Genomic DNA, 57671 nt, shown 5'->3' with positions numbered 1-57671 from the left:
CTGGTGGCGGAACTGGCGGAGCCGATGGCGGTCGATGCGGCGGGGCTGCGCGTGGATTCGGTGACTGGCAAGGCGACCCTGCGGGTGGACTTGCAAGCCACGTCGCCGGAGGCCTTCGCGGCGGCTGCGGGCCTGCCGAGCGAGCGCGGCTGGGACCTGCCCGCACCGACAGCGGTACGCGCGGTCTTGCCTGCACCTGGTGCGCCGCTCGTGGTCGTGCTGGACCCGGGTCATGGCGGCATCGACCCCGGCGCCCAGCGGGACGGGGTGAACGAGGCGGACCTGATGCTGGCCTTCGCGCGGGAACTGTCGGACGTGCTGCTGCGCACCGGGCGCTACGAGGTCTACCTCACCCGCAACGACGATGTCTTCGTGTCGCTCGAGGCCCGGGTGGCGATGGCGCATGACGTGCAGGCGGATATTTTCGTGTCCCTGCATGCGGATGCGATCCAGGAAGGGGTGGCGCATGGCTCCAGCGTCTACACGCTGGCGGAGGATGCGTCCGATGCCGCGTCCGAGGCCCTGGCAGAGCGCCATGACCGGGACGATCTGCTGGCGGGTCTCGACCTGTCGGGTTCGGATGACCGGGTGGCGCAGGTGCTCTTGCAGATCGCCCGGCTCGACAACACGCCGCGCAGCCGGGCGCTGGCGCAGCATCTGGTGGATGGCATCCGCAATGCCGTGGGGCATGTGCACAAGCGCCCCTTGCGGCAGGCCGGGTTCTCGGTGCTGAAGGCGGCGGACGTGCCTTCGGTGCTGATCGAGGTCGGGTTCCTGTCCACCGAAAAGGACCTCGAGAACCTGCAGGACCCGATCTGGCGGGCGGGCATGGCCGCGGGCGTCCGGGATGGCATCGAAGCCTGGGCGATCGAGGACGAAGCGCTGGCACGACTGCGCCGCCAGTGACGCGCGGCAGCGGTTTTTCCCCGGCGGAAACCCGCGCGGATGTGTTTTGACCCATCTGCGCTTTAAGTATAGTGAACCGGCAGGTTAAAGAGGGCTTCCCGCGCGTGACTCGCTTCATCTTCTCGTTCTTCGGCGCCATCTTCAGCGTGATCACCATGGGTCTCATGATGGTCGCACTGACCATTGGCGCGGTGTTCTGGATGTACGGGCGCGATCTGCCGAGCCACGAAAGCCTGGCGCAATACACGCCGCCGACGATCTCCCGCATCTACTCGCAGGAGGGGCAGGTGATCGACGAATTCGCGCAGGAGCGGCGTCTGTACACCCCGGCGAACGAGATCCCGGACCTGGTGAAGAACGCGTTCATCAGCGCGGAGGACAAGAATTTCTATACCCACCAAGGGTATGATGTGCGCGGCATCGTCGCGGCGGCGGTGCAGGCGGTGCAGTCGCGCGGGCGCGACGTGCGCGGGGCGTCGACGATCACCCAGCAGGTGATGAAGAACTTCCTGCTGTCGGGCGACCGCAAGGCCGAGCGCAAGATCAAGGAAATCATCCTCGCCTCCCGCGTCGAGGGCGCGTTGAGCAAGGACAAGATCCTCGAATTGTACCTCAACGAGATTTTCCTCGGACAGAACGCCTATGGCGTGGCGGCGGCGGCGCAGGTCTATTTCAACAAATCCCTGTCGGAACTGGCCCCGCATGAGGCGGCTTTCCTCGCCTCGCTGCCCAAGGCGCCCTCGGACTACCACCCGGTGCGGCGCAAGGAGCGGCTGCAACAGCGCCGTGATTACGTGCTGCGCGAGATGTTCGAGAACGGCTATATCGACCAGGCGACCTACGAACATGAGGTCGCGCTGCCGCTGAAGTCGGTCCAGAACGGCGATTACGAAGCCTACGCACAGGCGCTGCCGCCGCGCGATTACTTCACCGACGAGATCCGCCGCCAGCTGAGCAAGGATTTCGGCGAGGACCAGTTCTTCTCCGGCGGTTATTCCGTGCGGGCGACGCTCGATCCGGAGATGCAGGTGGAGGCGGCGAAGTCGCTGCGCATCGCGCTGGAGCAGTACGACCGCGGCCTCGGCAAGTGGAACGGAACCGGGAAGACAATCCCGGTAGAGGCGCTCGGCAGCGAGGACAGCTGGCGTGCGGCGCTGGCCGATGTGCGGGTTTCGCGCGATGTCGATCTCGTCCGGCCCTGGCATCCGGCAGTGGTGCTGGAGGTGCGCGACCAGGAACTCGTGCTCGGCATCGAGGGCGTGGCGATGGACGATCCGCGCGGGCATGTGGTGCCGCGTTCGGATACCTCGTGGTTCTCCGGCAACCTCTTCGACAACTTCGAGAAGGGCGACGTGATCCACGTTCGCGAGATGGTCGAGGACGGCTCGGGCAATTTCATCCGCTGGACGCTGCGGCAGGTGCCGAAGGTGCAGGGCGGGTTCATGGCGATGGACGTCAATACCGGCCGCGTGATCGCCATGCAGGGTGGATTCTCCTACCAGTATTCGGTGTTCAACCGGGCTACGCAGGCGATGCGCCAGCCGGGGTCGAGTTTCAAGCCCTTCGTCTATGCCTCGGCGCTGGACAGCGGCTATACCCCCGCGACCATCGTGGTTGACGCGCCGATCGAGATCGACACGCCGCAGGGCATCTGGCGGCCGAAGAATGCGTCGAACCAGTACTACGGCCCGACGCCCCTCCGCACCGGGATCGAGCGCTCGCGGAACCTGATGACCATTCGCCTCGCCCAGGAGGTCGGCATGGACACGGTGGCGCGCTATGCCGAGAAATTCGGGGTCTACGACAACATGGGCCGGGTGCTGGCCAACGCGCTCGGCTCGGACGAGACGACACTGTTCAAGATGGTCGCGGCCTATGCCATGTTCGCCAACGGTGGCGAGCGGGTCGAGCCGACGCTGGTGGACCGGGTTCAGGACCGTTACGGCAACACGATCTACAGCCACGACGCGGCGGAAGGCAACAAGCGGGTTTGCGTCGACTGCGACGATCCGTCGATCCCCGCCAACCGCAGCCCCCGCATCGTCAACGACCGCGAGCGGGTGATGGACCCGGTAACGGCCTACCAGCTGACCTCGATGATGCGGGGCGTGGTGGAGCGCGGCACGGCGGCGGGGTCGGTGAACCTGCCGGTGCCGACCGCGGGCAAGACCGGTACCACCAACGACGCGAAGGACGTGTGGTTCGTCGGCTTTACCTCCAACATCGTGGCGGGCTGCTATATCGGCTACGACACGCCGCGCCCGATGGGCCGGGGCGCCTCGGGCGGCGGCATGTGCGGACCGGTCTTCGACCGCTTCATGCGCAAGGCGGTGGCGAAATACGGCGGCGGCGAGTTTGCCGTGCCGCCGGGGTGCCAGTTCATCAACATCGACCGCTTTACCGGCGCGCGGCTGAGCGACAGCGCCTCCGGAGCGAACGTCGTGGCGGAATGCTTCCGGGAGGGCGAGGAGCCGATCTTCGGCATCCAGTTCGACGGCGGTTTCGCGGTCTCCGGCAGCTTCGACCTGATCCGCCCCGACGAAAGCGGCACCGCGCGGGAGGTGACGACCTCGACTGGCCGCAAGGCGGTTGTGGGGCCGAAGGCGGGCTTCGGCACGCTGTCCTCGGGCGGTCTTTACTGAGCTTGAGGTGCGGGGCGGGGCAAAGCCCCGCCCTACGGTCTGTCTGCGCCCTGTGTCGGGGTGCCGTGTCGCCTTGAGCCCGGGATGCCTCCGGCGGGAGTATTGTCGAAGAGAAGAAACGGGGGACCGGTGGTCCCGGGGCCGGGCTATTCGGTGAAATCCGCCGTCTGAGCGCCGGTCAGTGCGGGCAGGCTGCGGGGATCGAGCGGGAAGACGTGCCGGGGCGTGCCCGCGGCAGCCCAGACTTCGGCGAAGTCGAGGAGGCGCGGATCGAGCCAGGCGCGGATCGGGTTCAGGTGGCCAAGCGGAGAGACGCCGCCGATGGCAAAGCCGGTCTGCGCCCGGATCAGTGTCGCGTCCGCCTTGCCGAGCGGCTCGCCGGCCAGCGCCGTGGCTTTCTCCGCGCAGACCTTGTTGCCGCCGGCAGTCAGGAAGAGCACGGCGTCGCCGGTGCGTTCGGCGCGGAAGATGATCGACTTGGCGATCTGGTCCACCGTGCAGCCGACGCTGTCCGCGGCCTCCTGCGCGGTGCGGGCCTGTCCGACGTCGACGATGCCGTCGGGAAGGCCGGCATCCAGGAGGGCGCGGCGGACGCGGGCGAGGCTCTTGCTCATGGGGTCTGTTCCTTGGTCTGATCGCGCGCACCCTGCCGGTGTGCTTTGGCCGGTGCAAGGGGTGTTGCCCTTTTCCTCGGGCCGTGTCCATCTGCGCACATGACACTGGACCTGAGAATGACCCGCCTGCCACGCCCTTACGAACCCGACCGGGGGGCGGAGGCGTCAGCCGCCTGTGGCTGGGCGAGCGGCACCGTGGCGGATCTGATCGCCGGCGCGGGTGGTTCGTCGCCCTATCTCTACGGGCTGATCGAGCGGGAGGCCGACTGGCTCGAAGCTGCGCTCGACGGGCCGGAGGCGGCCTTGCGCGATCTTCTGGCCGCGATGGACGGGCTGCCTGAAGGGGAGGTCGGTTCGGGGCTGCGCCAGGCGAAGCGGCGGGTGGCCTTGCTGAGCGGGCTCTGTGACCTGGCCGGGGTCTGGACGCTGGAGACGGTGACCGGAGCGCTGACGGAGTTTGCCGACATGGCGGTTCGGGTCGCTCTGCGTGCCGCCATTGCGCAGGAGGTCCGGCGCGGCAAGTTGCCTGGCGGCGACGAGACGCGCCTCGACGAGGCGGGCGGCCTGGTGGCGCTGGCCATGGGTAAGATGGGGGCGGGAGAGCTGAACTACAGCTCGGACATCGACCTGATCTGCCTCTTCGACGAGACGCGCTACGATCCCGGCGACTATCACGAGGCGCGCGCGAGTCTGGTGCGGGCCACCCGCAGGATGGCGCAGACGCTGAACGAGCCGACGGGGGAAGGGTACGTCCTCAGGACCGACCTGCGGCTGCGGCCCGATCCGGCGGTGACGCCGGTCTGCATGGCGATGGAGGCGGCGGAGCGCTATTACGAAAGCCTCGGGCGGACCTGGGAGCGGGCGGCCTACATCAAGGCGCGGCCCGCGGCGGGGGACATCGCGGCAGGGGAGCGTTTCCTCGACACGCTCAAGCCCTTCGTCTGGCGCAAGCATCTCGATTTCGCGGCCATCCAAGACGCCCACGACATGCGCCTGCGCTACCGTGAGCACAAGGGCGTCGGCGGGGCGATCACCCTGCCGGGACACAACATGAAGCTCGGGCGCGGGGGAATCCGCGAGATCGAGTTCTTCACCCAGACACGGCAGTTGATCGCGGGGGGCCGCGATTCCGACCTGCGCCAGAGGGCGACGGTGCCGGGCCTGATGGCGCTGGCGTCGAAAGGCTGGATTCCGCAAGACGTTGCGGACGAACTGGCTGGGCATTACCGCTTCCACCGCGAGGTGGAGCACCGGGTGCAGATGGTGCGCGATGCGCAGACCCACGACCTGCCGCAGTCGCCGGAGGGTTTCGCACGGCTGGCCTGCCTCATGGGGCGGGACCTTGCCGATCTGGAACGCGAACTGAAGGACCGGCTGACGGCCGTGCACGCGCTGACGGAGGATTTCTTCGCGCCGGATACGGCCTGCGCGTCCGACGACACCGGGCTTGCCAAGAGCGAGATCGTCGAGCGCTGGGTGACCTACCCGGCGCTGCGTTCGGAGCGGGCGGTGACGATCTTCAAGCGGCTGCGCCCCGAAATCCTGCGCCGCCTGTCGCAGACCGCGAAACCGGACGAGGCGCTGGTGGCCTTCGACGGTTTCCTGTCGGGACTGCCCGCGGGGGTGCAGCTGTTCTCGCTGTTCGAGGCCAATCCGCAGCTTCTGGACCTGCTGACCGACATCGTCGGCACCTCGCCGGACCTCGCCCGGCACCTGGCCCGCAATTCGAGCGTGTTCGATGCCGTCATAGGCGGCGGGTTCTTCGCCCCCTGGCCGGGGGTTCAGGCGCTGCGCGAGGATCTTGCGGGGCAGCTGGAGGCCGAGCCGGATTACGAGCGGCAGCTTGACCTTACCCGGCGCTGGGGCAAGGAGGGGCATTTCCGGATCGGTGTGCATCTGCTGCGGGGCCTGATGGAGCCGGAGGAGGCGGGCCAGGCCTATGCGCACCTCGCCGAAGCCACGCTCGGGGCGCTCTTTCCGGTGGTGCAGCGCGAGTTCGCACGCAAGCACGGAGACGCGCCGGGGCGCGGAGCGGTGGTGCTCGGCATGGGCAGCCTTGGCTCGGCGCGGCAGCATGCACGCTCCGATCTCGACGTGATCGTGATCTATGATCCGGACGGGGTGGAGGCTTCGGAAGGGCGGCGGCCCCTGCCGTCGCGCACCTATTACGCCCGCCTGACGCAGGCTCTGATCACCGCGATGACCGCACCGATGGCGGAGGGCAAGCTCTACGAAGTCGACATGCGGCTGCGGCCGTCGGGCAACCAGGGGCCGGTGGCGACGTCCTTCGCGGCGTTCCAGGACTATCAGAAAACGCAGGCCTGGACCTGGGAGCATCTGGCCCTGACCCGCGCACGTGTGGTCGCGGGCGATGCCGGGCTGGCGGCGGACGTGGAGGCGTTCCGGCTGGAGCTTCTGAGCACGCCGCGCGAGGCCGGGCCGGTCCTGACGGAGGTGGCAAGGATGCGCCAGCGCATTGCCTCCGCCAAGGGCGCGGGCGGGCCGTGGGAGCCGAAACTCGGGCCGGGCAAGATGCAGGAGATCGAGCTGATCGCGCAGGCGGCCTCGCTGATCGCGGGCAAGCCGGTGCGGCAGGTGCCCCGGGCGCTGCTTGCGGCGGACTGGCTCGGCAAGGACGGCCGGCAAGCGCTGCGCGAGGCCTATGCGCTGGCCTGGGCGATCCAGATCGGGGCGCGGCTGGTCAGTGACAAGGCACTCGATCCGGAGACCCTCGGGGCGGGAGGCTGTGCCTTCCTGACCCGATTGACGGGGTTCGACGACATGGAGACCCTGGGGGCGGCATTCAACCGGACCGCCGAGGCGGCGGCAGGGTACATTGATGCGGCGCTGCCGCAGGTGGAGGACGAGGCATGAAAGGTGACGCAACGGACCCGAAGGGGCTGATCCGGGAGGCCTACCGGATCGAGGGGATCACGGCGCCGGAATGCCGGTCGATCTTTCTCGACTGGGCGCTGTCGGCGCCGTCGGACGTGGAGACAGACACGTTGATCGCGACCCTTCTGGCGCAATACGGAGCGGACGCGCCGGATCATCCGATGACGCAGGTGCTGCGCGAGGGGCTGGCCGGCATGAAGACGCCGAGGCGGCGCGGTGGGTATCGCTCGCGCGAGCGCTGAAGCGTTTCTGGTTAGACTTGAGGCACGCATACCCTGCCATACTTTGTATTCCCGGGACATGCGTGCCTCCCGATGTTTCAGGTTGAACCAGAAACGCTGTAGAGGCGGGGTCACCCTCCCCGCCGGGGAGGGCCGGGGTGGGGGTGGGATGTTCCCGGGGCGTCCCTTCGATTTGACCGGAAATCCGGACTTGGTGCCGGGCCTCTCCTTGCGCTACCCTGCCTCCATTCGATCCGCGTCATTACCGGGACACTGACCATGCGCCGCGCCTTTCTTGCCCTGCCTCTCCTGCTCCTGACCGCTGCCGCCCACGCCCAGGCCCCGGCGCAATTCGATCCCGACGATTTCGGCAACATCGTCATCCAGCCGCGCCAGTCAGCAGGCTCGCCCGGTGGCTTCGTGCTCGAACAGGCGTTCGGCGATTACCAGAACGAGCCGATCATCGAGTATGGCGAGAATTCCCCGGCGGTCCGGCTCGGGCGGCCGATCGGGCGGCTCGATACGCTCTATGCCAACGGTCAGACCGGCTTCTGCACGGCGTTCATCGTCGATGACAAGCACATCGTCACCAATCACCACTGCATCCCCGGCATGGACGGCGATCCCACCGGCGCGGACAGCAACATCCAGGCGGCCCAGTTCGTGGCCGGGTACATCCAGCCGGGCCGCAGCGAGGGGGCGACGCGCTACACCGTCTCGCCGCAGATCGTGGAGACGAACCGCTCGCTCGATTACACGGTGCTGCGGGTGTTCGGGAACCCCTCGGCCAAGTTTGGCATCATGGAACTGGCGGCGGAGGACCCGGAGGATGGCGAGTTCCTCTGGATCATCGGCCACCCGCAGGGCCAGTCGCAGCACATCTCCCGCGAGGGCTGCGCCGCCGCCACGCCGGCGATCTCGCAGGAGGGCAAGCTGGTCCACACCTGCGACACGCTTGGTGGCAACTCCGGCTCGCCGGTCATCCGCATCACCGACAAGCGGGTGATCGGTCTGCACCACGCCGGCGATAACCGCACCGGTTTCAACATGGCGATCCCGATGCGCCGCATCCTCGCGCAGTCGACGGTGCTGAAAGCCGCCGCCGGGACGACACCGGTGGTTGTGGCCGCCGCGCCCGTGCCTGCACCCCTGCCGAAGCCCGAGCCGCCGATGGCCGAGACGCCGCGTCTGGCGGCGAAGCCCGAGACGGACTCCTGCGATGCGCTCTGGGGCGAGGCCAAGCAGCTGGGCTGCGGTGGCTACGAGGCCTACCTTGCGCAATGCGAGCGCCACACTTTCGCGATCATGGCCCGGGCGATGGTCAAGCGGCAGTGTTCCGACACGGCCGCCGCCCCTGCCGCGCCCGCCGCCCCGGCGGCCAAGCCGACCCTGACCGCCGCCGCGCCACGCGAGACGGGCGCGATCCGCGTCTCCGCCACCGGCAGCGGCGATTACCGCAGCATCGCGCAGGCGGTCTCGGCCGCGAAGGACGGCGCGACGATCGAGATCCTGCCGGGGACCTATACCGAGGGGCTGGACATCACCAAACCGGTGAATCTCGTCGGCGTTGGCAACCGCGCCGACATCGTGCTGGAGGTGGCGGAGGACAACGTCATTGCCTGGGAAGCGGACACCGGCGCGATCCGCAACCTGACCATCCGCCAGGCGGGCGGGCGGTACTTCGGCATCGACGTCAAGGCCGGGTCGGTGACCATCGAGGACAACGACATCACGTCCAAAGGCCTCTCCGCCGTGGTGCTGCGCACCAACGTGGACGGCATGGTCCGCCGCAACGAAATCCACGACAGCGCCGAGGGCGGTGTCTTCATCTTCGAAGACGGCAAGGCCACGGTCGAAGACAATGTCCTCTACGGCAACACCTACGCCGCGGTGGAAATCCGCGACCGGGGCGAGGCCATCGTGACGGGCAACACCATCCGCGACGGGCAAGGGCAGGGCGTCTTCGTCAATACGGCGGGCCGGGGCGAGATCCGGGACAATACGATCCACGGCAACCGCCTTGTCGGCATCTCGCTGAGCGGCTCCGACAATCCGGTTATCAAGGGCAACGTGATCCGCGATGGCGGCGAAGGCGGAATCCTGGCCTCCGACAACGCCCTGGCGCGGATCGAGGGCAATGCCATCTACGGCAACGCCTTTGCGGGCATCGAGGTGCGCACCGGCGCGGACCCCTGGATCAAGGGCAACACCATCCGCGACGGCAAACAGGGCGGGCTGTTCCTGCTCGACAATGCCCGGGGGGTGATCGAGAACAACGACATCTTCCGCAACGCCTACTCCGGCGTGGTGGTGCAGGCGGGCGCGAGCCCGATGTTCCGCGGCAACCGCATCAGCCGCAGCGGCTACTACGCCATCGAGGTGCTGGAAGGTGGCGCGGGGACCTATGAGAACAACGACCTGACCGGCAACCCGAGCGGCGCGTTCTTCATCCACGCGAAGGCGGGGAACCTGAGCCGACGAGGGAACAAGGAATAGGGTCGGGGACGGACGGATTCTCTCCGGCCCTGCACATCCCCACGCTGTCCTTTCCCCACCCTGACCCTCCCCAGGGGGGAGGGAACCCCATCCGGAACCTCAGGCAAACCATCCCGGCAAGTCCGCACGTGACGACAACCGAACCTGGTTGTTCCGCGAACAAGGGCAGGTGCGGCGCCGTTGCGCCGGTCGGGGACAGAGTGCAATGGCGTCAATCAGTCGCTGGGCCTGTGCTGCCTGTCATCAGCACGGGCCGGGCGGGTTTCGCCGCCCCCTCCATCGCGATGCGGGCCTGTCCCAACCTCGGGTGCAGGGTGCGCGCAAGACCCCAGGTGGCCAGCAACCCGAGGCCACCCGCCGCAAAGACGCCGGACACGGGCGCGGCGAGCAGGACCACCCAGGCGACGCCTGGCGTCAGGATGCCCGAGACGTCGCGGAAGCTGGAATAGATCGCCGACATCTCGGTGCGTTCGGAGGGTTTCACCGCCAGCAGGAACGGCAGCCCGGCGGAGACGTCCAGCAGGATCAGGAAGACCGATCCGGCCATCAGGAGCGCGACGGTCAGCGCCGGAGGGCTGCCCGGCGTGCCGGCCAGCAGGAACAGCGCTCCCGCCATCAGGAAGCCCGTGGTCACGGCGGTGCGGACCGAGCGGCGCATCATGAAGCGCAGCATCAGCGGTGTCAGAAACAGCGTGGCATTGGTGATCGAGAGCGCAATGCCGCCGAGCTGGCTGCCGAGACCGTTCTGCACGGCGTAGATCGGCAGGTAGACCATGTAGACCCACCAGCCACAGGAGCGCACCACGGCGAAGATCCACCCCGTGACGAGGCGTGGCTGCGCCAGAAAACGGCCGAAATAGGCGAAGGGATTGGCCGGAGGATTGCGGCGGCGGGCAATCAGGCGGCCGTTGCCGAGACGCATGACGAGGAAGATCGTCAGCATCACGAGCGCGGCGCAGGCCGCGATCAGGAACGGCGCGGGCCGCCACCAGCCGTGCAGAACCGTGCCGAGCCATGGCCCGGCAGTCCAGCCAAGTGCGCTGGAGAACAGCCGCGAGGTCTCGAACCGGCCGAGGTCGATCCGCGCGACATGATCGAGCACGTAGGCGTTGAAGCAGACGAAGGTGATCACCACCGCAAAGGTCGTGAGGGCGAGGCCGAGGACCGGCGCGCCCGGCTCCGGCAGGGTGGCGAGGGTGCTGCCCGTGGCGAAGGTCAGCGCCCCGGTGACGTAGACCCACCAGCGCGGAACGAAGCGGATCAGGTACGGGACGAGCAGCCCGATCAGGAGCGAGAGCGTGCCGATGAGGAAATAGACTTCGGACACCGCGCGCGCGTCGCCGAGGGCTTCGTACATGGCGACGGGAAAAACCGAGATGAGTATGCCGCGGGCAATGGCTTCCATCGCCGCAAGACCGGCAAAACCGCGCACGCTCGGCGCGGGGGCGTGGCGCAGCCACTCGGGAATACGGCGGTCATGCATGGCGTCTGCTCAAACAGTGTGCAGCCAATGACTGCGGATCGCGGGCGGCGTCTGCCCGACTTGCGACCTTGTGTCGTTTTTGGACGGTGGCCCGGCGCGTGGCTCTTGGTCTTTGCTGACGGCTGGCCGCGTCGCGCTACCGCCCGGACGGCAGGCCTCCGGCTCGCCGAGGGCGATGCAGGGCCAGCGCTTCGCTGCGCCGCTCTGCCATTGGATGCAATGCACCAACGCGTGCAGCAGGATCTCGCGATAGAGCGGGTTATCGCGGGGGGAGTCGGAGTCCCGCACACCCCGACCATTGCCGGATCAAGGATGCACGTCGTGCCGCTCTGCCCGTCGTCCTTGGCAAACAGCGAGTCGATGCGTTTTGTTCACCCCATCGACGGGCAAGATATGAGCGGCGCCGGTGCAAAAGTCCCGCGGGGCTTCGATGCCGTGAAACCCGGCGTTTGGCGAAGTCAGTCGACGCGCCAATGCAGCGGCATCATCGGATCGAAGACGGTCACGGAGCCCGCGCCGGTTTCGATCTTCGCCGGGTAGGAGACCGGCTCGCCTTTGGTCAGGGTGACAGTGGCCGCGTTCGGAGCGAGGCCGTAGAACGCCGGGCCGTTGAGGGAGGCAAAGGCTTCCAGTCGGTCCAGCGCCCCGTCCTGTTCGAAGACCTCCGCGAGGATCGACAGTGTGTTCGTCGCGGTGAAGCAGCCGGCGCAGCCGCAGGCGTTTTCCTTCAGCGGATCGATGTGTGGGGCCGAGTCCGTGCCGAGGAAGAAGGTCGCGTCGCCGGAGGTGGCTGCCTCGCGCAGGGCAAGACGGTGCTCCTCGCGCTTGGCCACGGGCAGGCAATAGTAATGCGGCTTGATCCCGCCAACGAGGATGGCGTTGCGGTTGATCACCAGATGATGTGTGGTGATCGTCGCGCCGAGCGTCTCGCCTCCGGAACGGGCGTAGTCGACACCCTGCTTCGTGGTGATGTGCTCCATGACGACGCGCAGGCCCGGCGTCGCGCGGCGGATCGGATCGAGCACGCGGTCGATGAAAACGGCCTCACGGTCGAAGATGTCCACGTCGCTGTCCACCACCTCGCCATGCACGCAGAGCGGCACGCCGTTCTCGGCCATGGCCTCGAGCGTCGGGCGGACCTTGTCGAAATCCTTTACGCCGGAGGCGGAGTTGGTGGTGGCGCCTGCGGGGTAGAGTTTGACGGCGGTGATGATGCCGTCCCCGTGCGCCTGCACGAGGTCCTGTGCGTCGGTCTCTTCCGTCAGGTAGAGCGTCATCAGCGGCTGGAAGTCCGCGCCTTCGGGAAGCACCGCAAGGATGCGCTCGCGGTAGGCGCTGGCCTGCGCCGCGGTCACCACCGGCGGCACAAGGTTCGGCATGATGATGGCACGGCCGAAATGGCGGGCGCTTTCGGGGGCAATACCGGCCAGCATCGCGCCATCGCGCAGGTGCAGGTGCCAGTCGTCGGGGCGGCGGATCGTGAGCGTTTTCATGCCAGCGGCGTTAGCATGGCGGCGCATGTCGCGCCAGAGGGTTTGGGTGGATGGCCGGGACGGGATACGCACCGACCCGTGCCACGCCGAAACCAGGGCGCCGCTGTGTTGAGAGCAGATCGGCCCGGAGTCCTGTCAGGCGGCCGGTTCCGGCACCTGCTTCGGGCAAGACTTGATCTTATCCGGCCTCTTCCTCGCCGTCGATCTGCGCCAGCCGTCGTTTGAACCGGGGCGCATGCATGCGGCCGACCACGTTGGCGCAGAGCATACGGGACAGCGCGAGGCGTTCGTCGGCATCGGTCCTGGCAAGCAGCTTGCGCAGGTACGGCGGATAGTCGCGACGGGCGCGCATCAGGGCGGCAAAGCTGGCGGTGTCGAGCTGGTCTTCGGCGACTGCCTCCAGCAGCTTCGGCAGCAGGTCCAGCGCCATCAGGTCGCTTTGCAGAGCGTCTCCCCAGAACGGCATGCGGAACCGCGTGACGTTCTTGCGCTCGAACAGGGCCGAATGCATGGCGTCAAGCCGTTCGCGCGGGTCGTAGAGCACATAGGCCCGGGCGGCGGCGTCCACCATGTCCGGCGCATAGCCATAGCGCGCGGTGAAATTCAGCCGGCGCAACTCGGTGAAGCGATCGTCCCATTCGGTCACGCGCGGATCGAGCGTCGCCTGCGGTTGCAGCATCAGCACCCGCGCACCGGGATGCGCCACCGAATAGGCCGCAGCCGCGTAGCCGCAGGGCCCCGCGCCGTAGAAGATCACCGTCTCGAAATCGTCGAAGAAGCCATCGTCGGTGAGATTGTCGAAGAATTCGAAGACCTTGGGGTCGCGGAACCAAGTGTCGCGATGCGCCAGCATGGACAGGGAGGACCAGCCCAGTGCGCCGGTCATTTCGAAACCGAAGGGGGTGCGCGTCTGCGACAGCGCCTCGATGCCCGGGACGGTCTCGAAAGTGATGAGCAGGGTGTCGCCGTCCTCGACGAAGATGCCCGCGTGCATCCGGCCCAGCGGTTCGGCAAAGCCGGTGTCCTTGCCGATGCGACGCAGCGCGGCGAACCAGTCGCCCCGGGACAGGCCGGACAGGTCCGGCGGGAATTTACTCTGGGCTTCAGCCATGGGTCTGCACGGTCCTCTGCTTCGCACCTGTACCAGCACGTTTACCGGAAACAATGTCCGCGGTTTCGGGCCAAATTGTGCAAAATGCGAGAAAAATTGCGGGCTATTGGGTTAAGGGCAGGTTAACGCCGGATCAGCCGGACAGGTCGCGCAGCGCGTATTCCGTCAGCATCCGCGCCTGTTCGCGCGGTATGGGCCGCGCCGGGGGGGCCATCAGCAACCGGGCGTAAAGCGCCCGGTTGGACTCCTGCGTCATCAGCGCGTCGAACCGGGTCTTGCGCCACCGGACAGCGGCATCGTGCAACGCTTCGACGTCGGGCAGGGCGGCGAGTGTGGCGCGGCGCGCGCTGCTGATCTCCGACAGCGCGAGGATGCTGCGGTCCTCCGCGTCACCCCAGTTGCGCTCCACCCAGTAGTCCATGCCGAGCCGGTCGCCCTCGTGCACCGCGCGGCCCCGGTCGGCCTTCAGCACGTAGCTCTCCATCGCGCCAAGCGGATAGTGGTTGAGTTGGGCGAGGTCATAAAGCGGCCTGCCGTAGTGGGAGAAGATGCGCTCGGTCCGGTAGACCTGCGGCAGCGCCTTGCCATTGCCATCAACCCAATGTGCCCCGTCCAGGCGGGCCTTGTCCGGGCTGCGCGGGCGGTGCACGCCGAGTTTGCGGTAGGTGCCATCGTTGCGGTACAGCGTCTTGAACATCGCCGCCCGCCAGGGCCAGTACAGGATCTCCGGCGCGGCGCGGGTGAAGACCTGCGGCACGGGCTTGTCCTCGTATCGCTCCACCCCCGCGTTGCCGAACAGCCGCCATGTCAGGGTGAACGCCGTGGCCTCCGGGACCGCGGCGATCAGGTCGGGCAGGGTGCGTGCGCCCACGTGGACGTTGACGAATTCGTCGATATCGAGGGCGAGGAGCCAGTCGGCCCGGCGCACCGCCTCGGCCTTGTCCGCCAGTTTCAGCCCGGTGAACTGGATGCCGCCCTTGTCGTAGGGGCCGTCGTTGCGGATATGCGTCAGCGGGATGTGCCTGGCCAGAGTATCGAGCAGCCTGTCCGTGCCATCCTGGCAGTTGTTCGACAGCACGACGAAATCCGTCACCTCGCAGGCGAGATGATGGGCGAGCCAGTCCAGCAGGAAGGCCCCCTCGTTGCGCACACACAGGACGGCGGTGATCCGCATCGGCTCACCAGTCGCGGCGGAAGCAGACCACCTTGCCTTCGGAGGCCTTGGCGAAATAGGTCAGCCCGCCCCGGTGCATGGCGTCGAAAACCGCCCGGACCCCCTCGGGGCCGATCCATTGCGGGTGCAACTCGATGATGGCGAGACGCAGGTTCGACCAATCCCCGGCGGGCAGCAGCGTCGCCTCCGCCCCTTCGATGTCGCAGACAAGGACACTGGGTTGCTCCGCCGCCAGAACCTCCGCAATGCCATGCTGCTCGATCATTGCGGTGTCGACGATGTCCTCGGCATCCACGCTGTTATGCATGGAGGAGGCCAGGAAATTGCTGCGGATGTAAAACGGGATCTGCGGGCCGGCCTGCGGCATCAGCAGTGCATTGCGCAGGTCCACGTTGGTCACATCGTTGGCCGCATGCACGGAGCGGATGTAGGGGATCAGCGCCGGGTTGGCCTCGTAGCTGACCACGCGCTGCACCTTCTTCACTGCCGAGAGCAGGGTGGACATGTAGCCGATGCCGCCGCCGAGTTCGAGCACCGTGTCGGTGGGGCGCACCACGCGCATCACCGCCTCGCATTCCTTCTTCTCGTATTCATCCGCCTTCAGCGCCCCGCGCACCCGGCCACGAGTCAATTGCGGGTCCTTGGGGATCTTCATCCCGCGTGAGATCAGGAAGGGGTCCTTCGGGCTGTCCTGTGCTCCGTCCATTTCAACTCTCCATGTCGAGGGACAGCGCATAGGCCACCCGTTCGGTCTCATTGAGGCGCAACGCGAGGGCCTGCGCGTAAAGCTCTGCGAATTCTGGATTTTTCCGCAGTTCACTCGCCTTCGCCTTGTGCCAGGAAAAACCCTCCCGGTGCAGCCGGGCGATCTCCGGATCGGCCATGAGCCGGGCGATTTCGGCGCGGACCCGGGGAATGTTTCTCTTGATCGTCACATCCCGCGCCCCGGACCAGTCCATGCGAATCCAGTAATTCAGCCCGATGGAGCGGTCGACGTGCAAGGCTCGGCCGCGTTGCCGCTTGATCAGGAAACTCTCGGCGCTGCGCAGTGCGTAGTGGTTGAGTTGCAAAAGGTCATAGCCGATGGAGCGCTTCGACGAGCGCCAGCCGTTGCGGATCGCTTCGAGCGTCATGTCCTGTCCTGAGCCGTTCACCCATTTGACCTGCGCCTCCATGCCCCGGGCGAGTTTGTTCGGACGGTGGCAGGATAGCTTCTCGTAAGCGCCGATGTTGCGGAACATCGTCTTGAACCCCCAGACCGTGTGCGGTTTGGGGCAATAGGCGGGGGCGCAGGTGTCGAACTGGTCGATCACCAGATCGTCGCGCAGTTCCGTCACGCCGCCATGGCCGAACAGCCGCCAGGTCATGGCGACATTGGTGGCATCCGGAACGCGGGCGAGGAAGGCATCGAGGGTGCCGTCGCCGCAGCGCACGTTGATGAACTCGTCCACGTCGATATGGATCAGCCAGTCGGCCTTTTGCACCAGCGGTTCGGACTGCGCGGCATCAAGCGCGAATTGCTGGGGGGATTTTCCGGTCCAATGGGCGTTGTCGCGGTGTTCGAGGATGCCGAGGGTCTGAAGACGGCTGAGCAGCGCCTCCGTACCGTCGTCGCAATCATTGGTGTAGATCAGGAAGCTGTCGATGCCGATGGCGCGGTGATAGGCGATCCATTCGAGGATATAGGGCGCCTCGTTCTTCATGCAGCCGATGATGACACGGCCGGTGGAGCCTTGTGGCTTGTCGCGGGGCACCTCGGGATAGGCGGCGGCAAGCTGTTCCTCGTCCACCGCGCCGAGGCGGTTGTGCGGCGCAAAGACGGATGTGGCGATATGGGCGAAGGTCTGTTTTGCCCGGGGCGGCAGGAGGATTCGGGCGGCGGGACTCAGAGCCGCGTCGATCATGTCGAGCGTTGCCGGGTCCGGCGACGCCTCGGCCCGCGCCTCCCGGTCGCCCTGCATGATCCGCCAGTCCCATGCGGCGAGGTATTGCGTGGCGCGGAAGCCGAACTGCGGGTCGGCTTCGGCGTAGGCACTCGTTTCGGTGTCAGGGACGAGGTGCGAGGGGGTCAGGCCGGGGTGCTTCCGGCACAGGTCGGCGAGGTCGTTCCGGAACCGCCGGGAAACGGCGTGCAGGGCGCCCGGGTCCATCGCGGGTCCGTGCATCTTCAGTTCGGTCAGGAACTTGCGCCAGAGCGGGCGGGGCACGATCAGGTTCCGCGCCGCGATCAGCCGCAAGAGCGCCTCGTTGAACAGGCGGCAGCGGGTGAGCCAGGTCGCTGACGGAAGTGTCGGCGGTGTCTCCGGGTCGCATTTGCCGATGCGGGGGGCGATGGCGAAGGTTTCGCGGACCTCCTCGGTGCCGCGCTCGGAATAGAGCTGGGGAAGATCGAAGCTGCGGAAATGGACCGTGCCGGCGCCGAAAACCGCCGTCCACGCGGATTGAAGGCCTTTGACGTCGAGCCAGAAGGCGGGGCCTTGAACCTCGGGAAAGACGCTGGTGTCCGGGTCCGGGTCGGGCAATGCGGCGCGGGCGGCGGCGCCGAAATCCGGGGCGTCAAGAAGCCCGAGTTCCAGCGAAAGATCGCTGCCGCGTCCGTCGAAGACCTGCCCGGCGTAGCGCCGCAGGAGCATGCGGGCGGGATCGTCCAGATGGGCGATCACCCTGATATCGTTGGAGAACACCGACAGCAGGTCGTGCAGGCGCGTCAGTTCCGAAGGCGTGACCAACCCGGTGCCAAGCTGGTGGCAGGAGAGGATCATCACCTCCGCTCCGCTGCCTTCCACCTCCCGCCGCAGCCCGGCAATCACGTCTTCACGCAGGGCCGCCTGTTTGTCCGCATCGGCAAACCCGCGCCCGGCGCGGAGCACGTCCACGCGGTCCGGGTCCGTCACCGCCATGAACAGCCGCGTGTGGTTGCGCCCGCCGGGGGAGCGCGGGAAGAGTACACCCTTGCGGCCCAGCTGCGCCCGCTTGGCCTCCAGGATGCGCTGGAGGCGGTCGGTCAGCACTGCATCGGGGCCGATATGCAGGTCAATCCGCATCGGCACGCTCGGCGGGGTTTTCGAGGTTGACGTTGGCGCGGCCCCACCATGGCAGGTCGAGCCCGGTATGGGCGGCGAGCCTTTCGCGGGCGTCCTCCGCGCCGACAGGCAGTTCAAGAAATCGCGGATCGTCGCCGAAGATGTCGCGCAGCATGGCGTAATGCCCCTCGATCCAGCGGATGCGCTCCGCGTCGCTCTCGCCGTAGCCGCGTGGCAGGCCGGGCAGGGTGCCGGAGGGCAGGCGGTCCTTCCCGAGGTTGTTCCAGCGCCGCATGCTGTCCGAAAGCTCCGCCGCGGGCCGCCAGGTGGCGACAAAGAGCATGTCTGGCCGGGCGAGACGCATCGCCTTGATCAGCGGATAATCGCATTGCGGCCAGAGCGAGGTGTCGGCCTTGAGCACGCTGATTTCGGTCAGCGCATCGTAAAGATCGAGGAATTCGAAGGGGTTGCCGGAGTTGAAATAGCCATTGTAGAGCTGCCGCGCGATGAAGGTGCCGCCAAGGCCCTGTTTGCGCGAATGGATGCGCCGGACCTTGTGATCGGCAGCCCGCCATCCGCCCCTGGTCAGGGCTTCGGCGAGCGTCGTGGTGCCGCTCTTGGGCAAGCCAAGATTGACCAGCTTGACCCGCCTCATGCGCCCATCTCCAACTCGTCGATCAGCGCCTGTTCCGACGGGGGGATCGTGGGCAGGGACTTGAGGTGGTCGTACATCGCGGCGTAGTCGGGTTGTGCCATCAGCGCATCGCGCCTGGCGATATGGGCGGCGACGCAGGCGTCGTGCAGGGCCTTGATCTCGGGGTCCCGTTTCAGGATGGCGAGGGCGGCGTTCAGCGCAGGCAGATACCGCGCGATGCTTCGGTCCTGCCAGGCCGCATCGTTTCGCTCGCGCCAGTAGGTGTCATCGAAAACCCGCCCTTCACGGTTCACGTCGCCCCGGTCGTTCTTCACGAGGTAGCTGTCCAGCGAACGCAAGGCGTAGTGGTTCAACGTGGCGAACCGGCGGGCCCCATGGGCGGGAAACTTGCGGATGCGGCGCGGGTTGGCCGCGGTGAGGAACTTCTGCGGCACCGGGCGTCCGGAGCCATCGCGCCAGGCGTCCTGCGCCACCTCGCCGCGGGCAAAGGGCCGGTGCGCACCATAATATTGCAGCGGAAAATCGCGGCGCACGAGGGACTTGACCTCGATGGCGCTCTGATCGCACCACAGGTTCGGATTGTGGCACCAGGTGAACTGTTCGATCACCGGGCGGTCCTCGAACCGGTCGATGCCGCCGCTGGCGAAGAACTGGAAGGTCACGGAAATCGCGGACGGATTGCCGCAGGCGTGGATCAGCGCCGGAATGGTGTGGTTGCCGACGTGGATGTTCAGGAACTCGTCCACATCCGCAATCCAGACCCAGTCCGCCTCCCGCACCAAGGGCTGCCGCGCCGCATCCTTCAGCGCCTCCATCTGGTAGTTGCGCCCCTCTGCCGGGTTCGGAAGGTGCCTGACGCCGCCGCGCCGTGCCAGGGCGTCGAGCAGGACGTCCGTCCCGTCCGTGCAATCGTTTGAATAGAAGAGGAAATCCGTCACGCCAAGCAGGCGGTTGAAGGCGATCCATTCCAAGAGGAACGGGCCTTCGTTCTTCACACAGGTCACGGCGGTCAGGCGCATGACGGCGTTCCCGCGGGCGATAAGGACATGCTGCTCGGTCCCGGATGGCGTCTTGCGCGGGGTGCATCCCCGCTGCATGTTGCCTGCAAACATCGCAGCAAGGGGTTACCGGGTCAATAATGGCCTTGGAAATCAAGGCGGACTGCGACCTTGGCGCTATTGACCGCGCCGGTCCGGGCGGGCACCTCTAGGGTCCAAGGAGGACCCAGATGCAGCAAATCCCCCAATCCATCGACGCGGTTCAGGCGCGGCTGGCCGAGACCGGCTATGTCTGCGGACGGGCTCTGGCCACCGTGGTCTTCCTGTCGCTGAAACTCGGTCGGCCCCTGTTTCTCGAAGGGGAGGCGGGCGTCGGCAAGACCGAGATCGCCAAGGCGCTGGCCGTCTGCCTCGGTCGGCGGTTGATCCGGCTGCAATGTTACGAGGGTCTGGACGCCTCCTCGGCGGTCTACGAATGGAACTTCCCCGCCCAGATGATCGCCATCCGCACGGCGGAGGCGGGCGGTGCGGCGGATCGGGAGATCCTGAACCGGGAGCTGTTCGGCCCGGATTACCTGATCGAGCGGCCGCTTTTGCAGGCCATGCGCCCCGATGCGAACGGCGCGCCGATCCTGCTGATCGACGAACTGGACCGCACGGACGAGCCGTTCGAGGCATTCCTGCTGGAGGCCCTGTCGGATTTCCAGGTCACGATCCCGGAGATCGGCACCATTGTCGCGCCGGAGCCGCCCATCGTCATCCTGACGTCCAACCGCACCCGCGAAGTGCATGACGCCCTGAAACGGCGCTGCCTCTATCACTGGGTCGACTACCCGCAGTTCGATCGCGAGGTCGAAATCCTCAACGCCCGTGCGCCGGAGGTGGCGGAGACCCTCAGCCGCGAGATCGTCGCTTTCGTGCAAAGCCTGCGCACCGAGGACATTTTCAAGAAACCCGGCGTGGCGGAGACCATCGACTGGGCGAAGTGCCTGCTGGCGCTGGATGTCGTGGACCTGAGTCCGGAGGTCATCTCGGACACGCTGGGCGCGATCCTGAAATACCAGGACGACATCCAGAAGATCCAGGGTGGCGAGGCGAAACGCATCCTCGACGAGGTGAAGAAGTCGCTGGACGCGGCCTGATCAGAGGCAGGCTTTGCCGCCGCGTGCTGTCACTCCGCAGCCTCGGTGCTCGCGGCGGAGGATTTCCGCGGCAGCAGCGGATAGAGGATAACGCTTGCCAGCCCGATCAGCGCGAGGACAAAGGCCATGACCATGATGTCGAAGTAGTTGTCGACGAAGAGGGCGGTGGGACTGTGGGCGTCGAGCAGCAGCACCGCCTGCGGGTCATCCTTTGCCGCCGTGTAGAAGAACTCCAGTGGCATGTTGCCGGCGGCCTTGACCGTGAGCGTGACGATGGCGCCGGGCACGAGCGTAGCCCGCAGCACCGCCCCGGAGGCATCGGAACTTCCCAGCGTGTTCGCGGGGGATACCGGGGCGACACGGCCGAGTTGATGGAAACTGCCGCCAAGATCGGCAAGGCATTCGGCCCGTTGATCAACACAGGCGATCTCGAAGCGGGTATCCGGCACGAGGCTGGCGAGGGACACGTTCTTGAGCGTGAGGGTTGCGCCCGCGTCTGTCGTCTCGAAGGCATAGGTCAGCACCGGCAGCGCACGGATTTCCTTGACCACGGTGGAGATGTAGAAACCGACGACAGCGAGGAAGATCGTCAGGATGGCCGGGGTCTTGCTGTCGGTGAAGAGATTCATGCGGTATCGGATCGGTTCGGTCAGAAAGGGAGCATGCGCCGAGGCTATCATGCAAACGTCGCATTGTCTTGCCCCGGACTTCGGCGGATAGTCCCGCCATGGCTGAATACATCCCGCTTGAAATCCCCGAAAATCCCCGGCTTGCGCAGAACATCATTCATTTCGCGCGGGCACTCCGGCGGGCGGGGTTGCCCGTTGGTCCCGGACGGGTCATCGACGCCGTTCGGGCAGTGGAGGCGGCGGGGTTCACCGACCGGATGGACTTCTACTGGACGCTGCATGCCTGTTTCGTGAACCGTCCGGAGCACCGGGTGGTCTTTGCCCAGATCTTCCGCCTGTATTGGCGCGATCCGCGGTATCTCGAACACATGATGAGCCTCATGCTCCCGGCCGTAAGGGGCGTCCAGGAAGAGAAGATCGCGGCGGCGGCGGAGAAGCGCGCGGCGCAGGCGCTCTTGGGGGATCAGATGCCCGAGCTGCCGCAGCCGGAGGAGAACGAGGACGGCGAGCAGATCGAGATCGACGCCTCCATGACCATGTCGGCGGAGGAGAAGCTGCGGACGCTCGATTTCGAGCAGATGTCGACCGAGGAAATCATGCAGGCGAAGCGGATGCTGGCGCGGCTGAAACTCCCCGTGAAGCCGATCAAGTCGCGCCGCTCCATGGCCGCGCCTCAGGGCGAGCGGCTGGACTACCGCCGCACGTTGCGCGAGGCGATGCGCAGGGGCGGCGAGATGCGGACGATCCAGCGGGCCAAACCCCGGCCAAGATGGCCCAACCTCGTGGTGCTCTGCGACATTTCCGGCTCCATGAGCCAGTACAGCCGCATGGTGCTGCACTTCCTGCATGCGGTGGCGAACGAGAAGGGGGCGGGCTGGGCGAAGGTGCATGCCTTCACCTTCGGCACGCAGCTGACCAACATCACCCGCCATCTGGCAACACGCGACGTGGATGCGGCACTCAAAGCGGCTGGCGCGGAGGCGCATGACTGGGAGGGCGGCACGCGCATCGGCCAGTGCCTGCATCAGTTCAATCACAAATGGAGCCGCCGGGTCATGGGGCAGGGCGCGGTGGTGTTGCTCATCACCGATGGTCTGGACCGCGATGACGCGGGGGCGCTGGAAAAGGAGATGGAGCGGCTGCACCTGTCCTCGCGCCGTCTGATCTGGCTCAACCCCCTCTTGCGCTGGGATGGATTCGCGCCGAAGGCGACGGGCATCCGCGCGATGCTGCCGCATGTGGACAGCTTCCGCGCGGGGCATTCGATTGCCTCGCTGGAGGACCTCGCGGAAGCCATCTCCCGCCCCGACGACATGGGGGAGAAACAGCGGCTGATGCAGCTGCTTTAGGCAAAATATCGCCGGGATATCCCGGCATCGTGAAACCCGCAGGCGTGTCGCGGCGTTCCTGTCTCCAAAGCCCCCCTCGGAGGTTATCCGACGGGGATGGAGGAAAGGACACGATATGAAAAAGACCCTGCTTGCCACCGTATCGGCGGTTTCGGTCGCGCTCGCCGGCGCAACGCCGGTTGTCGCACAGAATGCGGACCGCTCGGATCTTATGGGGGCGCTCAAGTCCATCGAGCAGATGGACGAGGCGCAGCTCGAGGAGTTGATGAAACTTTGCGAGGCCAAGGGCAAGCTGCCCGGGAAGCTGAGCTGTGACGACGTGAGCGCCCGTCTGGCGGCAATGGGCGGCGGGCAGGACCCGGCGGCAGAGCCCCAGGGTGAGCAGCAGAACGCGGCTGAGGCCCCGGCGGAACCGGCTGATGCGCCGCAGGCTGCGGAGGCCCCGGCGGAACCGGCTCCGACCGAGGCTCCGCAGGCCGCAGAGGCCCCGGCAGACCCCGCGCCTGCAGAGGCCCCGCAGGCCGCCGAAACGCCCGCCGCGGAAGCTGCTCCGCAAGCGCCGGTTGCCGAGGCACCCGCCGAGCCTGCACCGCAGCAAACCGAGACGGCAGCCAACCCGGAACGTGGTGCGCCTGCGGCCTCCGCCGAGGACATCGCCGATGCGCTCAAGAAGAAGGAGCAGGACGCCGCCGCAGCCGAAGCGACGCCGCCTGCCCCGGAAGGCGAGCCGGTGCAGACCACCAACGCCGAGGACATCGAGAACCGGATTCGCGAGTTGACCGCGCAGGAGCAGGCGGATGCCGTGGCCGACAACAACGGTCGCCCCGCCGCAGCCGCTGCTGCCGCAGCTGGGACCGAGGGTGGCAACGAGCCGCAAATGACCGAGGAGACCGTCTCCGAGGAGGACGTGCGCCGCTCGACCGAGGATTTCGTCACCAACGTGCTGAATGCCACGAACCGCGACGGGACGACCCGCATCCCTGTGACCGGCGATGCCAAGGCGGAAGACCGCGACGACAACGACACCGCGAAGACGCTCGCCGGGGCGGCGCTGCTGGGCCTTGGTGCCGTGGCGCTGGCCGACATCCTGGGCGACAACGAGAAGGTTGTGTCCAACAGCGGCGACCGCGTGGTGATCGAGGACAATGGCCAGTTGCGCGTGCTGCGGAATGATGACGCGCTGCTGCGCCGTCCGGGCGCGGATGTGCAGACCTATCGCTATGACGATGGCTCCACCCGCAACGTCGTGACCTACGAGGACGGCACCAGCGTCGAGACGATCCGCGCCGCCGACGGCCGGGTGCTGCGCCGCACGCGGACCCTCACCGACGGCACGGAAGTCGTGCTCTTCGACGATACGCAGGAGACTGAGCAGGTGGTGGTCAACCAGTTGCCGCAGACCACGGACCGCACCACGGTGAACTTCCGCGACGTGCAGGCGGACGAACTGGCCGCCGCGCTGGCCGCGAAGGAGCCGGAGACGGTCAACCGTCGCTTCTCGCTGGCGCAGGTGCGCAACATCGACGCCGTGCGCCGTCTGGTGCCGGAGATCAGCGTGGACACGATCAACTTCCAGACCAACTCTGCCGCGATCCGCGCCGAGGAGGCCGAGGAACTTGCTGCACTCGGCAACGCCATGCGCGACATGATCGAGCGCAACCCGGGTGAGGTGTTCCTGATCGAGGGCCACACCGACGCGGTGGGCCAGTACTCCTACAACCTCGCCCTGTCCGACCGCCGGGCAGAAAGCGTGGCGCTGGCGCTGACCGAATACTTCCAGGTGCCGCCGGAGAACATGGTGCTGCAAGGCTATGGCGAAAGCGACTTGCTGGTCGAAACGCCGGAAGCCGAACGGGTCAACCGCCGCGCCGCGGTGCGCCGCATCACGCCGCTGTTGAACTGACGCAAGCGTGGTCCGGGGCGCTTGCCCCGGATACTATCGCGGACGCCCAAGAGAGAACGGTCGCCTGTGTTCAGGCGACCGTTTGCTGTCTCCGACTGCTGCGGTCATCCCTTGCGACGGCGGCGCATGGCGGCGAGGCCACCGAGACCGGCAAGCAGCATCCAGCCTGCGGCGGGCAGCGGCACTTCCGGGCCGCCCGGGCCTGCGACGCCTGCGGTGAAGTAACCGAAGTTACCGCCACCGTACTCGAAGGCACCGATGATGCTCGACGCGACGGCAAAACCCTCGAAGCCGAAGAAGTTGTCGATCGACCCGCCCGCGCCGAGGCTTCCGTCCGAGTGGTAGTAGTAGTTGAACACGTTGTCCGTCCCCACGACGCTGGCAAAGTCGCCGAAGACGTCCTGGAACGACAGGGTGAGGCCGGAAAAGACTTCGGGAAACGCGGTCGCCCAGTTCGACGCGTCGACCACGACCGCATCGTAGCAGATGTTGGAATAGTCGGGATTTCCGACGGCGTTGGCGCAGCCGAAAGTGTCGCCGACCGTTCCGACCCAAGGTGTCGTATTCACGTTCGATACGCCGAAGCCGTGCAGGTCCGCGCGGCCAGCGCCGGTGATGTTGTTGGTGACGTTATAAGTCCCGACGGTGCCGAAGAGGGACTCGGTGATGTCGACACTGCCAACGATCCCGGCCAGCGGGTTCCCGGAGGCATCGAAAGCGGTTATCGTGGCGGCAATGGCCGGACTGGCGAGCAGGGCGGCACAGCCGAGCGCCGCACGGGCCGCAAAAGTTCTGATGATCATGAATTGTCCTCTTAAAAATGTCTCTGCGCCAACACTACACAACTTTAAGGGATTCGTTAACATGCTTCTCCCGCAGAGGTTATCTGCGAGTGAGTGGACGGGGGCTATTTCGAGAGCGGACACGGCCAGCCGCCATGGCAATGGTGTAGGCGTCGGCAGTTTTGCCTTGCAAAACTGCGACTTCGCCACGGCAGCCGAAGACACGAGGTCTTCGGTTACTGCATCATCTCTTTCGTGGCTGACAGCGTGATGTCCGGGTAGTCGCGGACAACCCGGTCGATGTCCCATTGCAGACGCGTCAGGTAGACGACGTCGCCGTCGTGGTCATAGCTGATGTGCTGCTTGTTGGCATTGACGAACTTTTCCACCGCCAGTTTCGGCCCCGTGACCCAGCGGGCGGAGGTGAACTGCGAGCCTTCGAAGCGGACGGGCAGGCCGTATTCCAGCTCGATGCGGCTGCCCAGAACCTCGAACTGCAGCGCCCCCACGACGCCAACGATGAAGCCGGAGCCGATCATCGGCTTGAAGACCTTGGCCGCGCCTTCCTCGGCGAATTGCATCAGCGCCTTCTCTAGGTGCTTGGCCTTCATCGGGTCGCCCGCGCGCACGGTCTGGAGCAGTTCCGGCGCGAAAGAGGGAATGCCCGTCACGCGGATCGCCTCGCCTTCGGTCAGCGTGTCGCCGATGCGCAGCTGGCCATGGTTCGGAATGCCGATGATGTCGCCAGCCCAGGCCTCCTCCGCAAGCTCGCGGTCAGCGGCGAGGAAGAGCACGGGGTTGGAGATTGCCATGGGCTTCTTCGTGCGCACATGCGTCAGCTTCATGCCGCGCTCGAAATGGCCGGATGCAAGGCGCACGAAGGCGACGCGGTCGCGGTGCTTGGGGTCCATGTTCGCCTGCACCTTGAAGACGAACCCGGCGACCTTGGTTTCCTCCGGCGCGATCTCGCGCGGCTCGGCCTTCTGTACTTGCGGCTCGGGGCCATAGGTGCCGATGCCCTTCATCAACTCCTGCACGCCGAAGGAGTTGATCGCGGAGCCGAACCAGATCGGCGTCATATGCCCTTCGAGGACGGACTGCGGGTTCAATTCCGGCAGCAGCTCGCGGGCCATCTCGACCTCCTCGCGCAGCTTGTCCAGCAGCGCGGCGGGGATGTGGTCCGCAAGGCGGGGATCGTCCAGACCGTCTAGTTTGATCGACTCGGCAACCACGTTGCGGTCGGCGCGGTCCATCAGTTCCAGACGGTTGTTGAGCATGTCGTAACAACCCATGAAATCGCGGCCCATGCCGATGGGCCAGCTTGCGGGCGTCACGTCGATGGCGAGGTTTTCCTGGATCTCATCGATGATCTCGAAGGTGTCCCGCGCCTCGCGGTCCATCTTGTTGCAGAAGGTCAGGATCGGCAGATCGCGCAGGCGGCAGACCTCGAAGAGCTTCTGCGTCTGGCTTTCCACGCCCTTGGCGCCGTCGATCACCATGACCGCCGCATCCACGGCCGTCAGGGTGCGGTAGGTGTCTTCGGAAAAGTCCGAGTGACCTGGGGTGTCGACGAGGTTGAAGCGGTAATTCCTGTCGCCGGTCTTGAAGTCGAAGGACATGGCGGAGGCGGAGACGGAAATGCCCCGGTCCTTCTCCATCTGCATGAAGTCCGACCGCGTGCGCCGCGCCTCGCCCTTGGCGCGCACCTGTCCGGCCATCTGGATGGCGCCCCCGTAGAGGAGGAATTTTTCCGTCAGCGTGGTCTTGCCGGCGTCCGGGTGCGAGATGATCGCAAAGGTCCGGCGGCGGGCGATTTCGGCGGGAAGGGCGGGGCGGTTGTCAAGCATGGCCGCGCTTTAGCGTGGAATGGGGGGATGGGCAATGTGGGTTGATCAACAAGGCACCCGGCGCTGGTGACGGGCGGCAGGCCGGGCGGCGGGGAGGGAAGAACGCAGCGAAGGGGGGAGGTCTCGGACACGCGGGGCATGAGCTTGCGCGAACGCGAGGCTTTCTGGAGGGGGTACGATGAGGGATAGCGGGCGCTGACACTCTCCACATGTATCATTTCTTGGCAAATGGCTGTATACATCAGGGGCCCATGGGCATTTTTGCATGACGGTACGAAGGAGTTTTTCAATGACGACGAAACCGCGCATTGCCGCGAACCTTGCACGGGCGCTTGGCCTGTTCGTCTCGGTCCCGTTGACCGCCTTGCCCGCCGTGGCACAGGACAAGGCGGCCGGTCGCATGGGGGCTCGCGTGACCTTCAGCGGCGAACGGGTCGGCAAGCGGATCGAGAGCATCCGCATTCCGGCGCTAACCGACAAGGGCCCGCAACCGCCGGGCATCCGCTATCCGGGCATTCGCTATCCCGGCATCCGGGTGCCGGGCAAGGGTGGCGGCCTCGGGAGCAAGTAAGCGGTGAATCTGCGGCCGCGGCCCGCGCCGGAGGGGGTGATCGTACCCGACTACGCCCTGCCGGATGCGCTCTGCGTGCCGTTCTCGGATTTCACCATCCGCGAGACGCTGGAGACGCTGGCGCGGGAGGCGGCGCGGCATGTCGGGGTGATCCTGATCTGCCGCGATCCTGTGGCCGCGCAGGCGTTCGTGGCCCGGCAGGAGGCCCCCGGGCACTTCGGCATCGTGACCGGCGCGTTCGACACGCCGTGGCTTCGGGATCACGCGCCTTTGGCGGTGCGGTCGCAGGATGGCCTGCGCCATATCCGTCCTGCCCGCTTCAACAGCGGGAGGGTGTTCGACGCGGGGCTGTTCGGTACGGTGTTTCCAAAGGCGGAGCAGGTGACGCCGGTGTTCGTCGCGGGCGGCAATGTCGTGGCCGGGCCGGAGGGGCTGGCCGTTTCCACCGATGCCATGCTGCGGGAGAACGGCCTCGACAGTCCGGATGGACTGGCGGAAACGGCGCGGCTGCTCGGCATCCGCGACTGGCTGATCCTGCCCGGTTTCGACGACGACCTGAGCCGCCACGCGGATTGCACACTGCGGTTCCTGTCGCCATCGCTTGCCGCCCTCTGCCGCCGGCGCGACACCGCGCAGGCAGCGGAGGTGTCACAGCGCATCGTGGAGGCGTTGCAGGGGCGCGGATTGGAGGTGCTGGAGCTGGACGCGGCGGCGGGCCCGTCCGGGTTCGACAGCCCGCTGAACTGGGTTCAGTTGGGCGACGTGCTGCTGATGCCCGATTTCGGCGACGGACAGACGGCGCGGCGCATGGCGCGGCTGGAAGAACGCGGCTTCTCCTGCGTGCCGATCCCCTGCGGAACGGCGGGTCTTGGCGGCGGGCTGCATTGCCTGACGGCCTCGGTGTTCGCGGGCTGACATCCGGCGGCCGGTAATCTCGTGTTAGCCATCCCAAGTGTATATCGGCTGTGGCGATCAGGCAGCGGGTGTCTACGGGTCATGCAGGATGTAAGGGTCTTATTCGGTTTCAAGCCCAGCTGGTGGCCCGGGATCGACGCGGTGTTGCTGGAAACCCGGTACCGCGCGGCCATGGCGGAGCTTTCCCGGGCCGACTTATCGGCGTGGGACATCCTCGTGCCGATGACCTTCGTGGACCAGGACGTTCTGCGCAATGCCGGAATGGACGGGCGCGGCGCCCTCGTTCCGGAGGCGTGGCCGCGGGACCTGTGCCGGGACAAGTTGGTCCTGAACCGCTGGCTGATCGACGCGGGCTTCTGCGCGCTGGTGCCGCGGATGTACTCGGCTCCGCCGGGGGCGGGTTCGGCATGGCCGCTGATGCGCAAGGCGCGGCGCGGGGAATGGGGCTCGGGGATCGCCGTCCTGAGCGGTCCGTCCGAGGCCGGGGCGATCGACCCGGACACGACCTTCCTGCAGGAGATCGTGTCTACGGGTGTGGAATGGGCGGCGCATCTGACGCTTCACGGCGGACAATTGATCCACGCCGCCTCGGTGCGCCATGACATGGGCTCCGCCGGGCTGGTCAAGGGGCGGGACAACAAGCCGGTGCGCAGCACGCTGGTGCCAGAGGTGCCGCACCTGGCGCTCTGGATGGAGATCGCGGCGGCGCTTGGCCTGCGCAACGGCACCATCTGCATCGACTTCGCGCAGGTGGCTGGCCGACCCGTGCTCTACGAGATCAACCCGCGTTTTGGCGCCTCGCTGGTGCGCGACCTGCCGCGATACCTGGACGCACTGTCACAGGTGACCGTGCCGGTCGCGCTCCAGCCCGATCACGCGGTCTCTTCGACCGTGATCTCGTAGACGAAGCTGTCCGGGTCCAGCTCGTCCCGGCGCACGCCGCCGATTTCCGCCTGCGGGTACATCAGGAAGGGCACCGGCTCGCTGTCCGCCGCGCCGGGCAGCACCACGTCATGGGCGGTGCCAAAGGCGACCCAGTTGCCTTCCGCATGGCCGAAGAGCCCCTCGCGAGCGTCCTGAACACGCGGGTCCATGAGACCGGTGTCGGGCGCTTCCTGCAGGATCACCTTGCGCACGTCCGCCGGGTCCACCGGGGTCCAGCCGCTGTCCGGAAGGAAGACTTCGGCGCGGCAATGCTGGGCCTTGGTCACGGTGGCGGAGCCAGCCCCGAGGCTGGAGTAGCCAAAGGCCGAGGGCGCGACGCGCAGCCCGTAAAGGTCACGCGCGGGCAGGCCGGAGGCACGGGCGAGGCCGACGTAAAGCGCGTTCAGGTCGGCGCATTTGCCGGTCAGGTCACCCATGTGCAGCATGGAGGCGATATCGCCCAGGCCGCAGCCCCGCGTTTCCGGGTTGCGCTCGGTCTGCTCGACGACCCAGTCGTAAATCCGGATGGCCTTCTCGCGTTCGGAGGTCGCCCCGGCAGTGATGTCCTCGGCGGTCGCCAGTACGATGCCATCGGTCGGCAGCAGGCGCGTGGCGGCGGTGAACTGCGCGATTTCCGCGTCGGAGAGGGTCGCGGGGGCGGCCTGTGCCGGGTTGCGATCGCGGGTGCGGACGGTGGACACCACGGTCAGCTCCGCAGGGTCGTCCGATGCTGCCCAGGTGGCATGCACCATGGCATAGCCGTCTTCGGCGTTGCGCAGGATCTCGATGCTCGCGGCATTGCCGGAGGCCTCGCTGTCGCCCGGAACGATCCAGTCCGCATCTTCATGCACCGGGATCGGCACCCAAGCCTGCGCGGGCTGGCCATCGCGGGGCAGGGTCACACGGGTGGTCAGCCTGTAGCTGCGCCATGCGGCATTCTCCGGCTTGTAGGCGGCTTTCGCCAGCGCCGGGGCAAGGGTGAAGGCGGCAACGGTGCCGAGGAAGGTGCGGCGGGTGAGGGCCAAGACAGTCTCCTGGTAACGACGGGAACGGGGCTTTGGCTGCGGTTTAGCTTCGGGGTGCGCGGGGTGCAAGGCGGGGAACCGCATGGGGCGGAGCGGGGTTGGTCCAGTGACCGGAAAAGGAGCAGACCCATGCCGAACCCGTCCATCAAGGATGAAGACACCTACGAAGCCCTGCGCGACAAGGGTATGTCGAAGGAAAAGGCCGCGCGGATCAGCAACGCGCAGGCGAACGAGGACATGCACCCGTCACAGAAGGGCGGCAAGGCGGCCCCGTACGAGGAGTGGACGAAGGACGACCTTTACGAGCGGGCGCAGGAGATCGGGATCGACGGGCGCTCGTCGATGGACAAGGCGGAGTTGATTGCGGCGCTGCGGAGCCACTGAGCTGCTTATCCCTGAGACGATTTCCGCAGCACATCGGCGGCATCGGGCCGCGAGAGCAGGTGTTCGCCGATTTCCAGATCAGAGATGTCGGTGCGGCGGTGGCCGGGAATGAGCCTGCTCAACTCGTCTTGGACCTCCTGCGGCAGGACGGCGGAGGTGCTTTCGCTCATCAGCATGCTCTCGGCGGCGATGCCCTCGGCATAGATGATCTGATGATCGTCGAAGAGCATCTGGTAGTAATCCACGAACCCGCCAGTCGCACGGGTGATCGTGGTGCCGTTGACCAGGTGTTTCGCCCGGACCAGAAGTTCCGGACGCCCCGCGCCCAGCGCATCGCGGCGCTGGTAGATGAACAGGCGGAAATCCGGCGAGACGATCAGGTCGCGGGCATTGTTCAGCGTGCCGGCCCGAATGCAGACCGGGGCGAGGGCGCCGGTGGCCCGGACCGTCTGATGCCCGATCCAGCGGACCTCCTGCACGCCGGCGTCGCGGGTCAGCACCCGGTCCCCGGCGACAAGCTGCTCCACCGGCTTCTGTGCGCCGGTGGCCAGGGTGATGGCGGTGCCCCGCGTGAAGGAGACACAGGCGATCTGTGCAAAGCGCTGCAGCGCACTGTCCCGGTCGATGGTCACGAGGACGTAATCGGCCTTGGCATCCATGGTCCCGAGCGGGTGGGCAAAGACCTGCGCGACATTGCCATCCGGATCGGTCTCCACGAGCACGAGAACTTCCGTCGTCTCGCCCGTGCCGCACATGAAGGTCAGCAGGCAATCGAGGTGCAGCGCCGCGCCGGGGGTTCCGGTCTCGCTCGTCCCGGCAATGGTGAAGGGCGAGCGGGCAGCCCGCGACAGCGCCAGCGGCATCGGGTGCGCGATCGGTGACAGCCGGTAGATGTCTTCGAGTACGAGTTCATCGGCAAAGCCGAGGGGATCGCCAAGGTTCGCGCCATTCGCCACGCGCAGATGCTCGCCCCGCAGGACGGTCAACGTCTGGCTCGGACGGAAGACGGTATCGCTCATGCTCTCACCACGGGGCCGCTGCCCGGATTTTCAAGGCAACGCCCCATTGTGTACAGGGGGAATGTGTCATCATATGGCCCCGTATTCGTCCATTTACCGGCTCCCCGTGCTAGGGTTCGTTGCCGGTGTCCGGCGCAGGGGCCGGGGGAATAAATCAGGGAGAGACAAATGGATCTGGGAATTCGCGGCAAACGGGCGCTGGTGTGTGCGTCGTCCAAGGGCCTCGGGCGCGGCTGCGCGGAGGCTCTGGCGGAGGCCGGGGTGGACCTCGTGATGAATGCACGGGGCGCGGAGGCGCTGGAGCAGACGGCGCAGGCGATCCGGGACCGTCACCAGGTGAAGGTCACGACTGTGGCGGCGGACATCGTCTCCGAAGAGGGCCGGGCACAGGTGCTGGCGGCGGCGGGTGACGTCGACATCCTCGTCACCAACGCGGGCGGGCCGCCCCCTGGCATGTGGTCGGACTGGACACGCGACGATTTCATCAAGGCGCTGGATGGCAACATGCTGACGCCCATCGCGCTGATGACGGCGCTGATGCCGAAGATGATCGACAAGGGCTGGGGCAGGGTGGTCAACATCACCTCGCAATCGGTCAAGGCGCCGATCGCGGTTCTGGGCCTGTCCAACGCCGCCCGCACCGGCCTCACCGGCTATGTCGCGGGCACCGCGCGACAGGTCGCGCCCCATGGCGTGATCGTGAACAACATCCTGCCGGGCATCCACGCAACGGATCGCGCGGTGTCGCTCGACACCGGCGTGGCGCAGCAGCAGGGCGTGTCGCTGGAGGAGGCGAGAAAGCAGCGCGAGGCCACCATCCCGGCGCGGCGCTACGGCACGCCGGAGGAGTTCGGCCAGATGTGTGCCTATTTGTGTTCGCAGCATGCGGGCTTCATCGTCGGGCAGAACATCCTGATCGACGGCGGCGCGACTCTGGCGACGATCTGAGGCGTGGCGCGGGGTCCGGACGGCAAGGGCGGCGGCGCGGGGTTCTCCCTCGCCGACCAGCTGTTCAACGCGGGCAGCGTTGGGGACCTCGCGCAGGAGTTCGCCGTCTTGCCGGGCTTCGACGAGGGGCGTTTCCTGGAGACCTGCGTGCCCGGTCTGGCCGGGCGCGGCCTGCTGGAGCGGCTGGAGTGGATCGCCGATTGCCTCGAGCCGCAGCTGCCCGGGGACTTTCCAGCGATGGCGGAGGCCCTTGAGGCCGCGCTGCCCGCCGAACTCGATCCGGCCCGTCACGACGACGACTTCGGCCGCTTCATCCACGCGGTGCATGGCGTTCTGGCGGTGCGGCACGGGATGGAGCACCCGGAGCGGGCGCTGGACTTCCTGCACGCGGCCACCCGGCGCTTTTCCATGGAGTACTACATCCGCCCGTTCCTCAATGCCTGGCCGGAGGAGACGCTCAAACGGCTGGACCTCTGGTGTGAGGATGACAACTACCACGTGCGCAGGCTGGTCAGCGAAGGCACCCGGCCAAGGCTGCCCTGGGCGAAGAACATCACGCTCGATCCCGCCATTCCCCTGCGCTTCCTCGACGCGCTGCATGGCGATCAAACCCGCTACGTGACCCGCTCCGTGGCCAACCACATGAACGATCTGTCGAAGGTCATGCCGGACAGGGTGGTCGACCGGCTGAAGGCCTGGCAGGCCGATGGACGGCAAGATGCGAAGGAACTGGGCTGGATCACCCGCCACGCCCTGCGCACCGCCGTCAAACGCGGCGAACGCCCGGCGCTCGACTTGCTGGGATACAGGGCGGGAGCCGTCACGGCATTGCTTGAGATCACCACGCCCGACCCCCGTATCGGCACCGATCTGTGCTTCGCGCTGAGCTTGCAATCGGATACCGCCCTGCCGGTTCTGGTCGACTACCGCCTGCGCTTCCACCGACCGAACGGCACGGCGGAGAAGGTCTTCAAACTGACATCGGCCAACCTGACCGCTGGCGTTCCGCTGACCCTGACCAAGCGGCACCACCTCAAAGGCGACGCCACCACCTTCCGCCTCCATCCCGGGCCGCATGCCGTCATCGTGCAGGTTAACGGACAGGACGCCGCGGAGGCCGCTTTCACGCTTTGCCCGGCATAAGTGACGGAACGCCCCAACTTCTTTGGTCCGAAAATACCGCGGGGGAGGCTCGAAGAGCCGTGGGGGCAGAGCCCCCGCACGCGCCGCAGGCGCGTTCCGCACGCAATCGGCGCGCGTCGGTCGCCGCGCGTCAGCGCGGCGAAACCTCTCGCACTCTCCTCAAGCCTTCGACCATTTCGCCTCCAGCCTCTCCAGCGCCGCGATCCGCTCCTCTGTCTTCGGATGCGACATCAGCCAGGCCGGCACCGCCCCGCCGCGGGAATTGGTCAGCGCTTCGAGCTTGCGGAACAGCGATTTTTGAGGCTCGACCCCGATTCCGGATTTGACAAGCAGCGCAGCGGCATATTCATCCGCCTCGTATTCGTCCGCCCGCGACAGACGCGCGGCGAGCAGCGTCGTCAGGGCATTCGCGATATAGACCCCGATCCCCGGCAGAAACCGGGAGAACACCATCGCCATGGCGGTCCGCAGCGCGTTCTGCCCGGAAAAGTCGATCATCCGCCGCCGCGCATGGCCCAGTGCCACGTGACCCAGTTCATGGGCGATGACGCTGGCCATTTCTTCAGCCGTGACCTCGCCGGTCCGGTACCGGCCATAGAACCCGCGCGTGATGAAGATCCGCCCGTCCGGTGCGGCCAGCCCGTTGACAGGCTCGATCTCGTAGATGTTGACCCGGATGCGTGGCAGGTCGAGCGCCCGGGCCATGCGGTCGGTCAGTTTCTTCAGCTCCGCGTCGGCGAGTTCCGTCGATTTCGCGTCCAGCTCCTTCGCCGTGCGCCAGGCGGAGAAGTGGTACATGACCACGGCGTAGAGGATCGCCAGCAGGATCGGGGTAAACTTCAGCATGAAGGGAATATGGGGCGGGCGGGCGCGCTTGGAAAGGGCTGCGCGCGCGGACTTGCGCCGGTTCAGGGCGCGATGATCCGTGCCGGTCCGCCGCCCCCGATCGGTCGGACCGGGGCCATCGGGCGCAGCGCGGGCAGGGGGCCCAGGCGTCTGCGGCTGTAGGGCGTCACCAGCATCGATTCCACCCAGAGCCCGTTGGCGCGGATCAGCTCGTGCCGCGCCAGGAGCAGATGGAAATAGGTGTTGCGGCGGCAGGTGGGGCGCTCGCTGACCCCGGGCATCTCCAGCAGGCGGTGCGCGGCGAGAATGCGCTCCGGCGCCTGTGGCGGCAGGGCAACCCGGTGCTGCGGGGAGATCAGCAGTTCCCGCGCCGGATACCCCGGCCCCAGAGCGCCCGGTTTCATCCGGATCGGCTTCATCCGGTGGGTGCCGGGCGGGTAGCGATAGCGCGAGAGCGTCAACCGCAGCAGGGGTTGCAGCCCGTTGTCATGGGTGACGATCCGGTCGCCCGGGCGCAGGCTTTCGATCCGGCGCTGGCCCTGGTCCGTCGCGATCAGCGTCCCCTTTTGCAGGCAGACCGCACCCGGGTCGAAGGCGAAGTTGGACGCCGACAGGGAGCCATAGTTCAACCATTTCACCTGCGTCACCGACCCGTCGGGAAAGGAGATCAGGGTGCCCCAGTTGCCGTCGTCGCTCAGGTAGGGTTGCAGATCCGCGTAGCTGGCAATGCCCGGGTAGTCGATCACGAGTATGTCGCCATCGCCCGCGTTGTAATCTTCGATGGTGTCGATGCCGCTGTTCGCGGCGATCACGAATTGATCGGCACCGGAATGACCGTAAATCGTGTCGTTGCCCGCGCCGCCAGCGATGACGTCATCACCGGCGCCAGCGTAGATGAGATCGTTGCCGTCTCCGCCGACGACCGTGTCATGGCCATCGTCGCCATACAGCGTGTCCGACCCGTCACCGCCGTCGACGTAGTCATTGCCGCCGCCGCCGCCCAGACTGTCGGCCCCGGACCCGCCGAAAACCCGGTCATCGCCCAGATCGGCCTGAACCGTGTCGTTGCCCTCACCGGTGACGATGGTGTCGTTGCCGCCGGAAACGGTGTCGCCGTCGTCGCCGAAGACATAGTCGTCGCCCGCCCCGGCATCGACAGAGTCCGCCCCCTGGCCCGAATAGATCGAGTCATTCCCTGACGTGCCCGTCAGGGTGTCGTTGCCGCTGGAGCCGCTGATGGTCGCCATGGATGCCTGCGTTGGTGCCAGCGGGCATTACAGTCGAAAGGTCTTGCCAAATGGTTGACCGGTCCGAGGGCAAGACGAAAAGCGCCGCACCCCGGAGAGGTGCGGCGCTGTTATTCTCTGCCGGGCTGTGTCAGCCGAAGGTCTTGCCGAAGGTTTCGCGGTACAGCGCGGAGAGCTCTGCGAGCGGTGCTTCGCTGCCGCCCATCTTCACCGCCGTGCCGCCGAACTTGCCAACCGTGCTGATCGGCACGCCCGCCTTGCCCGCTTCGGTCATCAGCGCCTCGGCGGCGTCGAAGCTCGTGGCGATGAGGTAGCGTGCCTGATCCTCGCCGAACAGCGTCGCGGTGTCGCCGCTGTCCAGCTGGACACCCACGCCCGCCGCTTCCGCCATCTCGAAGGCCGCCAGCGCGAGGCCGCCGTCGGAGAGGTCCGTGCAGGAGCGGATCAGCGCCCGGTTCGCCCGGATGAACTCCCCGGCGGCCTTCTCTGCGGCAAGGTCCACATGCGGCGCATCGCCGTCCTCGCGGTGGAACACCTCCGCCAGCAGCGCGGATTGACCGAGGTGGCCGTTCGTTTCACCCACCAGCAGAGCCACATGGCCGTCACGGGCATAGCCGAGGATCGGGTCCTCGTCCGCCGCGATCAGGCCCACGGCGCCGATGGTCGGGGTCGGCAGGATGCCTTGCCCGTCGGTCTCGTTGTAGAGCGACACGTTGCCGGAGACGATCGGCATATCCAAGGCGGAGCAGGCCGCGCCGATGCCCTGCAGCGCGCCGACGAACTGGCCCATGATCGCGGGCTTCTCGGGGTTGCCGAAGTTGAGGTTGTCGGTGGTGGCGAGCGGCAGCGCTCCCACGGCGGTCAGGTTGCGATAGGCTTCCGCCACGGCCTGCTTGCCACCCTCGACCGGGTTCGCCTTGACGTAGCGCGGCGTGACGTCGGAGGTGAAGGCGAGCTTCTTCTCCGTGCCCTCGACCCGGATCACACCCGCGCCAAAGCCGGGGATGCGCACGGTGTCGGCCATGACCTGGCTGTCGTATTGCTCGTAGACCCATTCGCGCGAGCAGTAATTGGGAGAGGCCAGGAGCGCCTTCAGCCCGTCGATCGCGTCGATCTGCGGCACGTCGCCGAGCGGCGCGGCCTCGGGCGTCGGCTCCCAGGGGCGGTCATACTCGGGTGCGGAGGAGGAGAGGCGCGAGAGCGGAATGTCCGCCTTGCAGTCCCCGTTGTGCATGATGAGGAAGCGGTCCTCGTCGATGGTCTCGCCGACAACTGCGAAATCGAGGTCCCACTTGTCGAAGACCGCCTTCGCCTCGGCCTCTTTCGCCGGGTCCAGAACCATGAGCATGCGTTCCTGCGACTCGGAGAGCATCATCTCGTAGGCGGTCATGTTCGCCTCGCGCTGCGGCACCTTCTCGAGGTCGAGCCGGATACCGAGGCCGCCCTTGTCGCCCATCTCCACGGCCGAGCAGGTCAGGCCCGCCGCGCCCATGTCCTGAATGGAGATCACCGCGCCGGTCTGCATCAGTTCGAGGCAGGCCTCCATCAGGCGCTTCTCCGTGAACGGGTCGCCGACCTGCACCGTCGGGCGCTTCTCCTCGATGGTTTCGTCGAATTCCGCCGAGGCCATGGTCGCCCCGCCAACCCCGTCGCGGCCGGTCTTCGCCCCGAGATAGACCACGGGACGGCCGACGCCGGAGGCCGCCGAATAGAAGATCTTGTCCGCATCCGCGAGGCCCGCCGCGAAGGCGTTCACGAGGCAGTTGCCGTTATAGGCGGCATGGAAGCGCACTTCGCCGCCAACGGTCGGCACGCCGAAACAGTTGCCATAGCCGCCGACACCCTCGACCACGCCATGCACCAGTTGCCGCGTCTTCGGGTGATCCTTCTCGCCGAAGCTGAGCGCGTTCATCGCCGCGATGGGCCGGGCGCCCATGGTGAAGACATCGCGCAGGATGCCGCCTACGCCGGTCGCCGCACCCTGGTAGGGTTCGATGTAGGAGGGGTGGTTGTGGCTCTCCATCTTGAAGACCACCGCCTGACCGTCGCCGATATCCACCACACCGGCATTCTCGCCGGGGCCGCAGATCACCTGCGGACCGGTGGTCGGCAGGGTCTTGAGGTGGATCTTGGAGGACTTGTAGGAGCAATGCTCGTTCCACATCGCCGAGAAGATGCCAAGTTCGGTGAACGTCGGCTCGCGGTTCATGATCCGAAGGATTTCGGCGTATTCGTCCGGCTTGATGCCGTGGGAAGCGATAAGGTCTTCGGTGATGGCTGGGTCTTGCATGTCGATCCCCCGGGATTGGCGTCGCGCCCCCTTTACGACAAGGCACGGGGAGGGGGAAGGGTTTCGGCAGCGAAAAGCCTGGGCGTTCTTGACCGTGCTGCACAAATCGGGCTGTCATGGGGCCACACAGAGGAACGCCATGCAGATCATCGACAATCCGCACCGGGGGCAGGGCATCGGCATCCCGGATATTCCGTTGCCGGGTTCCGATGCGTCCGCCCCGCTTGGGCTCCTCAACCGCTGCCCGGCGCATGCGCAGACGCCGCTGGTCGACGCGCCCGGACTGGCGGAGGCGTTCGGCGTGGCGCAGGTCAGGGTCAAGGACGAGCGCACGCGCATGGGGCTGGGAAGTTTCAAGGCGCTTGGCGCGGCTTACGTGATTGCCCATGCGGCGCAGGCGGCGGGCGGCAGGCTGGATGGCGCGTGTTTCGTGACCGCCAGCGCCGGCAACCACGGGCTGTCGGTGGCCGCGGGCGCGAAGGTGTTCGGGGCGCGGGCGGTGATCTACCTGTCGGAGACGGTGCCCGAGGGCTTCGCGATCCGGCTTCGCGACAAGGGCGCGGAGGTGGTTCGCTCCGGGCACGATTACGAAGCGAGCATGCAGGCCGCCCATGACGCGGCGGTGACGCAGGGCTGGACCCTGCTCAGCGATTCGTCCTGGGAGGGCTACGTGGACGCCCCGCACCGGCTGATGGAGGGGTATCTCGCCCTGGCCTCGGAATGCGTGGACGCGATGGACGCGCCGCCGACCCACATCCTGCTGCACGCCGGTGTGGGCGGACTCGCGGGGGCCTGCGCGGCCCTGTTCCGCGACCGCTGGGGCGACGGGCCGCGCATCGTGGTGGTGGAGCCGGAGGCGGCTCCGTGCCTGTTTGAGAGCATCCGCGCCGGGGAAGCGGTGGAGACCGTCGGCCCGGTGTCGTCCATGGGGCGGCTCGACTGCAAGGCGCCGTCGCTGATCGCGCTGCGCGGGCTGGCCCGGGACGCCGACGATTTCGCGCTGATTTCGGAGGCCGAGGCGGCGGCGGTCCTGCCGCTGCTGGCGGAGGCGGGCCTCGAAAGCACCCCCTCCGGCGCAGCGGGACTGGCGGCAGCGCTGGCCGATCCGCAACTGCTCGGGCTGGCACCGGACTCGCGGGTGCTGGCCATCCTGAGCGAGGCGGCATGATCTTCGACGTCGCGGAATTCGAGACCCGCGTGGCCCGGGCACAGGCGGGCATGGCGGAGCGCGGCCTCGGGGCGCTCTTACTGACCACCGAAGCGGAGATGCGCTATTTCTCCGGTTTCCTGACCCGGTTCTGGGAAAGCCCGACGCGGCCCTGGTTCCTCGTCATACCGGCATCGGGCAAGCCGGTGGCGGTGATCCCCTCCATCGGGGCAGCGCTGATGCGCAAGACCTGGATCGACGACATCCGCACATGGACCTCCCCCGATCCGGAGGACGACGGTGTGAGCCTTCTCGCCGAGTGCCTGCGCGCAGTGGCAGGCTCCGGGCTGATCGGCATGCCCATGGGGCGCGAGAGCGTGCTGCGGATGCCGCTACGGGATTTCGACCGGCTGGAGGCGGAGCTTGGGACACTGTCCATCGTCTCGGACGGCGGGCTGGTGGCGGGGCTCCGGGCGATCAAGTCGGAGGCGGAGATCGCCTGCATCCGCGAGGCCTGCGCCATTGCCGGGCGGGCCTTCGATCGAGTACCCGAGATCGCCCGCGTTGGCGTGCCGATGGCGGAGGTCTTCCGCCGGTTCCAGATGCTCTGCCTTGACGAAGGGGCGGACTGGGTGCCGTATCTTGCCGGAGGGGCCGGTCCCTTGGGCTACGACGACGTGATCTCGCCTGCCTCGGAGGCGCCGCTTGCGCCGGGTGACATCCTGATGCTCGACACCGGGCTGGTGCGGAACGGCTATTTCTCCGATTTCGACCGGAACTGGGCCATCGGACAGGCCGCGCCCGAGACGCAGGACGCGTGGCGCCGTCTGCTGGACGCCACCGAGGCCGCGCGTCAGATCGCGAAACCCGGCACCACGGCGGCGGAGCTGTTCCATGCCATGCACGCCATCGTCGGCGGTGGCGAAGCCGGGCGGCTGGGGCATGGACTCGGGATGCAACTGACGGAAGGGCTGTCGCTGATCCCGGGCGATCACACGGTGCTGGAGCCGGGCATGGTCATCACGCTGGAGCCGGGGATCACGCTGACCGGCGGCGGGATCATGGTGCACGAGGATGTCTTTGCCATCACCGCGGACGGCTGCACGCAATTGTCCCCGCCCGCACCGTCCGACCTGCCGGTTCTCACATGAGCCGGGTCTTTCCCTTCACTCTCGGACCGTGCCTCGGGGAGAGGGCCAATCTTGGGCTGGTGGTGCTGCAATCGGACGAGACCTTGGAGCACGATTTCCGGCGATTGCTGCCGGAAACCGGCGTTGCGCTCTATGTCTCGCGTATCCAGTCCGGCGCGGAGGTCACCACCGAGAGCCTGTCGGAGATGGAAGCCCGGCTGCCCGATGCGGCGGGGCGTCTGCCGCGCCCCATCGGGTTCGACGTGGTCGGATACGGCTGCACCTCCGGTACATCGGTGATTGGCGCGGGCAGGGTGGCCGAGCTGGTTCGGGACGGCGTGACCACGCGGAGCGTGACGGAGCCGGTCACGGCCTTGGTTGCCGCCTGTGCGGCCTTGGGCATCCGGCGGCTGGCTCTGCTCTCACCCTACGTGGCCGAAGTCTCGGACGGGCTGCGGCGCGTTCTGGCTCAGGCGGGGATCGAAACGCCGGTCTTCGGCAGCTTCGACGAGGCGGAGGAGACGCGGGTGGCCCGGATCGACGCGGCATCGCTCATGGCGGCGGGGCAGGCCTTGATGGAGGACACCCGCGCCGAGGCGTTGTTCCTGTCCTGCACGAACCTGCGCACGCTCGACGTCATTGCGCCGCTGGAGGCGGTGGTCGGGCGTCCGGTGCTGTCGAGCAACCAGGTGCTCGGCTGGCACATGATGCGACAGGCCGGCTTGCAGGACCGGGTCACCGGGCGCGGACAGCTGTTCGACCGGGCGTAGCGGGCCTAGCGGCCTTCCGAGACAATCATCGGCGCCACGATTGGCTTGCCCGCGTCGTCGAAGAAGGGAGAGCGGCCTCGGCCGGTGAGCTTTGCCATCAGGCCGCGCCGCAGGATGCCGAAGCCGGTTGCGTTGAACCCATGCTCCTTGACAGGAACCTTGGCGGATTTGGTCATCACTTCCGCTTCCAGCGGGCCGAACCCTTCCGCGCCGGAAGGCAGAACAAGGCCGACGAAGGGGAACCCCGGGGATTTCAGCGTATTCGCGACAGGGGTGTTGCAGCATCCGGAGTACCAGCGGAACAGCCCCTTGGACGTCAGCCGCAGCAGGCGCAGGTTTTCGGCTCCTCGAATGAAACGCAGCGCCGAGGGCACCGTTTGCAGGAGCTCCGTACCACCCGCGGCGTTGAGGTAACCGTCCCCTTGGCCAAGGTGATTGACATAAGCCTGACAGTCCGAGCAGTAACACGCCAAATGCGTCGGGCGCGGGGTGAACTCAACCTTCCATTGTGTTTCACCACACTTGCACTGCAATTTCCGGGTTTCTGTCATGAAATGCCCCTTCGATGTCCCTGCGCGACCCTAGTACACCCCCCGATTCCGCCGAAGCAAAAAAAAGGCCGAGCAAAAAGCTCGGCCGTAGTCCAACAGGGAGGTATGAAGATGCTGCGCCATCGGGCGCTTCATCATCCATATGCCAGATATTGCATCAGGAATGATTCCATCAAGGCATAACATGTCGCATCCGCAGCATTGCCGCTATGCGTTGTGTGCATATCACACCCTTAAGGAGAGAGATCAGTCGGCTCCCATCGCCCTGCGGGAGCGACGGTGGGCGATGATTTCCTCCTGCACGAAGTCGCGGAAGGCCGCCACGCGCTTCGACGTGCGCAGCTCCTCCGGGTAGGCGAGGAAGACCGGCACCTCGCTCGACTCGATTTCCGGCAGGACCCGGACGACATGAGGGAAATCCTCGATGATGTAGTCGGGTAAAACCCCGATGCCGAGGTTCGACAGCACCGCCTGCAGCACGCCGAAATAATTGTTCACTGTCAGAGTCGCCTCGATGTCATGGGACAGCAGTTCCTGGACAAGCTGCATCCCCGCACTCACTTGCGCCGATTTGACGTTCTGCGAGATCAGCCGGTGTTTGGCCATGTCCGACATCCGCTCCGGCGTGCCGTGCGAGGCGAGGTACTCGGGCGAGGCGTAGAGCCGCATCTTCACCGACATCAGCCGCTTGCGCACCAGGTCCGCCTGGCTTGGCTCCTTCATGCGGATGGCGACGTCGGCCTCGCGCATCGGCAGGTCGAGCACGCGCTCTTCGAGCATGAGGTCGATGTTCAGGTCCGGGTACTTCTCGTAAAGCTTGGCCAGCCGCGGCGCCAGCCAGAGCGCCCCGAAGCCGTGGGTCGTGGTGACCTTGAGTTCGCCGAAGACTTCCTCCTCGCTGTCGCGGATACGCGCGGTGGCGGTGTCGATCCGGCGGACCATCGACTGCGTGGCATCGAAGAGCAATTCGCCCTGTTCGGTGAGAATCAGGCCGCGTGCGTGACGGTGGAACAATGTGGTGTTGAGCGACTCCTCCAGCGCCCGGATCTGCCGCGAGACAGCCGATTGCGACAGATGCAGCGAGTCGCCGGCATGGGTGAGGCTGCCGGCATCCGCGACCGCGTGGAATATTCTGAGCTTGTCCCAATCCATGACGACACCATCTTTCGAAAAGAATGCTTCGATTTGAAATGAATGCATAGTTGCTATGAATTGATAATGTAACCTTCCAAATTATTGAAATTTACCTTGTGAAGGTCAGCAATTGTGACCTAAAATCGCCCTATGTTGCATGCATAATCAGCGTTGGGAGGCGTCGATGGGCACCGCGAAGATCTCACTGAACGACCGGTTCGATCTGGAAAAGGACACGGTTCTTCTGAATGGCACACAAGCGCTGGTGCGGCTGATGCTGATGCAGAAGGACCGCGACCGGGCGGCGGGTCTGAACACGGCCGGCTACGTCACGGGCTATCGCGGCTCTCCTCTGGGCGCGGTCGATCTGCAGATGACCAAGGCGCAGAAGCTGCTGACCGAAAACGATGTTCTCTTCAAGGAAGGCTTGAACGAAGACCTCGCCGCGACGGCTCTCTGGGGCTCGCAACAGGCAGAGTTGCGCGGCGAAGGCAAGTTCGACGGCGTCTTCGGCCTGTGGTACGGGAAGGGTCCGGGAGTCGACCGCACCGGCGACGTGATGCGGCACGCCAACATGGCCGGCACGTCGAAACACGGCGGCGTCATCATGGCGATGGGGGACGATCACACGGGCGAATCCTCCACGGTACTGCACCAGTCCGAATGGGCGCTTGTCGACGCCTACATGCCCGTCGTCTCCCCGGCTGGCGTTCAGGAAATCCTCGACTACGGCATCTACGCCTGGGCGCTGTCGCGCTTCGCCGGGGTCTGGGTGGGCCTCAAGACCATGAAGGACACGGTTGAGGCCACGGCGGTTGTCGATGGCCGCCCGGATCGGGTGTCGCTGGTCGAGCCGGATTTCCCCATGCCCGAAGGCGGGCTGAACATCCGTCTGGTCGACACGCCCCATGCGCAGGAGACACGCATGATCGACCACAAACGCTTTGCCGCGGAAGCGTTTTCGCGGGCAAACGGCATGGACAAGCGGATGTGGGGCAAGCCCGGGGCGAAGATCGGTTTCGTCTCTGCGGGCAAGAACTGGCTGGATCTGATCCACGCCTTGAGCCTGTTGGGGATTGACGAGGCGGAGGCTGAGAAACTCGGCATAACCACTTATAAAATCGGGCAAACCTTCCCACTGGATATGGTCGGATTCCACGACTGGGCAGAGGGGCTGGACCTGATCGTCATCGTCGAGGAAAAGCGCAAGCTGATCGAAGTGCAGGTCAAGGAAGCCATCTTCGATGACCGGCGCGGACGGCGGGTTTATGGTTGGTACAAGGGCGGCTCCGGTGCGCTGCACCGCGAGGAACTCTTCCCGACCCGCGGCGCGCTCGATCCGATCTGGATCGCACGCAAGCTGGGCGAGATCCTGATCGAGGAAGGGCGCGGTACGGATCGCGTGAAGGCCGGTCTGCAAGCTATTGACCAAGCGACGAAAGCTGACAATGCGGAGGAGATCGCCGCGCGGGTTCCCTACTTCTGTTCCGGCTGTCCGCACAACTCCTCCACCAAGGTGCCGGAGGGCAGCCGTGCCTATGCCGGTATCGGCTGTCACTACATGGCGCAGTGGATGGACCGCTCGACCATCGGCTTTACCCACATGGGCGGCGAAGGCGCGAACTGGATCGGCGAGGCGCCGTTCTCCAAGAGACCTCATGTTTTTCAAAACCTTGGCGACGGAACCTACAACCATTCCGGGGTGCAGGCGATCCGGGCGGCGTTGTTGAATGACACGCGGATCACCTACAAGATCCTGTACAACGACGCCGTTGCCATGACCGGCGGCCAGCCGAACGAGGGCGGTCTGTCGCCGCAGAGGATCGCCGCCGAAGTGACGGCGATGGGCGTGAAGAAACTCGCGGTTGTCTATGATGAGAAAGAAGAAATCGACCTGAAAGGGTTCACGTCCGGTGCCGAAATCCATGAGCGGGCGGAGCTGGAGCGGGTGCAGAAGGAGCTTGCGACCTATGAGGGCGTTTCGGTCCTGCTTTACATCCAGACCTGCGCAGCGGAGAAACGGCGACGTCGCAAGCGGGGCAAGTTCCCGGACCCGGACAAACGGGTGTTCATCAACACCGACGTCTGCGAGGGCTGCGGCGATTGCGGGGTGCAGTCGAACTGCGTGTCCATCGTTCCGGTCGAGACGGAACTGGGCCGGAAACGGGCCATCGACCAGTCCAGCTGCAACAAGGATTTCTCTTGTCTGAAAGGGTTTTGCCCGTCGTTCCTCACCGTCTCCGGAGCCTCTCTCAGGAAGGCGGAGACAACGGCGCTGGACCTGCCGCACCTGCCGCTCCCGACGCTGCCGCTGATCAAGGGTACGCATAACGTCGTCATCACCGGGGTCGGTGGCACGGGTGTCGTGACCATTGGCGCGGTGCTGGCACAGGCCGCGCAGATCGACGGCAAGGGCGCGGCGATGATGGAGATGGCAGGCCTCGCACAGAAGGGCGGCGCGGTGCATATCCATCTGCGCATTGCTCAGAAGCCCGGCGATATCAGCGCGGTACGTGTGGCTACCGGCGAGGCGGACTGCCTGATCGGGGGCGACATGGTGGTGTCCGCCGGGGCGAAGACGCTGGGCCTGATGACCACGGGCCGCACAGGGGCGGTGGTCAACAGCCATGAGATCATCACCGGAGACTTCACCCGAAACACGGAATTTTCCTTGCCATCCGACCGTTTGCAGGTCGCTCTTCAAGCGCGGTTGCAGGATCGGCTGAGCCTGTTCGATGCCTCGGAACTGGCGCGGGTCGTGATGGGAGACTCGATCTTCTCCAACATGATGATCCTCGGCGCCGCCTGGCAGAAGGGTCTCGTGCCGCTCAGCCATGAGGCAATCCAGGATGCAATCCGCCTCAACGGCGCGGCGGTGGATCGCAACCTGCGCGCCTTAGAGGTCGGTCGTTGGGCGGTGCTGCACCCGGACGACGCCGCTCGCATGATCCAGAAGACTGTAACAACGCTTCCGAAGTCTCTGGAAGATAAGGTGAAATTCCGCGCGGATCACCTCGTGAAATACCAGGGAAAGCGGCTGGCGAAGCGGTATCGCAAGTTCGTGGACGGCGTCGCCGACCCGCGCCTTCGGGAGGCTGTTGCCAAAGGCTATCACAAGCTGCTGGCCTACAAGGACGAATACGAGGTCGCGCGTCTGCATCTCGACAGCCATGCCAAGGCAAAGGAGGTCTTCGACGGCGATTTCGAGATGACGTTCCATCTCGCGCCGCCGAGCCTGTCAAAGGAGGGGCCGGACGGAAGACCTGTCAAGAAAACCTATGGTTCCGGCATGTTGCGGGCCTTCAAGCTCCTCGCGATGCTCAAGGGGCTGCGCGGCACGCCGTTCGATCCGTTTGGTCGGTCCGAGGAACGCCGGATGGAGCGGGCGCTGATCCGGCAGTACGAGGCGGATCTGGCCGAGTGGTTACCGAAGGCCGCGCCGGAGACCATGGACGCGCTCGTGGCCCTGGCGGAGTTGCCGTTGCAGATCAGAGGCTTCGGGCCGGTCAAACAGGCCAACGAGGCGAAAGCCGCGAAGCGGCGCGAAGAATTGATCGCTGTGCTTAGGGCGGGTGGCGCACCGTTGCGTCAGGCGGCAGAGTAACCGCCGCGCAAACCCATGCACAAAAGATAAGGCCGGAAACACTATTCCGGCCTTATCTCATTGATACAGAACAGGTATTCCGTCTGATTTATTCGCCGTAGGACAGGGTTGGCGCCGCCGGGTAGCTGTCGCATACCCCGTGCGAGCCCGCCGGGCTCTGGCAAGCCGCGTTCAGGATGCCCCAGACGAAGTCGATCTGTGTCGCGACCACGCCGGGTCCGCCGTCCACCAGGCCCATCTGGTAGAACCAGTCCATGTCGGGGGCGCCCATCGCGACCTGGCCATAGCCGAGCACGTTGGGCCGCCATGTCGCGCCGACACCGGCGTTGGCGGTGGTGCCGTTCAGGTCTGCGGCGGCCTGGCTGTGGCAAGTCGTGCAGGAGGCGGAGTTGACGAAGCCGCCTTCGGTGACCGTGGCCCCCATGCCCGTCGGCACGCCGCCAACCGTGTTGAACCCGGTCTGCGTGCCCTTGAGATAGTAATTCTTCCAGGCCGGGTCATCGACGGAAATCACTTTCGGATCAGGATCCTCTGCGGCAGACCCGACACCCGTGGCCTCGAACAGTGCAGTCAGGGCAGGTGTGATCGCCTCGCCGGTTTCGGAAGGCAGGTACACGCCGCCGGTCAGGAACAGCGGGTCGTTGCCTTCGGTCTTGTCGTCGTTGAACTGGATCGCGGGCGGCACGTAATGGGTGCCGAAGTTGGCACCGGGCTGGGCGGCGCCGTTCGCGGTGCGGCCAAAGCTGTCGTTGCAGCCGAGATAATCGCAGCGCCCCTGGTTGGCGACATGTTCCATGGCGTACCAATGCCAGCTGGGCAGATCCTTCGACGCGTTGGTCATGGCGACGGCGTAGTAAAAGCCGGGCACCTGATCCTCGCCGCCGTCACCATCGAGATACACGGTGAGATAGGGGAAGTCCGGATTGTTGGGAACCGGACCGCCATACTCCCGGATCAGCCCACGGTCGAGCATGATCTGCTGGTGGATGAAGTCCACCTTGACCATGACCGCGTCCAGCGGGAAGCGCACTTCGAGGGCATGAGCCGCGCCGACATTGCCGTCTTTCAGTGCCGCGTTCTGCGCACGGTTCCGGCTGCCAAGCCCTTCTCGCGAATAGAGATCGTGGCGGTAGATATAGTCCGTCATGGCCCGGTTGCGGAACACCAGTTCGAGTTCGAGATCGCGCAGCAGGCGGCCGGGGTCGACGCTGTCATCCTCGTTGAGGCCATTGTGCCCGACCACCGCGCGCGAGGGCGTGCCGTTCGGCGTCGCGGGCAGCGGGCTGATCGGGATGTAATCGGCCCGGAAGACCGGGCAGTTTGCGGGCTGGTTGCCGGGCTCGATCGGGGCGTCGGGGTTGCAGCAGTTGGTGGTGAGCGTGGCGGTGCAGAGCGGCAGCGGCGCAGCCGGCCAGATGGTCTGGTCGATTCCCCAGGTCCAGAACTCGTCCGAGATCGCGTTGACGAACTGCGTCCAGGCAAAGGCGTCGGGGCAGGAGGCCGCGCCGGAGGGGGCGTTGCGTCCCGTGATGACCGCGCGGCCATTCACGACGGAGGCTTCGCAACCGGCATCGTCCTGGATGAAACTGCGGAACAGCATCAGCTGTTGCAGGCCGTTGATCTGGGTGTCGGCCTGGGCCGGCGCGGCCAGTGCCAGCGCAACCCCGGCGAGGTGAGCGGTTCGGATATGCATGGAATGTCCCCTTCTGTCCTGCGCGACGCGGCCTGTGCCGCTGCGTCGCCATGCGTACTTATGGTTGTACACCTCCAAATCGACTCGCCAAAGTGACGGGGATCACAATGATGCAATCTTTATGTTGCAGCGTCGCGGGATGCGCTATGTCGGGCGTATCGTCAGGTGGAGGCGCGGTCATGGCGGACCGGGGGCGGATAGCCCGTGACATTTCCTACAGTTACTCGGCCAGCACGCGGGGCGGGCGGGCGCTGATCCGGCTCATGGAGAACGCCACCGGCCGCATCGGGCTGATTCGGCGGGCGGCAGGCTACGAAGATGAGGTCGCCGCGGGGCGCGACTTCTGGCAGGTCATGGTGGAGCGCTACGGCCTCGGGCTGGAGGTGCTGGGCGGCACGCTCGACGACATTCCGCGCGACGGTCCGCTGGTGGTCATCGCCAATCACCCCTATGGCATCCTCGACGGGCTGATGATGGGGCATATCCTGTCCATCGTCCGGGGCGATTTCCGCATTCTGGCGAACAGCGTGTTCCGCAAGGCGGAGGAGCTGAACCGCGTGGTCCTGCCGGTGGATTTCGACGGCTCCAAGGAGGCTCTGAAGCTGAACCTGGAGACGCGCAGGGTGGCGCTGGACTACCTCGGGCAGGGTGGCTGCATCGGCATCTTTCCGGGCGGCACCGTGGCGACCGCCGCCACGCCTTTCGCCCAGCCGATGGACCCGGGCTGGCGCAGCTTCACCGCCAAGATGATCGCCAAAAGCGGCGCGCAGGTGCTGCCGATCTATTTCGACGGCCACACCTCGCGGCTGTTCCAACTGGCGAGTCATCTGCACGTGACGCTGCGCATGGGTCTGCTGCTCAAGGAGTTCCGGAAACGGGTGGATACGCCGGTGCGCGTGGTGATCGGCCAGCCCATCGCGCCGGAGCGGATTGCCGAACATCAGGGTGACCCGCGTGCGCTTATGGATTTCCTCAGGAAAGCCACCTATGAGTTGTCTCCGATCCCGCTCAAATCCTATGCCTACGGATTCGAGTTCGAGGAGAAGCACAGAAGCGCGGATGCGCCGACGAAACGGTTTTATTGAGGCGCCGGAGCAGGGCGCGTTGCAGGAGTGACGGACCATGGCAGTGGGGGTTTTCGATTCGGGGCTCGGCGGGCTCACGGTGCTGGACGCGGTGTCCAAGCGTCTGCCAGATGTGCCTTTTGCCTATTTCGCGGACAGCGCCCATGCGCCCTACGGCGTGCGCGATTCCGATGATATCTACCGGCTGACCTGCGCAGCGGTAGAGCGGCTATGGGACGAGGGCTGTGATCTTGTCGTCCTGGCCTGCAACACGGCCAGCGCGGCGGCGCTGCGGCGCATGCAGGAGAGCTGGATTCCCCGGGAAAAACGCGTGCTGGGCGTCTTCGTGCCGCTGATCGAGGCGCTGACGGAGCGTCAGTGGGGCGACAACTCGCCACCGCGCGAGGTGGCGGTCAAGCATGTGGCCCTGTTCGCCACCCCGGCCACGGTCAGCAGCCGCGCGTTCCAGCGCGAACTGGCCTTCCGTGCCATCGGTGTCGACGTGGAGGCGCAGGCCTGTGGCGGTCTGGTGGATGCCATCGAAGAAGGTGACATGATCCTGGCCGAAGCCCTGGTGCGGTCCCATGTGGATGCGCTGAAACGCAAGATGCCCAAACCAGAGGCTGCGATCCTCGGTTGTACCCATTACCCGCTGATGGAAGAGATCTTCCAGGATGCGCTCGGCAAGGATGTGGCGGTGTATTCCCAGGCCAATCTCGTGGCGGAATCGCTGGCGGACTACCTTGTGCGCCATCCGGCGATGCTCGGGACCGGGCAGGACAGCTGCTTCCTGACCACTGGCGATCCGGCGAAAGTGTCGCGCCATGCGACGCAATTCCTCAAGCGGAAGATCGAGTTCACGAAGGCCTGAGACCGGTGGCGCGGCGGCTGTCGCGCCACGGCGCTTTCCCGGCTGATTACAGCATCCCGCCTTCTACCTGAGTCAACCTGCGCCACAAATGTCCCGACAGCACCGCAGGTGCGAAAGGGTATTTGTGGTTCAGGTTCAAGGCGGGGCAGATTACCGCAGCCCTTGCCGCGCGACGAACTCCGCAAGTTGGCTGACAGCCGTCGCCCGGGCGGCGGCGATGGAGCCGGGCGTCATGTCTCCGGTTACCGGAACCTCGATGTCAAAGCGCTTCGAGCGGTCGGTGCCGTAGTCCTCGGGCGCCACGAACATCTGGCCGGAGATCCGGAAGGCGCCGCTGCTGACTGCGAAGAAGTCCTCGACCCGGATGTCGACCTTGACGTCCGGCAGATCGCGGAACGGCCAGGGTTCCGGCGCCACCAGCCTGCCGGTGATGGCGTCGAGATCGCGGGCGAGTTGCAACGTTACCGCGCGGCCCGGCTCGTCGGCCCAGAGCCCGCCGGACGGCGCGATGGAGCCATCCTCGCCCCGCACCACGATCTCTTCTTCCTGCGCGTAGACCGGCAGGGTCACCGTGGCCACCTCGATCCGGCCATAGCTCACCCTTACCCGCGCGTCGGGCAGGGAGGCGCTGCTGCCCACCGCTCCCGGCGGCGCGTCGAAGCGCAGGTCGTCACCGCTGCAGGCGGCGAGCAGGAGGGTCAGGGATAGCAGGGCAACAGATGTCTTCATGTCATCAACGTCCGGTCAGAAGGGAATTGGGGTTGCGCGCGATCTGCCGCGCGAGGCGGTCGAAGGATTGCGCGGCGGCCTCGATCTCGCGCAGGGCGGCGCTCATCTCGCGGCCAAAATCGGACCCGCGGGAATAATCGCCCAGCGTCACGCCGGCCTGCGCCGCGACCCGGCTGATGCGGTCGGCGAGAGCGGGTAGAGAAGTGGATGCCTGCGCCAGCGCTTCCGCCGCCGAGCGGGCGGAGGCCAGCGTGGCATTGGCATTGTCGACAAGCCCGCCACGGCGGACCTCCTCCAGGGTGCCGCGCAGTTCGGCGAGCGTGGCGTTGAGCTGCTCGGGCACCTGCTGAGTCGAAGGCTGCGCCAGCAGCGCCTCGGCGGTGTCCATCAGCTCCGTGGCGCGGTCTGCCATGGTCTGCAAGGACAGTTCCTCCACGTCGCTGAGGATATTCTTCGCCTGCTGCGAGATTTCCGGCAGGTCGCCCGCCGCCGCGTCGATCTTGGCCACGGCATCGCCGATCTGGCGCACGATCTCTTGCTGGTCCACCTGCTGCAGGAGCGTGTTCAGGCGGTCGGAGCTGTCCAGCAACCCCTTGGCCAGGGAAGCGATCTGGCCGGGCAGGGCGGTGATCTCCGGGCTGCCGACGATCTCGTTGACGGAGGCAATCGCGGTGCGCAGATCGCCCGGCATGGCGTTCAGATCCGGGTTGGAGACCAGCGTATCGGCATTGCCCAGCATCTGCGACAGCTGTGCGGACAGGTCCTCCAACGGCAACGCCTGCGCCTTGCCAAGCACCGCGCCAGCCTGTTCGGTCAGCCCCGGCAGTGCGGCTGCGGTCTCGTCGATGGAGGCGATCAGCTCGGAGACGGATTGCACCACGGCGCGGTCCTGCACATCCTTGAGGAGTGTGTTCAGCGTTGCGGAGGCCTCCTCCAATCCGCTCGCGACCTGTCCGATCTGCCCCGGCAGCGCGGCCACCTCGGCGCTCTGCACCAGGTCGTTCACCGAGGCAATCGCCGCGCGCAGGTCCGCCGGCATGGCATTCAGATCCTCGTTCGCGATGAAGGCATCGGCGTTGTCCAGAACGGAGGACAGCTGCGCGGAAAGGTCCTCCAGCGGCAGGGCCTCGGCCTTGGCCAGCACCGCGCCCGCCTGCTCGGCGATGCCCGGCAGGGTCTGCGCAGTCTCGTCGATGCGGGCAATCAGATCGGAGACCGCCGTGACGATGGCCTTGTCCTGCACATCCGTCAGCAGCGCGTTCAGCTGGACAGAGGCCTGTTCCAGCCCATCCGCGACCTGGCCGATCTGCGCGGGCAGGCTCGCCACCTCGTCGCTTTCGGCAACGGAGCGGATGGCGGCCAGGGTCGCCCGCAGCTCCTCCGGAGCCTCCTGGATGCCATCGCTGTTCACCAGCGCCCTCGCGTCGGCGAGGAAGTTGACGGCGTTTTCGAGCAGTTCCTCCACCGGCAAGGCATCGACACGGCTCAGCAGGCCCTGCGCGGAGGCGGCCATGTTGGCCACGTTCGACTCCGTGGTCGGGATCAGCGGGTAGGGCTCTGCCGTCCGGTCGAGCAGCGCCTCGGGGGCGTTCGGCAGATCGACGAGGTCGATCTTCAACCCGCCGGTGAGCAGAGACGCATTGGTCAGCTGGCCCCGCAAACCGCGCCGGACGCGGGTTTCGAGGTAGTCGAGGAAGCCTTCCTCGGTGGAATCCTCAAGCCCGATGCGCCCCGGGTTGAGGCGGATCGTCGCCACCAGCCGCACCTTGTCATCGCCGAAGCGGGCCTCGTCCACGAGGCCGGAGATCGTCACGACCTCGCCCATGCGCAGGCCGCCGAGTTGCACCGGCGCACCGGCGGAGAGGCCCGAGAGGTTCTCGTCGAAGACCATCATCAGATCGACACTGCCGCCGTCGCCTTCGAGGAAGAAATTCTCGCGCGCGGCCTCCTCGCTCGGGTGCAGGTCATAGGTCGCGCCGTCCGCGATCTGGGTGCCGCCCGAACTGAGCGTGGCAAAGGTCACGCCGCCGCTGATCAGCGAGGCGAGCGAATTGAACTGCAGCTTGGCGCCGCCCGCGTCGAGCGAGAAGCTGAAACCGGAGATGTCCCAGAACCGCGTGTTCTCCGTCACAAGCTTGTCGTAGGGTTCGAGGATCACCGCCTCGGCTTCGACCGTCAGACCGTCCGGCGAGACCTCGGTTTCGCCAAGGCGGCCGACCTTGACTCCATGGTAGAGGATGGGCGTGTTGCCCGCGGGCAGCTTGTCGTCCGAGCGCAGCGTGAAGGTCGTGCCCTTCTCGCCAAGCTCCAGCATCGGTGCCTTCGGTGAGCCGGTGAACCGGCTTTGTGCCTCGCCGGTGGTGCCGTCCCAGGCCCCCTCGATGTAGACACCCGACAGCACCGTATCGAGGCCGGAGACGCCCTGCGCCGTCACCTCCGGGCGCACGACCCAGAATTGCGACTGGTCGTCGACATACCGCGCGACATCCTTGTCGAGCCGGATCGAGACCACCACCTCTTCAAGGTTGGCGGAGAAGCCGACCTTCTCCACCAGTCCCACCGCGATGTCGCGGTAGCGCAGCTCGGTCTCGCCGGCGTGGACGCCGTCGGCATTGACGAAGACCACCTCGATCAGCGGGCCGCGTTCGGACCAGTTCTGGAACGCCACGCCAAGCGCCACCAGCAGCGCGAGGACGGGGATCAACCAGACGAAGGAGAACCGTGGGCCCTTCTTCGGCTTCTCGACGGGCACTTCGGCCAGCGGCTCGTATTCGGTATCGGACGTCATGCGGACTTCGCGCTTTCAAGGCTCTTGCCGTCCCAGATCAGCCTCGGATCGAAGCTCTTGGCGGACAGCATGGTAAAGATCACCGACAGCGCAAAGGTGAGCGCGGCCGGGCCGGGATGGATATTGGCGACAACCGACAACTGCACGAGGGCGCTGAGGATGGCCACCACAAAGACGTCGATCATCGACCAGCGGCCGATGAATTCGACCGCCTCGTAAAGGTGCAGCTTCTGCAGGGCATTGCGCGGGCTCTGCCGCCAGGCGGACCAGCTGAGATAGGCGATGGCGACGAATTTCGACACCGGGATCAGCACGGAGGCGATGAGCACGATGGCCGCGATGGCCCATTCGCCGTGCTGCGCGATTTCGATGGCGCCGCCGACGATGGTGCCCTGCTGCTTCGAGACCAGGGTCTCGGTCACCAGCATCGGGTAAAGGTTCGCGGGCACGTAGCAGATGAGCCCAGCGACCCACCAGGCCATGACCCGCTGCAGGCTGGTCTCGTCGCGGGATGACAGCGTGCTGCCGCAGCGCGCGCACTCCTGCGTGCCCATGGGCCAGACCCGGGCGCAGGACCGGCAGGCGACGAGGCCTTCGGCGCGGGCGGTGGTCACCGAGGCGCTGCTCATTCGGTGTCCTCGATGGCGGCCCAGATCGACCAGGTGCAGAGGTATCGGTCGTTGATGATGACGAAGACCGACAGCGCGGTGAACATCCAGAACGCCGGGCCGAAGTCCAGCCGGGCGAGATCGGATACCTTGACCAGGGCCACGGCGCAGCCGATTGAGAAGACCTCCGTCATGGCCCAGGGTTTGAGTTCCTGCGCAAGGTGGAACGCGCCACGGGCATGACGCAGCGGCGGGCGGTTCAGCTCGATCGGCGCGATGACGTAGATCAGCAGCGCGGTCCGCAGGAGCGGGACCAGAACGATGACCATGACCGTGGCGACGGACACCAGCACCAGCGTGCCGGAGCGGAAACTGGTGGCCACGTCGAGCAGCGACACCCGGTTGCCGAGACCCGCCGCATGGATTTCCAGGAAGGGAAAGAACACCGCCGCGATGACGAGGATCAGCACCGCGCCGGACAAGGCAAGCACCCGCGCCCCGGCGCGCGCGCGCGTCGAGATCAGGACCGTGTGACAGCGACCGCAGACCGCGCGCGCCCCTTCTTCGGGCAGCACGGCCTTGTAGAGCGCATCACAGTTCGGGCAGGCGATGTATCCGGCCAGATCGTCTGGCGGCGCGCCATGCGGCATGGGCTCTCCCGTTCAGCGGCAGCGGCCCGCAGCGGACCAGTCTTCACCATATTTGTCATGCATGTAGCCTGCAAGGGCGCGTGCGCCAGTGCCGGCGGGCGACAAATACAAACGCGCCGTGTGAGCCTGCGCGGGTGGCGGTCTGCGGGCGGAGCCGGGGCGGGTTGGCTCAGTCCTTGCGCGGCCCGACATCGCCCTCCCAGAAGGCACGTTTCAGGCCGTGGTAGATCGTGATGCGGTGGCCGGGCGGAAACGGCAGAAGCGCATCCTTGGGATACATGAGGCTGTATCCCTCGCGCCCGTTCGCCTCGCGCCATTTCAGCCGGTAGCGGCGCTTGCCGTTCACCGAAACCGCCGTCTGGTAAAGCTCGCCCACCGCCACGCGCTCGGTTCGGCCATAGCGCCGCGCCCGGATGGCGGCGACGGCGCGGCGGCCGGAGAACCAAAGCGCGCCCAGCGTCAGCGCCCCGAAGACCAGCGCGATGACCTGCATGACGACACCCGCCGTGCGGTTGGCGCCGAAGCTGGTCTCGATCCGCGCCGGATCCGAGTCGAGATAAAGGATGGGCAGCCTGCCGCCGATGTCGATCGCGTCGTAGAGCGACGAGGACACGATGTCGTCGATCTGCATGTCCCGTCCCGCGTTGGTACGGTAGGCGAGGGTGAACCAATGGGTGATCGTACGGTCGCCGTCGCTGTCCGTGCTTTCGGTCCAGTATTTGTCCAGCACCTTTGCCACGGTTTCCCGCCCCTCCGCCTCGAAGCGGTCGGCGAGGCCATGGGCGAAGTGGCTGCCGATCGTCGGCGCCACCATCATCACGAAGAACGCGATGCTGAACCAGCCGCCGAAGCGCAGGTAAAGTCGCCAGAACGGCACGGGTCTGTCGAACGAAGGCTGGGCCATGGCGCCAGAATGAGCGGCGTCGCGCGTCCGATCAAGAGCATTGATTCCATACCTGCGCGCTGCTATCCCGCAGCGCATGAAGACAGCCATGCATCAGATTTGCCGATCAGACCTGCGACGATGATCGTTCCGGCGGCGCGAGGATCGCGCCGTGGTCTTGTGCCTTCCTGCCAAACCCTGTCTTAATGACCCCGTGCCGAGCGCACGTTTCCCGGTCCAGAGGATCCCGACATGCCCCATTCCATCGCCATCATCGGCGCGTCCGGCTATACCGGCGCCGAGCTTGTCCGCATCATCGCGACGCACCCGTCCTTTGAAATCAAGGCGCTGGCCGCCAATTCCAAGGCCGGGCAGTCGATGGCGCAGGTCTTCCCGCATCTGCGGCACCTCGATCTGCCGGACATGGTGACCTGGGAGGAGATCGATTTTTCCACGATCGACCTGTGCTTTTGCGCCCTGCCGCACAAGACCTCGCAGGAGGTGATCTCGAAGCTGCCGAAGACCGTGAAGATCGTCGATCTCAGCGCCGATTTCCGGCTGCGCGATCCGGCGGATTACAAAAGATGGTACGGCAACGACCACGCGGCGGTGGAGATGCAGAAGGAGGCCGTCTATGGCCTCACCGAATTCTACCGCGAGGAGATCGCCGGGGCGCGACTGGTGGCCGGGACCGGCTGCAACGCGGCGACGGGGCAGTTCATCCTGCGGCCGCTGATTTCCGCCGGGGTGATCGACCTCGACGACATCATCCTCGATCTGCAATGCGGCGTCTCCGGGGCGGGGCGCTCGCTCAAGGAGAACCTGCTGCACGCGGAGCTGTCCGAAGGCACGAACGCCTATTCCGTGGGCGGCACGCACCGGCACCTCGGCGAGTTCGATCAGGAGTTCTCGAAACTGGCGGGGCGGCCGGTCAAGGTGCAGTTCACCCCGCACCTCGGACCGTTCAACCGCGGCATCCTCGCCACCTGCTACGTCAAGGGCGAGGCGGATACCATTCTCGCGACCCTGCAGGCGGCCTATGCGGACGAGCCGTTCCTGTCGGTCCTGCCGAAGGGAGAGACGCCAAGCACGCACCACGTGCGCGGCTCCAATTTCTGCCACATCGGTGTGACCGGCGACCGCATCCCGGGGCGGGCGATCATCGTCGCGGCGCTGGACAACCTGTGCAAGGGGTCGAGCGGGCAGGCGGTGCAGAACGCCAACCTGATGCTGGGAGAGGCGGAAATCGCCGGGCTGATGCTGGCACCCTGCTTCCCCTGAGGGATTTCGCCCGGGCTGCGCCCGGGCGACCGGCGGGGGGGGGCGGGGCCCCCGGTTTTGAGGGTTTTTTAAAAATAAAAAAAAGCGGCGGGC

The 57671-nt window shown here is 66.3% G+C and carries 46 protein-coding genes (1 of these 46 only partly in view); 21 read left to right on the top strand and 25 right to left on the bottom strand.

Annotated features, from left to right (window positions below; genetic code table 11):
• Both ACP159_RS03655 and ACP159_RS03650 read left to right on the top strand, forming a co-directional pair.
• On the top strand, positions 1–906 hold the 3' portion of the coding sequence (locus ACP159_RS03655; protein ID WP_425098282.1) for an N-acetylmuramoyl-L-alanine amidase. The gene continues 306 nt to the left of window position 1, outside the view; 906 of the gene's 1212 nt are visible here — the last part of the coding sequence; the start codon falls outside the window, past its left edge; its stop codon occupies positions 904–906.
• Between the two features lie 104 nt (positions 907–1010).
• A complete protein-coding gene (locus tag ACP159_RS03650; RefSeq protein ID WP_425098281.1) occupies positions 1011–3548 on the top strand; it encodes a penicillin-binding protein 1A in 2538 nt (845 codons plus the stop codon).
• A 146-nt stretch (positions 3549–3694) separates the two neighbouring features.
• Here ACP159_RS03650 and ACP159_RS03645 read toward each other — a convergent pair whose 3' ends face one another.
• On the bottom strand, positions 3695–4162 hold the full coding sequence (locus ACP159_RS03645) for a YbaK/EbsC family protein (protein WP_425098280.1): 468 nt from the start codon (positions 4160–4162) through the stop codon (positions 3695–3697).
• Positions 4163–4261: 99 nt separating this feature from the next.
• On the opposite strand from ACP159_RS03645, the gene ACP159_RS03640 reads away from it, so the two are divergent.
• The 3 genes from ACP159_RS03640 (at position 4262) to ACP159_RS03630 (ending at position 9774) form a co-directional block, all read left to right on the top strand.
• A complete protein-coding gene (locus ACP159_RS03640) occupies positions 4262–7036 on the top strand; it encodes a glutamine-synthetase adenylyltransferase (protein WP_425098279.1) in 2775 nt (924 codons plus the stop codon).
• On the top strand, positions 7033–7299 hold the full coding sequence (locus ACP159_RS03635; RefSeq protein WP_425098278.1) for a hypothetical protein: 267 nt from the start codon (positions 7033–7035) through the stop codon (positions 7297–7299). Before ACP159_RS03640 ends, ACP159_RS03635 begins: the two co-directional genes overlap by 4 nt.
• 258 nt (positions 7300–7557) lie before the next feature.
• Positions 7558–9774 (top strand): right-handed parallel beta-helix repeat-containing protein, encoded by a 2217-nt coding sequence (locus tag ACP159_RS03630; protein WP_425098277.1) that lies wholly within the window; start codon positions 7558–7560, stop codon positions 9772–9774.
• Positions 9775–9985: 211 nt separating this feature from the next.
• Here the strand turns inward: ACP159_RS03630 and ACP159_RS03625 are convergent, their stop codons facing one another.
• The 8 genes from ACP159_RS03625 to ACP159_RS03590 all read right to left on the bottom strand — a co-directional run bounded on the left by ACP159_RS03625 (position 9986) and on the right by ACP159_RS03590 (position 19732).
• Positions 9986–11257, bottom strand: coding sequence for an MFS transporter (locus tag ACP159_RS03625; RefSeq protein ID WP_425098276.1), 1272 nt, complete (start codon positions 11255–11257; stop codon positions 9986–9988).
• Between the two features lie 458 nt (positions 11258–11715).
• Positions 11716–12750, bottom strand: coding sequence for a dihydroorotase (gene pyrC / locus ACP159_RS03620; RefSeq protein ID WP_425098275.1), 1035 nt, complete (start codon positions 12748–12750; stop codon positions 11716–11718).
• Between the two features lie 178 nt (positions 12751–12928).
• The gene (locus ACP159_RS03615) at positions 12929–13861 is read right to left on the bottom strand and encodes a phosphoadenosine phosphosulfate reductase (RefSeq protein WP_425098274.1); all 933 of its coding nucleotides are present in this window, start codon (positions 13859–13861) and stop codon (positions 12929–12931) included.
• Between the two features lie 133 nt (positions 13862–13994).
• A complete protein-coding gene (locus ACP159_RS03610) occupies positions 13995–15035 on the bottom strand; it encodes a glycosyltransferase family 2 protein (RefSeq protein ID WP_425098273.1) in 1041 nt (346 codons plus the stop codon).
• Positions 15036–15039: 4 nt separating this feature from the next.
• Complete coding sequence (locus ACP159_RS03605; RefSeq protein ID WP_425098272.1) at positions 15040–15741, bottom strand: FkbM family methyltransferase; 702 nt, start codon at positions 15739–15741, stop codon at positions 15040–15042.
• A 1-nt stretch (position 15742) separates the two neighbouring features.
• Positions 15743–18079, bottom strand: a complete 2337-nt coding sequence (locus ACP159_RS03600) for a glycosyltransferase family 2 protein (RefSeq protein ID WP_425098271.1) — start codon at positions 18077–18079, stop codon at positions 15743–15745.
• Positions 18069–18713, bottom strand: coding sequence for a hypothetical protein (locus ACP159_RS03595; RefSeq protein WP_425098270.1), 645 nt, complete (start codon positions 18711–18713; stop codon positions 18069–18071). Before ACP159_RS03595 ends, ACP159_RS03600 begins: the two co-directional genes overlap by 11 nt.
• Positions 18710–19732 (bottom strand): glycosyltransferase family 2 protein, encoded by a 1023-nt coding sequence (locus tag ACP159_RS03590; protein WP_425098269.1) that lies wholly within the window; start codon positions 19730–19732, stop codon positions 18710–18712. Before ACP159_RS03590 ends, ACP159_RS03595 begins: the two co-directional genes overlap by 4 nt.
• Positions 19733–19941: 209 nt before the next feature.
• Here ACP159_RS03590 and ACP159_RS03585 point away from each other — a divergent pair, with 209 nt between their 5' ends.
• The gene (locus tag ACP159_RS03585) at positions 19942–20853 is read left to right on the top strand and encodes an AAA family ATPase (RefSeq protein ID WP_425098268.1); all 912 of its coding nucleotides are present in this window, start codon (positions 19942–19944) and stop codon (positions 20851–20853) included.
• Between the two features lie 29 nt (positions 20854–20882).
• Here ACP159_RS03585 and ACP159_RS03580 read toward each other — a convergent pair whose 3' ends face one another.
• Entirely contained in the window at positions 20883–21482 is a 600-nt protein-coding gene (locus tag ACP159_RS03580; RefSeq protein WP_425098267.1) for a hypothetical protein, read from the bottom strand.
• Positions 21483–21580: 98 nt separating this feature from the next.
• Here ACP159_RS03580 and ACP159_RS03575 point away from each other — a divergent pair, with 98 nt between their 5' ends.
• Both ACP159_RS03575 and ACP159_RS03570 read left to right on the top strand, forming a co-directional pair.
• Positions 21581–22831, top strand: coding sequence for a vWA domain-containing protein (locus ACP159_RS03575; RefSeq protein WP_425098266.1), 1251 nt, complete (start codon positions 21581–21583; stop codon positions 22829–22831).
• Between the two features lie 115 nt (positions 22832–22946).
• Positions 22947–24734: an OmpA family protein gene (locus ACP159_RS03570; RefSeq protein ID WP_425098265.1), complete on the top strand. Its 1788-nt coding sequence runs from the start codon at positions 22947–22949 to the stop codon at positions 24732–24734.
• A gap of 104 nt (positions 24735–24838) precedes the next feature.
• On the opposite strand, the gene ACP159_RS03565 is transcribed toward ACP159_RS03570, so the two are convergent.
• Together ACP159_RS03565 and ACP159_RS03560 are read right to left on the bottom strand one after the other, a co-directional pair.
• Positions 24839–25537: a VPLPA-CTERM sorting domain-containing protein gene (locus ACP159_RS03565; protein ID WP_425098264.1), complete on the bottom strand. Its 699-nt coding sequence runs from the start codon at positions 25535–25537 to the stop codon at positions 24839–24841.
• A 215-nt stretch (positions 25538–25752) separates the two neighbouring features.
• Positions 25753–27363 carry a peptide chain release factor 3 gene (locus ACP159_RS03560; protein WP_425098263.1) on the bottom strand — a complete coding sequence of 537 codons (1611 nt, stop codon included), beginning with the start codon at positions 27361–27363 and terminating at the stop codon, positions 25753–25755.
• Positions 27364–27652: 289 nt separating this feature from the next.
• On the opposite strand from ACP159_RS03560, the gene ACP159_RS03555 reads away from it, so the two are divergent.
• The 3 genes from ACP159_RS03555 (at position 27653) to ACP159_RS03545 (ending at position 29752) form a co-directional block, all read left to right on the top strand.
• Positions 27653–27934, top strand: coding sequence for a hypothetical protein (locus ACP159_RS03555; RefSeq protein ID WP_425098262.1), 282 nt, complete (start codon positions 27653–27655; stop codon positions 27932–27934).
• A gap of 3 nt (positions 27935–27937) precedes the next feature.
• Positions 27938–28849: an agmatine deiminase family protein gene (locus tag ACP159_RS03550; protein ID WP_425098261.1), complete on the top strand. Its 912-nt coding sequence runs from the start codon at positions 27938–27940 to the stop codon at positions 28847–28849.
• A 171-nt stretch (positions 28850–29020) separates the two neighbouring features.
• Positions 29021–29752, top strand: a complete 732-nt coding sequence (locus tag ACP159_RS03545; RefSeq protein ID WP_425098260.1) for a hypothetical protein — start codon at positions 29021–29023, stop codon at positions 29750–29752.
• Here the strand turns inward: ACP159_RS03545 and ACP159_RS03540 are convergent.
• Positions 29722–30798, bottom strand: a complete 1077-nt coding sequence (locus tag ACP159_RS03540; protein WP_425098259.1) for a transglutaminase-like domain-containing protein — start codon at positions 30796–30798, stop codon at positions 29722–29724. The two genes, ACP159_RS03545 and ACP159_RS03540, sit on opposite strands and share 31 nt — an antisense overlap.
• 129 nt (positions 30799–30927) lie before the next feature.
• Between ACP159_RS03540 and ACP159_RS03535 the strand changes: the two genes are divergently transcribed.
• Positions 30928–31182, top strand: coding sequence for a DUF7218 family protein (locus tag ACP159_RS03535; RefSeq protein WP_425098258.1), 255 nt, complete (start codon positions 30928–30930; stop codon positions 31180–31182).
• Positions 31183–31187: 5 nt separating this feature from the next.
• Here the strand turns inward: ACP159_RS03535 and ACP159_RS03530 are convergent, their stop codons facing one another.
• Positions 31188–32201: a Hint domain-containing protein gene (locus ACP159_RS03530; RefSeq protein ID WP_425098257.1), complete on the bottom strand. Its 1014-nt coding sequence runs from the start codon at positions 32199–32201 to the stop codon at positions 31188–31190.
• A 168-nt stretch (positions 32202–32369) separates the two neighbouring features.
• On the opposite strand from ACP159_RS03530, the gene ACP159_RS03525 reads away from it, so the two are divergent.
• Both ACP159_RS03525 and ACP159_RS03520 read left to right on the top strand, forming a co-directional pair.
• Positions 32370–33149 carry an SDR family oxidoreductase gene (locus ACP159_RS03525; RefSeq protein ID WP_425098256.1) on the top strand — a complete coding sequence of 260 codons (780 nt, stop codon included), beginning with the start codon at positions 32370–32372 and terminating at the stop codon, positions 33147–33149.
• Positions 33150–33152: 3 nt separating this feature from the next.
• Complete coding sequence (locus tag ACP159_RS03520; RefSeq protein WP_425098255.1) at positions 33153–34292, top strand: hypothetical protein; 1140 nt, start codon at positions 33153–33155, stop codon at positions 34290–34292.
• Positions 34293–34451: 159 nt separating this feature from the next.
• On the opposite strand, the gene ACP159_RS03515 is transcribed toward ACP159_RS03520, so the two are convergent.
• The 3 genes from ACP159_RS03515 to purL all read right to left on the bottom strand — a co-directional run bounded on the left by ACP159_RS03515 (position 34452) and on the right by purL (position 38675).
• On the bottom strand, positions 34452–35138 hold the full coding sequence (locus ACP159_RS03515) for a M48 family metallopeptidase (protein ID WP_425098254.1): 687 nt from the start codon (positions 35136–35138) through the stop codon (positions 34452–34454).
• A 62-nt stretch (positions 35139–35200) separates the two neighbouring features.
• Positions 35201–36385, bottom strand: coding sequence for a Hint domain-containing protein (locus tag ACP159_RS03510; RefSeq protein WP_425098253.1), 1185 nt, complete (start codon positions 36383–36385; stop codon positions 35201–35203).
• Between the two features lie 130 nt (positions 36386–36515).
• A complete protein-coding gene (gene purL, locus ACP159_RS03505) occupies positions 36516–38675 on the bottom strand; it encodes a phosphoribosylformylglycinamidine synthase subunit PurL (protein ID WP_425098252.1) in 2160 nt (719 codons plus the stop codon).
• A 139-nt stretch (positions 38676–38814) separates the two neighbouring features.
• Here purL and ACP159_RS03500 point away from each other — a divergent pair, with 139 nt between their 5' ends.
• The 3 genes from ACP159_RS03500 to ACP159_RS03490 are packed head-to-tail and all read left to right on the top strand — an operon-like array spanning position 38815 to position 41722.
• A complete protein-coding gene (locus ACP159_RS03500; RefSeq protein WP_425098251.1) occupies positions 38815–39843 on the top strand; it encodes a pyridoxal-phosphate dependent enzyme in 1029 nt (342 codons plus the stop codon).
• Positions 39840–40973 carry a M24 family metallopeptidase gene (locus tag ACP159_RS03495; RefSeq protein WP_425098250.1) on the top strand — a complete coding sequence of 378 codons (1134 nt, stop codon included), beginning with the start codon at positions 39840–39842 and terminating at the stop codon, positions 40971–40973. The genes ACP159_RS03500 and ACP159_RS03495 overlap by 4 nt, the downstream gene beginning before the upstream one ends.
• On the top strand, positions 40970–41722 hold the full coding sequence (locus ACP159_RS03490) for a maleate cis-trans isomerase family protein (protein ID WP_425098249.1): 753 nt from the start codon (positions 40970–40972) through the stop codon (positions 41720–41722). The genes ACP159_RS03495 and ACP159_RS03490 overlap by 4 nt, the downstream gene beginning before the upstream one ends.
• A gap of 5 nt (positions 41723–41727) precedes the next feature.
• Here the strand turns inward: ACP159_RS03490 and ACP159_RS03485 are convergent, their stop codons facing one another.
• Together ACP159_RS03485 and ACP159_RS03480 are read right to left on the bottom strand one after the other, a co-directional pair.
• Positions 41728–42273, bottom strand: a complete 546-nt coding sequence (locus tag ACP159_RS03485; RefSeq protein WP_425098248.1) for a DUF6151 family protein — start codon at positions 42271–42273, stop codon at positions 41728–41730.
• A gap of 246 nt (positions 42274–42519) precedes the next feature.
• Positions 42520–43425, bottom strand: coding sequence for a LysR family transcriptional regulator (locus ACP159_RS03480; RefSeq protein ID WP_425098247.1), 906 nt, complete (start codon positions 43423–43425; stop codon positions 42520–42522).
• A gap of 166 nt (positions 43426–43591) precedes the next feature.
• Here ACP159_RS03480 and ACP159_RS03475 point away from each other — a divergent pair, with 166 nt between their 5' ends.
• Positions 43592–47011 (top strand): indolepyruvate ferredoxin oxidoreductase family protein, encoded by a 3420-nt coding sequence (locus ACP159_RS03475; RefSeq protein ID WP_425098246.1) that lies wholly within the window; start codon positions 43592–43594, stop codon positions 47009–47011.
• A gap of 88 nt (positions 47012–47099) precedes the next feature.
• Here ACP159_RS03475 and ACP159_RS03470 read toward each other — a convergent pair whose 3' ends face one another.
• Positions 47100–48704, bottom strand: a complete 1605-nt coding sequence (locus tag ACP159_RS03470; RefSeq protein WP_425098245.1) for a hypothetical protein — start codon at positions 48702–48704, stop codon at positions 47100–47102.
• Between the two features lie 179 nt (positions 48705–48883).
• Between ACP159_RS03470 and ACP159_RS03465 the strand changes: the two genes are divergently transcribed.
• Both ACP159_RS03465 and murI read left to right on the top strand, forming a co-directional pair.
• Positions 48884–49789 (top strand): lysophospholipid acyltransferase family protein, encoded by a 906-nt coding sequence (locus ACP159_RS03465; RefSeq protein WP_425098244.1) that lies wholly within the window; start codon positions 48884–48886, stop codon positions 49787–49789.
• A 37-nt stretch (positions 49790–49826) separates the two neighbouring features.
• Positions 49827–50639 carry a glutamate racemase gene (gene murI, locus ACP159_RS03460; protein WP_425098243.1) on the top strand — a complete coding sequence of 271 codons (813 nt, stop codon included), beginning with the start codon at positions 49827–49829 and terminating at the stop codon, positions 50637–50639.
• A gap of 150 nt (positions 50640–50789) precedes the next feature.
• On the opposite strand, the gene ACP159_RS03455 is transcribed toward murI, so the two are convergent.
• From ACP159_RS03455 to ACP159_RS03435, 5 genes are all read right to left on the bottom strand, one after another.
• Positions 50790–51368, bottom strand: coding sequence for a PqiC family protein (locus tag ACP159_RS03455; protein ID WP_425098242.1), 579 nt, complete (start codon positions 51366–51368; stop codon positions 50790–50792).
• A gap of 4 nt (positions 51369–51372) precedes the next feature.
• On the bottom strand, positions 51373–54156 hold the full coding sequence (locus ACP159_RS03450; protein ID WP_425098241.1) for an MlaD family protein: 2784 nt from the start codon (positions 54154–54156) through the stop codon (positions 51373–51375).
• On the bottom strand, positions 54153–54785 hold the full coding sequence (locus ACP159_RS03445; protein ID WP_425098240.1) for a paraquat-inducible protein A: 633 nt from the start codon (positions 54783–54785) through the stop codon (positions 54153–54155). The genes ACP159_RS03450 and ACP159_RS03445 overlap by 4 nt, the downstream gene beginning before the upstream one ends.
• Complete coding sequence (locus ACP159_RS03440) at positions 54782–55414, bottom strand: paraquat-inducible protein A (protein ID WP_425098239.1); 633 nt, start codon at positions 55412–55414, stop codon at positions 54782–54784. Before ACP159_RS03440 ends, ACP159_RS03445 begins: the two co-directional genes overlap by 4 nt.
• Before the next feature lie 169 nt (positions 55415–55583).
• Positions 55584–56318 carry a hypothetical protein gene (locus ACP159_RS03435; RefSeq protein ID WP_425098238.1) on the bottom strand — a complete coding sequence of 245 codons (735 nt, stop codon included), beginning with the start codon at positions 56316–56318 and terminating at the stop codon, positions 55584–55586.
• Between the two features lie 231 nt (positions 56319–56549).
• On the opposite strand from ACP159_RS03435, the gene argC reads away from it, so the two are divergent.
• Positions 56550–57578, top strand: a complete 1029-nt coding sequence (argC, locus tag ACP159_RS03430) for an N-acetyl-gamma-glutamyl-phosphate reductase (protein ID WP_425098237.1) — start codon at positions 56550–56552, stop codon at positions 57576–57578.
• Positions 57579–57671 lie beyond the last annotated feature (93 nt).

The organism is Tropicibacter sp. S64 (assembly GCF_049803835.1).
Classification (GTDB): Bacteria; Pseudomonadota; Alphaproteobacteria; order Rhodobacterales; family Rhodobacteraceae; genus Pacificoceanicola.
Note: the sequence above shows the minus strand (reverse complement) of the source record. Positions and strands in the feature narration are given on the sequence as shown.

Coding starts and splice junctions, on each gene's coding strand:
- ACP159_RS03580 (WP_425098267.1), bottom strand. CDS start 21,482: ATGAATCTCTTCACCGACAGCAAGACCCCGGCCATCCTGACGATCTTC.
- ACP159_RS03565 (WP_425098264.1), bottom strand. CDS start 25,537: ATGATCATCAGAACTTTTGCGGCCCGTGCGGCGCTCGGCTGTGCCGCC.
- ACP159_RS03630 (WP_425098277.1), top strand. CDS start 7,558: ATGCGCCGCGCCTTTCTTGCCCTGCCTCTCCTGCTCCTGACCGCTGCC.
- ACP159_RS03515 (WP_425098254.1), bottom strand. CDS start 35,138: ATGCTGAAGTTTACCCCGATCCTGCTGGCGATCCTCTACGCCGTGGTC.
- ACP159_RS03495 (WP_425098250.1), top strand. CDS start 39,840: ATGATCTTCGACGTCGCGGAATTCGAGACCCGCGTGGCCCGGGCACAG.
- ACP159_RS03530 (WP_425098257.1), bottom strand. CDS start 32,201: ATGAGCGATACCGTCTTCCGTCCGAGCCAGACGTTGACCGTCCTGCGG.
- ACP159_RS03600 (WP_425098271.1), bottom strand. CDS start 18,079: ATGCGGATTGACCTGCATATCGGCCCCGATGCAGTGCTGACCGACCGC.
- ACP159_RS03480 (WP_425098247.1), bottom strand. CDS start 43,425: ATGGATTGGGACAAGCTCAGAATATTCCACGCGGTCGCGGATGCCGGC.
- ACP159_RS03475 (WP_425098246.1), top strand. CDS start 43,592: ATGGGCACCGCGAAGATCTCACTGAACGACCGGTTCGATCTGGAAAAG.
- ACP159_RS03465 (WP_425098244.1), top strand. CDS start 48,884: ATGGCGGACCGGGGGCGGATAGCCCGTGACATTTCCTACAGTTACTCG.
- argC (WP_425098237.1), top strand. CDS start 56,550: ATGCCCCATTCCATCGCCATCATCGGCGCGTCCGGCTATACCGGCGCC.
- ACP159_RS03545 (WP_425098260.1), top strand. CDS start 29,021: ATGGCGGAGCTTTCCCGGGCCGACTTATCGGCGTGGGACATCCTCGTG.
- ACP159_RS03575 (WP_425098266.1), top strand. CDS start 21,581: ATGGCTGAATACATCCCGCTTGAAATCCCCGAAAATCCCCGGCTTGCG.
- ACP159_RS03595 (WP_425098270.1), bottom strand. CDS start 18,713: ATGAGGCGGGTCAAGCTGGTCAATCTTGGCTTGCCCAAGAGCGGCACC.
- ACP159_RS03490 (WP_425098249.1), top strand. CDS start 40,970: ATGAGCCGGGTCTTTCCCTTCACTCTCGGACCGTGCCTCGGGGAGAGG.
- ACP159_RS03470 (WP_425098245.1), bottom strand. CDS start 48,704: ATGCATATCCGAACCGCTCACCTCGCCGGGGTTGCGCTGGCACTGGCC.
- ACP159_RS03625 (WP_425098276.1), bottom strand. CDS start 11,257: ATGCATGACCGCCGTATTCCCGAGTGGCTGCGCCACGCCCCCGCGCCG.
- ACP159_RS03610 (WP_425098273.1), bottom strand. CDS start 15,035: ATGCGGATCACCGCCGTCCTGTGTGTGCGCAACGAGGGGGCCTTCCTG.
- ACP159_RS03500 (WP_425098251.1), top strand. CDS start 38,815: ATGCAGATCATCGACAATCCGCACCGGGGGCAGGGCATCGGCATCCCG.
- murI (WP_425098243.1), top strand. CDS start 49,827: ATGGCAGTGGGGGTTTTCGATTCGGGGCTCGGCGGGCTCACGGTGCTG.
- ACP159_RS03640 (WP_425098279.1), top strand. CDS start 4,262: ATGACACTGGACCTGAGAATGACCCGCCTGCCACGCCCTTACGAACCC.
- ACP159_RS03635 (WP_425098278.1), top strand. CDS start 7,033: ATGAAAGGTGACGCAACGGACCCGAAGGGGCTGATCCGGGAGGCCTAC.
- ACP159_RS03440 (WP_425098239.1), bottom strand. CDS start 55,414: ATGCCGCATGGCGCGCCGCCAGACGATCTGGCCGGATACATCGCCTGC.
- ACP159_RS03485 (WP_425098248.1), bottom strand. CDS start 42,273: ATGACAGAAACCCGGAAATTGCAGTGCAAGTGTGGTGAAACACAATGG.
- ACP159_RS03525 (WP_425098256.1), top strand. CDS start 32,370: ATGGATCTGGGAATTCGCGGCAAACGGGCGCTGGTGTGTGCGTCGTCC.
- ACP159_RS03555 (WP_425098262.1), top strand. CDS start 27,653: ATGACGACGAAACCGCGCATTGCCGCGAACCTTGCACGGGCGCTTGGC.
- ACP159_RS03560 (WP_425098263.1), bottom strand. CDS start 27,363: ATGCTTGACAACCGCCCCGCCCTTCCCGCCGAAATCGCCCGCCGCCGG.
- pyrC (WP_425098275.1), bottom strand. CDS start 12,750: ATGAAAACGCTCACGATCCGCCGCCCCGACGACTGGCACCTGCACCTG.
- ACP159_RS03455 (WP_425098242.1), bottom strand. CDS start 51,368: ATGAAGACATCTGTTGCCCTGCTATCCCTGACCCTCCTGCTCGCCGCC.
- ACP159_RS03535 (WP_425098258.1), top strand. CDS start 30,928: ATGCCGAACCCGTCCATCAAGGATGAAGACACCTACGAAGCCCTGCGC.
- ACP159_RS03450 (WP_425098241.1), bottom strand. CDS start 54,156: ATGACGTCCGATACCGAATACGAGCCGCTGGCCGAAGTGCCCGTCGAG.
- ACP159_RS03510 (WP_425098253.1), bottom strand. CDS start 36,385: ATGGCGACCATCAGCGGCTCCAGCGGCAACGACACCCTGACGGGCACG.
- ACP159_RS03615 (WP_425098274.1), bottom strand. CDS start 13,861: ATGGCTGAAGCCCAGAGTAAATTCCCGCCGGACCTGTCCGGCCTGTCC.
- ACP159_RS03605 (WP_425098272.1), bottom strand. CDS start 15,741: ATGGACGGAGCACAGGACAGCCCGAAGGACCCCTTCCTGATCTCACGC.
- ACP159_RS03435 (WP_425098238.1), bottom strand. CDS start 56,318: ATGGCCCAGCCTTCGTTCGACAGACCCGTGCCGTTCTGGCGACTTTAC.
- ACP159_RS03645 (WP_425098280.1), bottom strand. CDS start 4,162: ATGAGCAAGAGCCTCGCCCGCGTCCGCCGCGCCCTCCTGGATGCCGGC.
- purL (WP_425098252.1), bottom strand. CDS start 38,675: ATGCAAGACCCAGCCATCACCGAAGACCTTATCGCTTCCCACGGCATC.
- ACP159_RS03570 (WP_425098265.1), top strand. CDS start 22,947: ATGAAAAAGACCCTGCTTGCCACCGTATCGGCGGTTTCGGTCGCGCTC.
- ACP159_RS03590 (WP_425098269.1), bottom strand. CDS start 19,732: ATGCGCCTGACCGCCGTGACCTGTGTGAAGAACGAAGGCCCGTTCCTC.
- ACP159_RS03585 (WP_425098268.1), top strand. CDS start 19,942: ATGCAGCAAATCCCCCAATCCATCGACGCGGTTCAGGCGCGGCTGGCC.
- ACP159_RS03445 (WP_425098240.1), bottom strand. CDS start 54,785: ATGAGCAGCGCCTCGGTGACCACCGCCCGCGCCGAAGGCCTCGTCGCC.